General features: G+C 58.3%; 49 protein-coding genes (2 of these 49 cut by a window edge). 33 read left to right on the plus strand and 16 right to left on the minus strand.

Annotation, left to right across the window (positions count from 1 at the left end):
* The 4 genes from cpdA to ABIB18_RS21065 form a co-directional block, all read left to right on the plus strand.
* Nucleotides 1–414: the 3' end of a 3',5'-cyclic-AMP phosphodiesterase gene (gene cpdA / locus ABIB18_RS21050; RefSeq protein ID WP_031376509.1), read on the plus strand. 414 nt of this gene lie to the left of the window's left edge; 414 of the gene's 828 nt are visible here — the last part of the coding sequence; the start codon falls outside the window, past its left edge; the stop codon is at nucleotides 412–414.
* A 3-nt stretch (nucleotides 415–417) separates the two neighbouring features.
* On the plus strand, nucleotides 418–999 hold the full coding sequence (yqiA, locus tag ABIB18_RS21055) for an esterase YqiA (RefSeq protein WP_312053106.1): 582 nt from the start codon (nucleotides 418–420) through the stop codon (nucleotides 997–999).
* 49 nt (nucleotides 1000–1048) lie between these two features.
* Nucleotides 1049–2944, plus strand: coding sequence for a DNA topoisomerase IV subunit B (gene parE / locus ABIB18_RS21060; protein ID WP_031376511.1), 1896 nt, complete (start codon nucleotides 1049–1051; stop codon nucleotides 2942–2944).
* 106 nt (nucleotides 2945–3050) lie between these two features.
* A complete protein-coding gene (locus tag ABIB18_RS21065) occupies nucleotides 3051–3950 on the plus strand; it encodes a LysR substrate-binding domain-containing protein (RefSeq protein ID WP_069729232.1) in 900 nt (299 codons plus the stop codon).
* Nucleotides 3951–4249: 299 nt separating this feature from the next.
* Here ABIB18_RS21065 and ABIB18_RS21070 read toward each other — a convergent pair whose 3' ends face one another.
* Both ABIB18_RS21070 and ABIB18_RS21075 read right to left on the minus strand, forming a co-directional pair.
* Nucleotides 4250–4558 (minus strand): putative quinol monooxygenase, encoded by a 309-nt coding sequence (locus ABIB18_RS21070; RefSeq protein WP_031376513.1) that lies wholly within the window; start codon nucleotides 4556–4558, stop codon nucleotides 4250–4252.
* A 48-nt stretch (nucleotides 4559–4606) separates the two neighbouring features.
* Nucleotides 4607–5188: an NAD(P)H-dependent oxidoreductase gene (locus ABIB18_RS21075; protein WP_031376514.1), complete on the minus strand. Its 582-nt coding sequence runs from the start codon at nucleotides 5186–5188 to the stop codon at nucleotides 4607–4609.
* Between the two features lie 162 nt (nucleotides 5189–5350).
* On the opposite strand from ABIB18_RS21075, the gene ABIB18_RS21080 reads away from it, so the two are divergent.
* The 4 genes from ABIB18_RS21080 to ftsP all read left to right on the plus strand — a co-directional run bounded on the left by ABIB18_RS21080 (nucleotide 5351) and on the right by ftsP (nucleotide 10918).
* Nucleotides 5351–6118 (plus strand): transporter substrate-binding domain-containing protein, encoded by a 768-nt coding sequence (locus ABIB18_RS21080; protein ID WP_354475573.1) that lies wholly within the window; start codon nucleotides 5351–5353, stop codon nucleotides 6116–6118.
* Between the two features lie 167 nt (nucleotides 6119–6285).
* Nucleotides 6286–8559 (plus strand): DNA topoisomerase IV subunit A, encoded by a 2274-nt coding sequence (gene parC / locus ABIB18_RS21085; protein WP_031376516.1) that lies wholly within the window; start codon nucleotides 6286–6288, stop codon nucleotides 8557–8559.
* 45 nt (nucleotides 8560–8604) lie between these two features.
* Nucleotides 8605–9342 (plus strand): 1-acylglycerol-3-phosphate O-acyltransferase, encoded by a 738-nt coding sequence (locus ABIB18_RS21090; RefSeq protein WP_031376517.1) that lies wholly within the window; start codon nucleotides 8605–8607, stop codon nucleotides 9340–9342.
* 145 nt (nucleotides 9343–9487) lie between these two features.
* Entirely contained in the window at nucleotides 9488–10918 is a 1431-nt protein-coding gene (gene ftsP / locus ABIB18_RS21095) for a cell division protein FtsP (RefSeq protein WP_031376518.1), read from the plus strand.
* 102 nt (nucleotides 10919–11020) lie between these two features.
* Here the strand turns inward: ftsP and dkgA are convergent, their stop codons facing one another.
* Nucleotides 11021–11848 carry a 2,5-didehydrogluconate reductase DkgA gene (dkgA, locus tag ABIB18_RS21100; RefSeq protein WP_354475576.1) on the minus strand — a complete coding sequence of 276 codons (828 nt, stop codon included), beginning with the start codon at nucleotides 11846–11848 and terminating at the stop codon, nucleotides 11021–11023.
* A gap of 204 nt (nucleotides 11849–12052) precedes the next feature.
* Between dkgA and ABIB18_RS21105 the strand changes: the two genes are divergently transcribed.
* Nucleotides 12053–12961: an AraC family transcriptional regulator gene (locus tag ABIB18_RS21105; RefSeq protein WP_031376520.1), complete on the plus strand. Its 909-nt coding sequence runs from the start codon at nucleotides 12053–12055 to the stop codon at nucleotides 12959–12961.
* 31 nt (nucleotides 12962–12992) lie between these two features.
* On the opposite strand, the gene ABIB18_RS21110 is transcribed toward ABIB18_RS21105, so the two are convergent.
* The 5 genes from ABIB18_RS21110 to ABIB18_RS21130 all read right to left on the minus strand — a co-directional run bounded on the left by ABIB18_RS21110 (nucleotide 12993) and on the right by ABIB18_RS21130 (nucleotide 18015).
* The gene (locus ABIB18_RS21110) at nucleotides 12993–13655 is read right to left on the minus strand and encodes a DedA family protein (protein ID WP_031376521.1); all 663 of its coding nucleotides are present in this window, start codon (nucleotides 13653–13655) and stop codon (nucleotides 12993–12995) included.
* Nucleotides 13656–13861: 206 nt separating this feature from the next.
* The gene (gene metC / locus ABIB18_RS21115; RefSeq protein WP_046289250.1) at nucleotides 13862–15052 is read right to left on the minus strand and encodes a cystathionine beta-lyase; all 1191 of its coding nucleotides are present in this window, start codon (nucleotides 15050–15052) and stop codon (nucleotides 13862–13864) included.
* Between the two features lie 135 nt (nucleotides 15053–15187).
* The gene (locus tag ABIB18_RS21120; protein WP_031376522.1) at nucleotides 15188–16474 is read right to left on the minus strand and encodes a TRAP transporter large permease; all 1287 of its coding nucleotides are present in this window, start codon (nucleotides 16472–16474) and stop codon (nucleotides 15188–15190) included.
* Between the two features lie 13 nt (nucleotides 16475–16487).
* A complete protein-coding gene (locus ABIB18_RS21125) occupies nucleotides 16488–16994 on the minus strand; it encodes a TRAP transporter small permease (protein ID WP_031376523.1) in 507 nt (168 codons plus the stop codon).
* A gap of 49 nt (nucleotides 16995–17043) precedes the next feature.
* A complete protein-coding gene (locus ABIB18_RS21130; protein ID WP_354475580.1) occupies nucleotides 17044–18015 on the minus strand; it encodes a TRAP transporter substrate-binding protein in 972 nt (323 codons plus the stop codon).
* 353 nt (nucleotides 18016–18368) lie between these two features.
* Here ABIB18_RS21130 and exbB point away from each other — a divergent pair, with 353 nt between their 5' ends.
* From exbB to ABIB18_RS21145, 3 genes are all read left to right on the plus strand, one after another.
* Entirely contained in the window at nucleotides 18369–19091 is a 723-nt protein-coding gene (gene exbB / locus ABIB18_RS21135) for a tol-pal system-associated acyl-CoA thioesterase (RefSeq protein WP_031376524.1), read from the plus strand.
* Nucleotides 19092–19097: 6 nt separating this feature from the next.
* Entirely contained in the window at nucleotides 19098–19520 is a 423-nt protein-coding gene (exbD, locus tag ABIB18_RS21140) for a TonB system transport protein ExbD (protein WP_031376525.1), read from the plus strand.
* Between the two features lie 235 nt (nucleotides 19521–19755).
* Complete coding sequence (locus ABIB18_RS21145) at nucleotides 19756–21078, plus strand: MFS transporter (protein WP_069729226.1); 1323 nt, start codon at nucleotides 19756–19758, stop codon at nucleotides 21076–21078.
* Here ABIB18_RS21145 and ABIB18_RS21150 read toward each other — a convergent pair.
* The 5 genes from ABIB18_RS21150 to ABIB18_RS21170 all read right to left on the minus strand — a co-directional run bounded on the left by ABIB18_RS21150 (nucleotide 21075) and on the right by ABIB18_RS21170 (nucleotide 26337).
* On the minus strand, nucleotides 21075–22052 hold the full coding sequence (locus tag ABIB18_RS21150) for a Csu type fimbrial protein (protein ID WP_354475582.1): 978 nt from the start codon (nucleotides 22050–22052) through the stop codon (nucleotides 21075–21077). The two genes, ABIB18_RS21145 and ABIB18_RS21150, sit on opposite strands and share 4 nt — an antisense overlap.
* Entirely contained in the window at nucleotides 22049–24496 is a 2448-nt protein-coding gene (locus tag ABIB18_RS21155; protein ID WP_354475584.1) for a fimbria/pilus outer membrane usher protein, read from the minus strand. The genes ABIB18_RS21150 and ABIB18_RS21155 overlap by 4 nt, the downstream gene beginning before the upstream one ends.
* 7 nt (nucleotides 24497–24503) lie before the next feature.
* The gene (locus tag ABIB18_RS21160; protein ID WP_354475586.1) at nucleotides 24504–25202 is read right to left on the minus strand and encodes a fimbrial biogenesis chaperone; all 699 of its coding nucleotides are present in this window, start codon (nucleotides 25200–25202) and stop codon (nucleotides 24504–24506) included.
* A gap of 27 nt (nucleotides 25203–25229) precedes the next feature.
* Nucleotides 25230–25670 (minus strand): Csu type fimbrial protein, encoded by a 441-nt coding sequence (locus tag ABIB18_RS21165; RefSeq protein WP_354475612.1) that lies wholly within the window; start codon nucleotides 25668–25670, stop codon nucleotides 25230–25232.
* A gap of 97 nt (nucleotides 25671–25767) precedes the next feature.
* On the minus strand, nucleotides 25768–26337 hold the full coding sequence (locus ABIB18_RS21170) for a spore coat protein U domain-containing protein (RefSeq protein ID WP_031377793.1): 570 nt from the start codon (nucleotides 26335–26337) through the stop codon (nucleotides 25768–25770).
* 530 nt (nucleotides 26338–26867) lie between these two features.
* On the opposite strand from ABIB18_RS21170, the gene ABIB18_RS21175 reads away from it, so the two are divergent.
* The 3 genes from ABIB18_RS21175 to ABIB18_RS21185 all read left to right on the plus strand — a co-directional run bounded on the left by ABIB18_RS21175 (nucleotide 26868) and on the right by ABIB18_RS21185 (nucleotide 32735).
* Nucleotides 26868–28946, plus strand: a complete 2079-nt coding sequence (locus ABIB18_RS21175) for a putative bifunctional diguanylate cyclase/phosphodiesterase (protein WP_354475589.1) — start codon at nucleotides 26868–26870, stop codon at nucleotides 28944–28946.
* Nucleotides 28947–29097: 151 nt separating this feature from the next.
* On the plus strand, nucleotides 29098–31233 hold the full coding sequence (locus ABIB18_RS21180) for a putative bifunctional diguanylate cyclase/phosphodiesterase (protein ID WP_354475591.1): 2136 nt from the start codon (nucleotides 29098–29100) through the stop codon (nucleotides 31231–31233).
* Between the two features lie 89 nt (nucleotides 31234–31322).
* A complete protein-coding gene (locus ABIB18_RS21185; RefSeq protein WP_031377794.1) occupies nucleotides 31323–32735 on the plus strand; it encodes an aminotransferase-like domain-containing protein in 1413 nt (470 codons plus the stop codon).
* Here the strand turns inward: ABIB18_RS21185 and ABIB18_RS21190 are convergent.
* A complete protein-coding gene (locus tag ABIB18_RS21190) occupies nucleotides 32714–33196 on the minus strand; it encodes a YlaC family protein (protein ID WP_031377795.1) in 483 nt (160 codons plus the stop codon). The two genes, ABIB18_RS21185 and ABIB18_RS21190, sit on opposite strands and share 22 nt — an antisense overlap.
* A gap of 304 nt (nucleotides 33197–33500) precedes the next feature.
* On the opposite strand from ABIB18_RS21190, the gene ABIB18_RS21195 reads away from it, so the two are divergent.
* The 6 genes from ABIB18_RS21195 (at nucleotide 33501) to ABIB18_RS21220 (ending at nucleotide 42198) form a co-directional block, all read left to right on the plus strand.
* Complete coding sequence (locus tag ABIB18_RS21195; RefSeq protein WP_354475594.1) at nucleotides 33501–34103, plus strand: cupin domain-containing protein; 603 nt, start codon at nucleotides 33501–33503, stop codon at nucleotides 34101–34103.
* Nucleotides 34104–34241: 138 nt separating this feature from the next.
* A complete protein-coding gene (locus tag ABIB18_RS21200; protein ID WP_046289244.1) occupies nucleotides 34242–35309 on the plus strand; it encodes an ABC transporter ATP-binding protein in 1068 nt (355 codons plus the stop codon).
* A gap of 15 nt (nucleotides 35310–35324) precedes the next feature.
* A complete protein-coding gene (locus tag ABIB18_RS21205) occupies nucleotides 35325–36326 on the plus strand; it encodes an ABC transporter substrate-binding protein (protein ID WP_354475596.1) in 1002 nt (333 codons plus the stop codon).
* 2 nt (nucleotides 36327–36328) lie between these two features.
* Nucleotides 36329–38068 carry an ABC transporter permease gene (locus ABIB18_RS21210; RefSeq protein WP_159222749.1) on the plus strand — a complete coding sequence of 580 codons (1740 nt, stop codon included), beginning with the start codon at nucleotides 36329–36331 and terminating at the stop codon, nucleotides 38066–38068.
* On the plus strand, nucleotides 38056–39144 hold the full coding sequence (locus tag ABIB18_RS21215) for an MBL fold metallo-hydrolase (RefSeq protein WP_354475598.1): 1089 nt from the start codon (nucleotides 38056–38058) through the stop codon (nucleotides 39142–39144). The genes ABIB18_RS21210 and ABIB18_RS21215 overlap by 13 nt, the downstream gene beginning before the upstream one ends.
* Before the next feature lie 204 nt (nucleotides 39145–39348).
* Nucleotides 39349–42198: a bifunctional diguanylate cyclase/phosphodiesterase gene (locus ABIB18_RS21220; RefSeq protein WP_031377066.1), complete on the plus strand. Its 2850-nt coding sequence runs from the start codon at nucleotides 39349–39351 to the stop codon at nucleotides 42196–42198.
* Here the strand turns inward: ABIB18_RS21220 and ABIB18_RS21225 are convergent.
* A complete protein-coding gene (locus tag ABIB18_RS21225; protein WP_031377067.1) occupies nucleotides 42195–43259 on the minus strand; it encodes a LacI family DNA-binding transcriptional regulator in 1065 nt (354 codons plus the stop codon). The genes ABIB18_RS21220 and ABIB18_RS21225 overlap by 4 nt on opposite strands.
* Before the next feature lie 223 nt (nucleotides 43260–43482).
* On the opposite strand from ABIB18_RS21225, the gene ABIB18_RS21230 reads away from it, so the two are divergent.
* Nucleotides 43483–44793, plus strand: a complete 1311-nt coding sequence (locus ABIB18_RS21230; protein ID WP_031377068.1) for an MFS transporter — start codon at nucleotides 43483–43485, stop codon at nucleotides 44791–44793.
* A gap of 10 nt (nucleotides 44794–44803) precedes the next feature.
* Nucleotides 44804–47167, plus strand: coding sequence for a glycoside hydrolase family 31 protein (locus ABIB18_RS21235; RefSeq protein WP_354475601.1), 2364 nt, complete (start codon nucleotides 44804–44806; stop codon nucleotides 47165–47167).
* 66 nt (nucleotides 47168–47233) lie between these two features.
* On the opposite strand, the gene ftnA is transcribed toward ABIB18_RS21235, so the two are convergent.
* Nucleotides 47234–47740 (minus strand): non-heme ferritin, encoded by a 507-nt coding sequence (ftnA, locus tag ABIB18_RS21240; protein ID WP_089561944.1) that lies wholly within the window; start codon nucleotides 47738–47740, stop codon nucleotides 47234–47236.
* 490 nt (nucleotides 47741–48230) lie between these two features.
* Here ftnA and ABIB18_RS21245 point away from each other — a divergent pair, with 490 nt between their 5' ends.
* The 10 genes from ABIB18_RS21245 to deoA all read left to right on the plus strand — a co-directional run.
* Nucleotides 48231–48902, plus strand: a complete 672-nt coding sequence (locus ABIB18_RS21245) for a nucleoside recognition domain-containing protein (RefSeq protein ID WP_031377071.1) — start codon at nucleotides 48231–48233, stop codon at nucleotides 48900–48902.
* Nucleotides 48889–49368 (plus strand): YjiG family protein, encoded by a 480-nt coding sequence (locus ABIB18_RS21250; protein WP_031377072.1) that lies wholly within the window; start codon nucleotides 48889–48891, stop codon nucleotides 49366–49368. The genes ABIB18_RS21245 and ABIB18_RS21250 overlap by 14 nt, the downstream gene beginning before the upstream one ends.
* A 4-nt stretch (nucleotides 49369–49372) precedes the next feature.
* Nucleotides 49373–50476, plus strand: coding sequence for a M20 peptidase aminoacylase family protein (locus ABIB18_RS21255; protein WP_069728827.1), 1104 nt, complete (start codon nucleotides 49373–49375; stop codon nucleotides 50474–50476).
* Nucleotides 50477–50769: 293 nt separating this feature from the next.
* The gene (gene prfC, locus ABIB18_RS21260; protein ID WP_031377074.1) at nucleotides 50770–52356 is read left to right on the plus strand and encodes a peptide chain release factor 3; all 1587 of its coding nucleotides are present in this window, start codon (nucleotides 50770–50772) and stop codon (nucleotides 52354–52356) included.
* 259 nt (nucleotides 52357–52615) lie between these two features.
* Nucleotides 52616–53230: a molecular chaperone OsmY gene (osmY, locus tag ABIB18_RS21265; RefSeq protein ID WP_031377075.1), complete on the plus strand. Its 615-nt coding sequence runs from the start codon at nucleotides 52616–52618 to the stop codon at nucleotides 53228–53230.
* 101 nt (nucleotides 53231–53331) lie between these two features.
* Entirely contained in the window at nucleotides 53332–53493 is a 162-nt protein-coding gene (locus tag ABIB18_RS21270) for a DUF1328 domain-containing protein (RefSeq protein ID WP_003848537.1), read from the plus strand.
* 225 nt (nucleotides 53494–53718) lie between these two features.
* Nucleotides 53719–54768 carry a patatin-like phospholipase family protein gene (locus ABIB18_RS21275; protein ID WP_279810217.1) on the plus strand — a complete coding sequence of 350 codons (1050 nt, stop codon included), beginning with the start codon at nucleotides 53719–53721 and terminating at the stop codon, nucleotides 54766–54768.
* On the plus strand, nucleotides 54765–55577 hold the full coding sequence (locus ABIB18_RS21280; RefSeq protein ID WP_354475605.1) for a TatD family hydrolase: 813 nt from the start codon (nucleotides 54765–54767) through the stop codon (nucleotides 55575–55577). The genes ABIB18_RS21275 and ABIB18_RS21280 overlap by 4 nt, the downstream gene beginning before the upstream one ends.
* A gap of 232 nt (nucleotides 55578–55809) precedes the next feature.
* Nucleotides 55810–56589: a deoxyribose-phosphate aldolase gene (deoC, locus tag ABIB18_RS21285; RefSeq protein ID WP_046289241.1), complete on the plus strand. Its 780-nt coding sequence runs from the start codon at nucleotides 55810–55812 to the stop codon at nucleotides 56587–56589.
* Nucleotides 56590–56655: 66 nt separating this feature from the next.
* A protein-coding gene (gene deoA / locus ABIB18_RS21290; protein ID WP_031377078.1) for a thymidine phosphorylase crosses the window boundary here: on the plus strand, nucleotides 56656–57671 show its 5' portion. It continues 313 nt past the right edge of the window; only the first 1016 of its 1329 coding nucleotides appear in the window; its start codon is at nucleotides 56656–56658; the stop codon falls past the right edge of the window.

The following is a 57671-nucleotide window of genomic DNA, read 5'->3' on the forward strand; positions in this document are numbered from 1 at the left end:
CTGAGTGACTATCAGCTGGAGTGGCTGGAAAACGCGCTGGCCCGCTATCCGCAACGGCACACTCTGGTGTTGCTGCATCACCATCCGCTGGCGTCCGGCTGCACCTGGCTTGACCAGCATAGCCTGCGTAATTCGCATCAGCTGGATGCAGTGTTGCAACAGTTTCCGCTGGCGAAGACCCTGGTCTGTGGCCATATCCATCAGGAGCTGGATGTCGAGTGGCACGGCCGCCGGGTCCTGGCGACGCCCTCCACCTGCGTACAGTTCAAACCGCACTGCACCAGCTTCGCGATTGATACCGTGGCACCGGGCTGGCGCTGGTTTACTCTGCACCCGGACGGCCAGCTTGAAACCGAGGTTAACCGTCTTGATACCGACATCTTCCGCCCCGATTTAGACTCTGAAGGATACTGACCGATGGCGGCGCTGCTTTATCTGCACGGTTTCAACAGCTCACCCCAGTCGGCCAAGGCGACGCAGTTCCGTCAGTGGCTACAGGCAACGCATCCGGCGATCGAGATGATCGTGCCGCAGCTGCCGACCTTTCCGGCGGATGCCGCCGCGATGCTGGAAGAGTTAGTGCTGAGCCGCAGCGGCGAAACTCTGGGTCTGGTTGGCTCTTCTCTCGGCGGGTATTACGCCACCTGGCTATCGCAATGTTTTATGCTGCCGGCCGTGGTGGTCAATCCTGCGGTACGGCCTTTTGAGTTGCTGGCGGATTACCTCGGCGACAATCAGAATCCCTACACCGGCCAGCAATATGTGTTAGAGTCACGCCACATTTACGATCTGAAAGTAATGCAGATTGAACCGCTGGAAGCGCCCGATTTACTCTGGCTGCTGCAACAAACCGGCGATGAAGTTCTCGATTACCGTCAGGCGCTCGACTATTACAGCGCGTGCCGCCATACGGTTGAAGAGGGCGGAAACCATACATTTACTGGATTCGAGCGCCATTTCCCGCAGATTCTGGACTTTCTCGGTCTGAATCATCCCTGAGTAATGCGGAAATCGCACCCCATTTCACCCTTCTAATCAGACATTTACGATGAGTCAATCAAACTATAACGCGGATGCCATTGAGGTCCTGACTGGCCTTGAGCCTGTTCGCCGTCGCCCGGGAATGTACACCGACACGACGCGGCCCAACCATTTGGGTCAGGAAGTGATTGATAACAGCGTCGATGAGGCGCTGGGCGGCCACGCGAAGCGGGTTGAAGTGATTCTGCACGCCGATCAGTCACTGGAAGTTATTGATGATGGTCGCGGCATGCCGGTGGATATTCACCCGGAAGAGGGCGTGCCCGCGGTGGAGCTGATCCTCTGTCGCCTGCACGCCGGCGGCAAGTTCTCCAATAAAAACTATCAGTTCTCGGGCGGCCTGCACGGCGTCGGCATTTCGGTGGTGAACGCCCTGTCAAAACGGGTGGAAGTCACGGTACGCCGTAATGGCGAAGTGTATGACATCGCCTTTGAAAATGGCGAAAAAGTGCAGGAACTGACGGTCACCGGCACGGTGGCGAAGCGCAACACCGGTACCCGCGTACACTTCTGGCCTGATGAAAGTTTCTTCGACAGCCCGCGCTTCTCGGTATCGCGTCTGTCGCACCTGCTGAAAGCCAAAGCGGTGCTCTGTCCGGGCGTCGAAATCGTCTTTAAAGACAAGCTGAATAACACCGAGCAGCGCTGGTGCTACGAAGATGGCCTGACCGACTACCTGTGCGAAGCGGTTAACGGGCTGCCAACGCTGCCGGAAAAACCGTTCGTCGGCAGTTTTGCCGGTGACGTTGAAGCGGTCGACTGGGCGCTGTTATGGCTGCCGGAAGGCGGCGAACTGCTCACCGAAAGCTACGTTAACCTGATCCCGACCATGCAGGGCGGTACCCACGTTAACGGTCTGCGTCAGGGCCTGCTGGATGCGATGCGTGAATTCTGTGAATACCGCAACATCCTGCCGCGCGGCGTAAAACTCTCTGCGGAAGATATCTGGGATCGCTGCGCCTACGTGCTGTCAGTGAAGATGCAGGATCCGCAGTTTGCCGGACAAACCAAAGAGCGCCTCTCTTCACGTCAGTGCGCGGCCTTTGTGTCGGGCGTGGTAAAAGATGCCTTCAGCCTGTGGCTCAACCAGAACGTACAGGCGGCTGAGCAACTGGCCGAACTGGCAATCTCCAGCGCCCAGCGTCGCCTGCGTGCGGCGAAGAAAGTGGTGCGTAAAAAGCTCACCAGCGGCCCGGCGTTGCCTGGCAAACTGGCGGACTGTACCGCGCAGGATCTGAATAAGACCGAACTGTTCCTGGTCGAAGGGGATTCAGCCGGTGGATCGGCTAAGCAGGCGCGCGATCGTGAATATCAGGCGATCATGCCGTTGAAAGGCAAGATCCTTAACACCTGGGAAGTCTCTTCGGATGAGGTGCTGGCCTCGCAGGAAGTGCACGATATTTCCGTGGCGATCGGTATCGATCCCGACAGCGAAGATCTTTCGCAGCTGCGCTACGGCAAAGTCTGCATTCTGGCGGATGCGGACTCCGATGGCCTGCATATCGCGACCTTACTCTGCGCGCTGTTTGTGAAGCATTTCCGTTCGCTGGTTAAAGGCGGCCACGTCTATGTGGCGATGCCACCGCTCTACCGCATCGATCTGGGCAAAGAGGTTTACTACGCGCTGGATGAAGATGAGAAAGAGGGCGTGCTGGAGCAGCTGAAGCGTAAAAAGGGCAAACCTAACGTTCAGCGCTTTAAAGGGCTGGGTGAGATGAACCCGCTGCAGCTGCGCGAAACCACCCTTGATCCTAATACCCGTCGGCTGGTGCAGCTGACCATCAGTGATGAAGACGTGGACCAGACGTTACGCATGATGGACATGCTGCTGGCGAAAAAACGTTCCGAAGACCGGCGAAACTGGTTGCAGGAAAAAGGCGACATGGCCGACATCGAAGTATAAAAAACAGGACGCGCCAGCGTCCTGTTTTACAGGTTGCGCACGTCAAAAATGACCGCCGGGCCATAAGTTGCCCGGGCTGGTCCACACAGCAGAGACAGCAGCGATTGTGAAAATTACACTGGAAGAGTTACGCGCCTGGGTTGCCGTGGTGGATAGCGGATCGATTACCGCCGCGGCCGACCAGCTGGCGCAGACCAGTTCAGGCATCAGTCGCGCCTTAAGCCGGCTGGAGAGCAAACTGCAGACTACCCTGCTGCATCGCACCACCCGCCGGCTGGCACTGACAGAGGAAGGGCAGGTGTTTCTGGAGCATGCGCGTCAGATTCTGGCGTCGGTAGAGCAGGCGGAAGAGCAGATTGCCCAGCGACGTGAAATGCCTTCAGGGCGATTACGGGTCAATGCCGCCACCCCGTTTATGCTGCACGTGATTGTGCCGCTGGTGGATGCGTTCCGCGCGCAATATCCGCTGATTCAGCTGGAACTCAATACCGACGATATCCTGATCGATCTGCTGGAGCAGCAAACCGACGTCGCCATTCGCATTGGTGAACTGCGCGATTCTACGCTGCGGGCGCGGATGCTGGGCAGCAGTGCCATTCGTCTGATGGCCAGCCCGGCCTATCTGGCGAAAGCCGGCACGCCGCAAACCGTCGCCGATCTTGAACAGCATCAGATCATCGGTTTCAGCCATCTTGATAATCACAACGTCTGGCCGGTCTGGCAGCCCGACGGCGAGTTTATGCGGATCAAGCCGACGCTCTCCGCCTCCAGTGGTGAAACCATCCGGCAACTGGCGCTGGCCGGGCAGGGCATTGCGCGCCTCTCCGACTTTGTCAGCCGGGAAGATTGCGCCGCTGGACGGCTGGTACCGGTATTGCCCGATGAAACCCGCGAACTGCGGCTGCCGGTTCACGCGGTCTACTATCGCAACACCACGCTCTCCTCACGTATTGGCTGCTTTCTCGATTTTCTTCGCACCGAGATCGACCGTCGCCAGCTGCTGTGAGCTTTGATGACATAATAAAAAACCCCTGCCACGGGGCAGAGGTTGGAGGATGCTGACAATATCTGGCTGGATTGGCTGTGGGAGGGTGCATGCGCAGGGAACAGGGTCAGATCGGAAAGGCGCAACAACTACCATCTATGGCACGTTCGTCCCGCGCCGTCTCCGGCGCGGGACGCTTCCTCTTCTGACCTTATTTCCTGCGCGTTGAGCTAATTTATCGCTGCGAGAGGCACCCTGCTTCAGGCTTATCACCAGACTCTGCCCCGGTTACAGAACAGAGGGCAGGGCTTCAGCGATCATCAGGCGCTGGGTTCCAGCACCAGAATTTTCACATCCAGCACATCATCTTTAATGATGGCGCGATGCGCATCCATGTGCGGCATCTGCTGATGCTGCTCCAGATGACGCAGCGTTTCCCACTGTTCCAGCATAAAAATGGAGTCCGGCGAGTTCTGTTTCCACGGCACCTGTGCCTGATGGTCCAGCAGCGCATCATACTGGTGGCATCCCTCTTCCTGCAGCACGGTCGGGATCAGCGCTTTTACGGCCTCAAGCACCGCCTGACGGCGGCCGGGTTTTACACAAATTTCAGCAACGACTGTTAACATTCGCGGATTCCTCTTTCGCGGGGGAGTGAAGCTTAACGGCAGCCTGGCTTAGCCAAATACGCGCGTCAGGTGGGCACGATAGGCCGCAATGTCACGCGGCACGTCAGGCTGCTTGATCACGTCATTACAGATAAAGGTCGGCAGGGCTTCCATACCCAGGAACTGGTTGGCTTTATGGAAGTGCAGGTAAAGCCCATCCACGCCGACGCCTTCAAAGAACTGCTCCGGATCGGTAAAGGCCTGCAGCGGCGCGTTCCAGGTCAGTGACAGCATATATTTTTTGCCCTGCAGCAGACCGCCGGAACCATATTTTTTGGCGGCGTCAGAGCGGGTGCGACCATCACTGGCGTACAGCGAACCGTGACCTTCGGTAAAGACTTCATCAATGTAGCGCTTAACGGTCCAGGGTTCACCCATCCACCAGCCTGGCATCTGATAAATGACCACATCGCTGTCGACATATTTTTGTACTTCGTCAGCCACCACGTAGTCGCTGTCCGCCACGGTGACAGAGACTTCGTGGCCCATATCGCGCAGCTGGCTGGCGGCGACGTCGGTCAGGGTGTGGTTCAGTTCGCCTTTCGAGTGGGCAAACGTTTTGCCGCCGTCGATAATTAAGATCTTACTCATTCGAATATGTGCTCCGTTTTCTGTGTATGACGCTCAGCTTACGCGCGAAGCGGCGACAGAGAAATGGGAGGCTGATCACAACACTTTTGCTGTAGCGGCAACAATACGCCGATTTATGGCATCATTCAGTACGCAAACCAACCTGCCAAAGAAAACACAATAATGAAAAAAACCGTCATCCTTGCTTTGTTGCTGGCCACCGGTGCCGCTCAGGCACAGTCGCGTCTGGATAGTGTTCTCAGCAGTAAAGTGCTGAAAGTCTGTACCACCGGTGACTACAAGCCTTACAGCTTTCTGCGTCCCGACGGCCAGTATGAAGGGCTGGATATCAGCATGGCGAAGGCGCTGGCCGCCTCACTGGGCGCGAAAGTAGAATGGGTTGCCACCAGCTGGAAAACCCTGATGCCCGATTTTCTGGCGAAGCAGTGTGATATCGCGCTGGGTGGCGTATCCGTTACCCTGAAGCGGCAGCAGACCGCCTGGTTCGCTCAGCCGCTGGGCGTAGACGGCAAAATCCCGCTGGTGCGCTGTGCCGATAAAGACCGCTATCAGACGCTGGAGCAGCTCAATCGCCCGCAGGTCCGTCTGGTGGAGCCGGCGGGCGGCACCAACGAAGCCTTCGTTCACAGCCATCTGCCGCAGGCCTCGCTAACCCTGTTCCACGATAACGTCACTATCTTCCAGCAACTGGTCGATAACCACGCCGATGTGATGATTACCGATGCCTCTGAGGCGCGCTATCAGCAGCAGCGCTTCCCGACGCTGTGTGCGATCAATGCCGATCGGCCGCTACAATATGGTGAAAAGGCCTACATGATCCCGCGCGATGACATCAGCTGGAAACTCTATGTCGATCAGTGGTTACACCTCAGCACCGCCACCGATGAGTACCGTGAGATCGCCCGGCAGTGGATAGGTGCACAGCCGTAATGCAATCCGCCTGATCTTCGCGCTGCTGACGGCGTAATCAGCGCCAGCTGACCGCCCGTCACCGCGCGCTTCCCCTGTGACTAACACCGGCGAATAAGGTACTATCCTCGCCAAACCACCGCCGGGTGTCCCGCCGTTGTGGGCCACGATGTGAGGATGAGAAATTAATGAGTGAACTGACGCAGGATGGTGCAGAGCGTCTTGCCCTGCACACATTTACTGAGAATGCGTACTTAAACTATTCGATGTACGTCATCATGGACCGCGCGTTGCCCTACATTGGTGACGGGTTAAAGCCGGTACAGCGACGCATTATCTACGCAATGTCCGAACTGGGCCTCACCGCCAGCGCCAAATTTAAAAAATCGGCGCGTACCGTGGGTGACGTGCTGGGTAAATACCATCCGCACGGCGACAGCGCCTGCTATGAAGCGATGGTATTAATGGCGCAGCCGTTCTCTTATCGCTATCCGCTGGTGGATGGACAGGGTAACTGGGGTGCACCGGACGATCCTAAGTCCTTCGCCGCGATGCGTTACACCGAATCACGCCTGTCAAAATATGCTGAACTGCTGCTGGGTGAGTTGGGTCAGGGAACGGTCGATTACCAGCCGAACTTTGATGGCACCCTGCAGGAGCCGAAGATGCTGCCGGCGCGGTTGCCGAACATTCTGCTGAACGGCACCACCGGTATCGCGGTCGGTATGGCGACCGATATTCCACCGCATAACCTGCGTGAAGTGGCGCAGGCGGCGATCACCCTGATCGACCATCCCAAAACCACGCTGGATGCGCTGCTGGATATCGTGCAGGGCCCGGATTATCCGACCGAGGCGGAGATCATTACGCCACGCGACGAGATCCGCAAAATCTATCAGAACGGGCGTGGCTCTATTCGCCAGCGCGCGGTATGGAAGAAGGAAGAGGGCGAGGTGGTGATCACCGCGCTGCCGCATCAGGTGTCAGGTGCGCGGGTTCTGGAACAGATTGCCAACCAGATGCGCAACAAAAAGTTGCCGATGGTCGAGGATCTGCGTGACGAATCGGATCATGAGAATCCGACCCGTCTGGTGATCGTGCCACGCTCTAACCGGGTCGATCTGGATCAGGTGATGAACCACCTGTTCGCCACCACCGATCTGGAAAAAAGCTACCGGGTTAACCTCAACATGATTGGCCTGGACAACCGTCCGGCGGTTAAAAACCTGCACGAAATCCTGTCGGAATGGCTGGTGTTCCGCCGTGATACGGTAAAACGTCGCCTTAATCACCGGCTCGACCGCGTGCTGCGTCGTCTGCATATCCTCGACGGTTTGCTGGTGGCCTTCCTCAATATTGATGAAGTGATCCACATCATCCGTACCGAAGATGAGCCGAAGCCGGTACTGATGTCACGTTTTGAGCTGAGTGAAACCCAGGCCGAATCGATCCTCGAACTGAAGTTACGCCACCTGGCGAAGCTGGAAGAGGTGAAGATCCGCGCTGAGCAGGCCGAGCTGGAGAAAGAACGCGATCAGCTGCAGGCAACGCTGGCTTCTGAACGTAAGATGAACACCCTGCTGAAGAAAGAGTTACAGGCCGACAGCGCCAGCTATGGCGACGAGCGTCGTTCTCCGCTGCGCGAACGTGAAGAAGCGAAGGCGCTGAGCGAAACCGAGCTGATCCCGTCTGAGCCGGTGACCATTGTGCTGTCGCAGATGGGCTGGGTACGCAGCGCCAAAGGGCATGATATCGATCCTGCCGGGCTGAGCTATAAAGCGGGCGACAGTTATCTGGCGGCCGCACGCGGTAAGAGCAACCAGCCGGTGGCCTTTATCGATTCCACCGGCCGCAGCTACACGCTGGATCCGACCTCGCTGCCGTCGGCACGCGGGCAGGGCGAGCCGCTGACCGGTAAGCTGACGCCGCCGCCGGGTGCGGTGGTTGAGCAGGTGCTGATGGAGCCGGATGAACAGCGATTACTGATGGCCTCTGATGCGGGCTATGGCTTTATCTGCACCTTTGCCGATCTGGTCTCCCGTAACCGCGCCGGTAAAGCGCTGCTGACGCTGCCGGAAAACGCCCATGTGATGACACCGATGGCGGTGCATCATGAAGATGACATGCTGCTGGCGATTACGCAGGCGGGACGGATGCTGATGTTCCCGGTAGGCGAACTGCCGCAAATGTCGAAGGGCAAAGGCAACAAGATTATCTCGATCCCCGCCGCTGAAGCTGCCGCCGGTCAGGATAAACTGGCTTGGCTGATGATTCTGCCGCCAGGCAGCGCCATCACCCTGCATGTTGGCAAGCGTAAGATGCTGCTGCGCAGTGAAGAGCTGCAGAAATTCCGCGCCGACCGTGGACGCCGTGGCACACTGCTGCCGCGCGGCCTGCAAAAAATTGATCGTGTTGAACTGGATGCCCCTGCGCGTCCGGCCAGCCCGGACAGCGACGCGTAAACTACCCGGCTGACGCTGTGTCAGCCGTGGCTCAATGAGGGAACTATGTTACTGATACTGCGTACCATTATCGTGGTAATTTATTCGATATTAGTCTCTGTGTTTGGCTGTATCTGGTGTCTTTTTTCACCGCGCAATCCGCGCCACGTCGCCACTTTTGGTCGTCTGTTCGGTAAATTGTCGACGGTATTAGGCCTTAAAGTAGAACTGCGCCGTCCGGAAGGCGCTGACAACTACGGCAATGCGATCTATATCGCTAACCACCAGAACAACTATGACATGGTGACCGCCGCCAAAATCGTGCAGCCAACCACGGTGACGGTCGGCAAAAAGAGCCTGTTGTGGGTACCGTTTTTTGGTCTGCTCTACTGGCTGACCGGCAATCTGCTGATCGACCGGGATAACCGGGCTAAAGCGCACGGCACGATTGGCCAGCTGGTCGATCAGTTTAACCGTAAGCGCATCTCGTTCTGGATGTTTCCGGAAGGCACCCGCAGTCGCGGCCGCGGTTTACTGCCGTTTAAAACCGGTGCGTTCCATGCTGCGGTTGCGGCTGGCGTTCCGATCATCCCGATTGTGGTGTCCAATACCCACGGTAAGATCAAACTGAACCGCTGGAACAATGGGCTGGTCATCGTTGAGATGCTGCCACCGGTTGACGTTAAACAATTCGAGTCCTCCTCGGTGCGTAAGCTGGCAACCCATTGCCGTGAAATGATGGCGGCGAAGCTGGAAGAGCTTAACGCCGAAGTCGAAGAACGCGAAAAAAACGGTAAAATCTGACCGGCGATCGCTTCGCCGAATTCGCCTGCAGGGATGCCGTCCGGCGAGCGGTGATTAACCGCTCGCCGTGAACGCAGCACAGCACATAACAGCAATAAAAACAGGGTTGGCGCGTCAGCGCCACGCGTAAAAGGTCAGAAGTTTTATGTCTTTCAGCAGACGTCAGTTTATCCAGCTTTCTGCTGGAGTGGCGCTTAGCGCCGGTGTTATGCCTCATACGGCCCGTGCCGCGTCCGCCGCCAATGGTGATACGCCACTTCCGATTCCGCCCTTGCTGGAATCCCGTCGCGGTCAGCCGCTGTTTTTGACCATGCAGCGCAGCCACTGGTCATTCAATGGCGACAACAACAAAGTGCCGGTGTGGGGCATCAATGGCCTCTATCTCGGCCCGACGGTGCGCGTCTACAGCGGCGACGATGTGAAGCTGATCTACAGCAATCGCCTCAATGAGCCGGTTTCAATGACCGTCAGCGGCCTGCAGTTACCGGGCGCGCTGATGGGCGGCGCACCGCGCATGATGTCAGCCGGCGTCGACTGGGCGCCGGTCCTGCCGATTCGTCAGGCGGCCTCGACCTGCTGGTATCACGCCAATACGCCAAACCGCATGGCGCCGCATATCTACAACGGGCTGGCGGGCATGTGGCTGATTGAAGATGAGGTCAGCAAGCAGTTGCCGCTGCCAAAACATTACGGCGTCGATGACTTCCCGATCATCATTCAGGACAAGCGGCTCGATAACTTCGCTACCCCGGTTTACGATCCACCGCAGGATGGCGGCTTTCTCGGTGATACGCTGCTGGTCAATGGCGTGCGTAACCCGTTTGTTGAGGTCTCGCGTGGCTGGGTGCGTCTGCGTCTGCTGAACGCCTCGAATGCGCGACGTTATGAGATGGTGCTGAGCGATAACCGGCCGTTTATGGTGATAGCCAGCGATCAGGGCTATCTGCCTGCGCCGGTTGCGGTGCAGCGCCTGTCACTGGCGCCGGGCGAACGACGCGAAGTGCTGATCGATATGTCGCAGGGCGATGAAGTGTCGATTACTGCGGGTACCGCGGCGGGCATTATGGATCGGCTGCGCGGCTTCTTTGAGCCATCCTCCATCCTGACCTCCACCCTGATCCTGACCTTACGACCCACCGGCCTGCTGCCGCTGGTCACCGATAATCTGCCGATGCGGCTGCTGGCCGATCAGATTCTGGATGGGGTGGCGGTACGCACACGTGAATTCCGCATCGGCGACAGTATGCCGGGCATCAACGGGGCGATCTGGGATATGAACCGTATTGATACCACCGCGCAGCAGGGCACCTTTGAGCGCTGGATCGTGCATGCCGATCGGCCCCAGGCGCTGCATATTCAGGGCGTGATGTTCCTGATTAAGAGCGTCAATGGCGCGCAGCCGATGGGCGAGGATCGTGGCTGGAAAGATACGGTGTGGGTCGACGGTGATGTGGAACTGATGGTCAGCTTCCCGCAGAGTTCGTCAGACCATTTCCCGTTTGTCTATTACAGCCAGACGCTGGAACTGGCCGACCGCGGAACTGCCGGTCAACTGGTGGTGCAGCCGACGCAGTAAGCCGTACGGCGTAACGAAAAAGGGCAACGTGACGTTGCCCTTTTTTTTAGTGCGACAACAGCAATGAACCGCGTCACGCCGCGCCGTAAACGGTATTACCGCTTAGCCGTTAAAGGTTTCCGGATCCGGCCCCAGACGGTTGCCGCTATCCAGCTTAGTGATGTCGCTGACTTCATGCTTATCCAGCCGGAAATCAAACACCTTAAAGTTCTCTTCGATACGCGCCGGCGTCACTGACTTCGGAATCACCACCAGGCCGCTATCCAGATGCCAGCGAATGACGATCTGCGCCGGGGTTTTGCCATATTTCTTGGCCAGCGATTTAATCACGTCCTGATCAAACACGCCTTTACCGCCCTGTGCCAGCGGGCTCCAGGATTCGGTCTGAATCTGGTGCATCGCATTCCAGGCATGCAGCGTGCGCTGCTGCAGCATCGGATGCAGCTCAATCTGGTTAACCACCGGCGTCACGCCGGTTTCATCCAGCAGCCGCTTAAGGTGGGATTCATGGAAGTTACAGACGCCAATACTTTTGGTCAGCCCCTGCTGCTGCAGCTCAATCATCTTCTTCCAGGCGTCAACGTAGTGATCCTTTTCCGGGCATGGCCAGTGCATCAGATAGAGGTCAACCTGCTCCAGCTGCAGTTTCTGCAGGCTGGTTTCCATCGCCTGCTGAACGTTCTGCTGATCGTCATTCCACAGCTTGGTGGTGACGAAAATCTCGTCGCGCGGCACGTCGGTTTCCTGCAGCGCCTGACCAATCGCTTCCTCATTCTTATATGCGGCGGCGGTATCAATCGAGCGATAGCCGACCTGTAAGGCTTTCAGTACCGCCTGACGCGCTTCTTCAATACTGGCCTGCCACACGCCCAGTCCCAGTTGCGGCATCATGTTGCCATCGTGCAGTTTGATAATGGGTTGGTCTGCCATAGTTGCTCCTTTCCGTTGCAGTTAACCAGTGAGATTTCACTGTGCTTAAGTCTAGCCAACAATTTACACCCTGCCTGTCGGGCTGAACGAGGGCGACGGCATGGCCATGCCCGATCCGGCAAACTTCTTGCCTGATTCTCCAATTTGCTGGCGGTTCAGGCAGTGTCACGGCACACTGAATTTTTGTCCTGATAAGGAGTCTGGATGGCACATGATGCTCTGTGTCACCGCCTGGCGCAGCAGGTTGTGACCTTAATGACCCACGGCCGCGATCGCCTCTATCCGGTCAGTAATGTTTCGCTGATTTATGCCAATCAGTATCGTCCGCGCACGCCGATGATGTATCAGCCCGGCATTGTGATCCTGTTTCAGGGCAGCAAAACCGGCTATCTCGGCAGTACGGTATTCCAGTACGACGCCAGCAAGTACCTGATGCTCACGGTGCCGCTGCCGGTTGAGTGTGAAACCTGGGCCTCGCCGGAGGTGCCGATCGCCGGTTTGTGTCTGAATGTCGATACCGCCAGCCTGCAGGATCTGCTGATTGAGATTGGTGACGATGAACAGTTTCAGCCACAGCCGCTGACTTCCGGCATCCACTCGGCGTGGCTGACCGAACCGATGCTGTGTGCGGCGGAACGCCTGCTGGATGTGATGACGCAGCCGCGCGATGCCCGGGTACTGGGGCCGCATATTGTGCGTGAGATAATCTATTACGTGCTGACCGGCCCGATTGGTGGCGCGCTGCTGTCGCTGGTGAGTCGCCAGACCCAGTTCAGTCAGATTGCCCGTGCGCTGCGGCGTATTGAAAACCACTTCGCCGATAATCTCAGCGTCGACGCGCTGGCGGCGGAGGTGAACATGAGCGTCTCCGCGTTTCACCACAACTTTAAGGCAGTGACCCAGACTTCCCCGCTGCAATATCTCAAACGCTACCGCCTGCATCAGGCGCGGCTGCTGATGCTGCATGATGGATTGAAAGCGAGTGCGGCGGCGGTGCGGGTTGGCTATGAAAGCCCGTCGCAGTTTTCGCGCGAGTTTAAGCGCTATTTTGGCGTCACGCCGGGCGAGGAAGTGAGTCGGGTACGTCAGACGGTGGCGGACCCTTCCGCCTGACAGGCGGCGGGTCCTCACCAGAGAGGGAACGTCAGGCCTGTTTCTGACGACGTTTCTTCCAGATCACGATAATGCTGCCGAACAGGCCGAGAAACAGTAATACCATCGGCAGCACCATCAGAATCGCCATCACCTGATCTTCATGACGCTTGATGAACGGTACCTGGCTGATGCCATAGCCAAACGCCACCACGATGCCGACCCATAAGACGCCGCTCAGCCAGTTAAACAGCTGGAAGCGGCCATTCTGTAAGCCCGCAATGCCGGCCATGGTCGGCAGAATAGTGCGGATGAAGGCGAGAAAACGACCCACCAGCAGCGCCATCAGGCCATGGCGGTTAAACATATTCCAGGCGCGCTGATGGTATTGCGCGGGCAGGTGCATCAGCCAGCTTTTGACCAGCCGGGTATTGCCCAGCCAGCGCCCCTGCAGATAACTCAGCCAGCAGCCGAGACTGGCGGCGGTGGTAAGGATCACCATCGTCGGAATGAAATCCATCACCCCTTTGGCGACCATGGCACCCGCCAGCAGCAGCAGACTGTCGCCCGGCAGAAAAGAGGCCGGCAACAATCCGTTTTCCAGAAACAGCGTCAGGAACATTACGCCGTACACCACCCACACTACATCCGGATTCGCCAGCGCGGCAAAATCCTGATGCCAGAGCGCGTGGACAATCTCGTGTAAAACACCCATTAGCTATTCCATCACGTCACAAGGAAAACCCGCCTGTCAGGCTGCCGCGACGGAAAAGTGCTGAACCTGCTTATTCTGCGGAAGCTCAGCGCTTCACCTTCGGCCTGCCGCCTGAACGGTCCGGGACAAATTTTAACAATAATCTTGCCGCCGCCTGGCAATCTCTGCTGGCGGCGGCCACCGCGTTTATCTTCTGTTTAGCTTACTCAGCGCGTCAGGCGCGCAAAACCCGCCTCAAGGTCGTTGAGCAGATCCTCAACATGTTCAAGGCCAATATGCAGTCGTACCAGCGTGCCCGTGAAATCGACCCCACCGGCCGGCCGAATCGCCGCCAGCTCCTCCGGCTGATTCGCCAGGATCAGCGATTCATAACCGCCCCACGAGTAGGCCATGCTGAAATGATGGAAGTGATCGAGATATTCCGCCAGTTGCGCTGGGCTAAGTTTCTGTTTCAGGATAAAGGAGAACAGCCCGCTGCTGCCGTTGAAGTCGCGCTGCCAGAAGGCGTGGCCCTTACTTTGCGCCAGCGCCGGATGGTTAACCCGTTCGACTTCAGGACGCGCCGCCAGCCACTCCGCCACCTGAAGCGCGCTCTCTTCGTGCTGACGCAGTCGGGTGCCAAGCGTGCGCAAACCCCGGCTCGCCATATAGGCGGTATCCGCATCAACCATCTGGCCCATCAGATAGGAGTTCTCACGCAGCTGATCGATGCAGCGCGCATTGGCGACGGCGGTACCGATCATCGCGTCGCTGTGCCCAATCAGATATTTGGTGCCGGCCTGAATTGAGATATCGATTCCATGTGCCAGGGCATTAAACAGAATCCCGGCGGCCCAGGTGTTATCGATCATGATGATCGCGTCGGGTGCTTTGGCGCGAACCGCCGCAACGATGGCCGGAATATCCTGCACTTCCATAGTGATTGAGGCGGGCGACTCCAGAAACACCACCCGGGTGTTGGGCTGAACCAGCGCACCAATTTCGCTGCCAATGCAGTGATCGAACCAGCCGATCGAGACCTGCATCTTTTGCAGAATTTTATGGCAGAAGTCCTGCGTCGGCTCATAGACCGCGCCGCTCATCAATATGTGATCGCCAGCGCTGACAAACGCCAGAATCGCGTTAGCGACCGCAGCCGCGCCGCACGGGTAGAGCACACAGCCCGCGCCGCCTTCCAGCTCGGTCATGGCGTCCTGCAGGGCAAAGTGGGTCAGGGTGCCGCGGCGGCCATAAAACAGTTCGCCTTTTGCCCGACCGGCGGTGGCGCGTTTTTTGTCCGCAACCGTGTCAAAAACCAGCGAGGAGGCACGCTGAATCACGCTGTTTACCGAGCCCTGAGTATAACGCTTGCTGCGTCCTGCACTGACGAGTGTGGTATCAATTTTTTTGGTGGTCATGAGTCGCCTTTGCCGCTTCTGCCTAAGCCTTCACGTTATCACGAAACGGCCAGCAGGGTTGAGACTCAATGGCGATTATCAGAGTGCGTCGCAGGATAAAAATCGGGCCCGCTAACGGACCCGATTTGGTTGACGCTACATCACGCCCATCAGGCGCGGTAACCAGAGGGAGATGGCCGGAATATAGGTAATCAGCATCAGCACAATAAACAGCATGCCGTAAAACGGCAGCATCGCGCTGACCACCTGCTCGATTTTCTGCTTGCTGACCGCACTGGCGACAAACAGTACCGTACCAACCGGCGGGGTGATCAGGCCGATCCCGAGGTTGGTCAGCATGATCATGCCGAAGTGAACCGGATCGATGCCCAGTGTCGTCGCGACCGGCAGCAGCACCGGCGTGAGGATCAGAATCAGCGGTGCCATATCCATCAGCGTACCGACCACCAGCAACAGAATGTTGATGCACATCAGAATCACATACTTGTTGTCCGACAGGCTGGTAAACGCTTCAGTGATCAGGGTCGGCAATTGCATAAAGGTCATCACCGCGCCAAACCCGGCGGCGAAGGCGATCAGCACCATCACGATGGTGACGGTTTTAATGGTGCGGAACAGCAGGATATGCAGCTGGTTCCATTTAAAGTCACGATAGATAAACATCGTTACGAAGAAGGCCCAGATACAGGCAATCGCCGCAGACTCCGACGCGGTGAAAATACCGGACAGAATCCCGCCCATAATGATCACCACGGTGAACAGGCCCCAGAACGCATCAAAGAAGATCTTCAGCGCCTGACGAAATGGGATCCGCTCGCCTTTCGGGTAGCCGCGTTTACGGGCAAAACCGAGGCACATTATCATCAGACAGCCACCCAGCATCAGGCCAGGTAAGATACCGGCGACAAACAGCGAAGAGATGGTGACCAGCCCGCCGGTGGCCAGCGAGTAGATTACTGAGTTATGACTGGGCGGGGTTAATACCGCCTGCACCGAACCGCTGGCGGTAACGGCGGCGGCGAAGTCACGCGGATAGCCTTTCTCTTCCATCTGCGGAATCATCACCGAGCCGATCGAGGCGGTATCGGCCACCGATGAGCCGGAAATCGCGCCGAAGAAGGTTGAGGCGACGATATTCACCAGCGACAGGCCGCCGCGGATGAAGCCGACAAAGATGTAGGCGAAATTGACCAGCCGTCGGGCGATGCCGCCTTCAGCCATGATCGCCCCGGCGAGAATGAAGAACGGAATGGTCAACAGCGAGAATTTGTTAATGCCGTTGGTAATCTGAATCACCACCGCTTCCAGCGGCAGATCGATCCACCAGGCGCCGATAAAGGCGCTCAGGCCGACCGCAAACGCCACCGGAAAACCCACCAGCAGCAACGCCAGCAAACTGCCTAATAAAATCAATGCGTCCATCTTCTGCTCCGGATTAGTGGGTGCCGCCCAGCGTGACAATCGGCCGCTGGCTTTGATCGCCGGTCAGCAATCGCTCAACAACAAACAGCAGGGTAAAGAGCGCGCCAATCGGGATCGGCAGATACATCTCGCCATAGGTAACGGCGGGTAGCGAAGCCAGCGACTGCACCCACATCGCTTCACACAGGCTGTAGCTGGCCTGAAAGATTACCAGGCAGGTGATAATCATCAGCAGATCGCAGACCCGCAGCAGCAGACGCTGCAGGGCAGGTGACAGCCGATCGGTCATCATTGAGACGCAGATATGGGTCCCGGCGCGTAAGCCGACCGGCGCGCCGATAAAGGTAAAAATGATCATGCAGATAATGGCGACCGGTTCCGGCCAGGAGAGCGCCCCGTTCATCACGTAGCGGGCAAAAATCCCAATCGGGATCACCGTTACCATGATCATCAGCGCCACGGCGGCAACCAGCATGCACAGCAGATAGAGCCCATCCATCAGACGCGTATAAGCAGCCATAATTGATACCTGATTAAGCACGCCACACGGCAGTGTGGCGCGGGAAGGGTTATTTCACGTCAGCGATCCGGGTCATCAGATCCTGATATTTGCCGCCAAACTGATCGCGCACCGGCTGGGTGGCTTTGACGAAATAGTCGCGGTCAGTTTGCTGGAAGGTGACGCCGCCGGCTTTCATCTTCGCGATCGACTGTTCGGTATAGGTTGCCCACAGCTGACGCTCTTCATCCTGCGCCTCTTTACCGAGTTTCTTCAGTAGTGCCTGATCGTCAGGCTTGAGACGATCCCAGGCGCGTTTCGAGAACAGAATCATCTCTGGCTGAATGAAGTGGCCGCTCAGGGTGTAGTACTTCGCGACTGGCATATAGTTATGGGCGACAAAGGTCGGTGGGTTATTCTCGGTGCCGTCAACCACGCCGGTCTGCATGGCGCTGAACACTTCGCTGACGCCCATCGCCACCGGGTTGGCACCCATCGCTTTCAGCGTGGCCAGGGAGATGGCGCTGTTCTGTACCCGGATTTTCATGCCTTTCAGATCTTCGGGCTTCGCCAGCGGTTTTTTGGTAATCATGTTGCGTTCACCGGCGTCGGTCCAGCCGAGAAACACCATCCGGGCGTTGGGATCTTTATCGAATTTGTCGGCAATCTCTTTGCCGATTTCGCCATCCAGTACTTTGTGCATATGGTCGACGTCGCGGAAAACATAGGGCAGCGTCAATATGCTGGTTTCCGGCGCAATGCTGGTGACCGGTGCCAGCGATACGCGGATCATATCGATTGCGCCCAGCTGCACCTGCTGCAGGGTCTGATCTTCATCGCCCAACACGCCGCCGGCATAGAGCTTCATCTCCAGCCGTCCATCAGTTGCCTGCTTCAGTTTGTCGCCCATGTGTTGCAAAGCCACCACGGTGGGGTAGCCAGCCGGCTGCACTTCTGCCACTTTAATCACCTGTGCCGAGGCGGTGGCGCTCACCATCATTGCCGCCAGGGCACATGCCAGGCGTGTTTGGGTCATTCTCATTATGTTGTCTCCAGCAGAAGAAGGGCGGCGCTCAGGAATCCGGCGTGTGTAGCAAGGGGCCGCGTGCAGCCAGCATAGTGAAAACTGCCGCCGGAGAAATGCGCCGATGCTGATTGAATGAATGAGATCACATTTTGAAACGTTGTTTTAATAAATTTTCACGCAACATCACATTTTCGAAACGAACCTGCAACCTCTGGTGATATTGACGGCGTGGCAGGGCACAGCGAGTGCCAGAGTTTGTAAATACTAATGAGAACGACTATCAATTCGCCGTTATTTTGCTATTATTCGCGCTTGTCTCGCATCCCTGTAGATGAAGTTGGAGAAGCAGCGTGGTAGCCAGTGATTTGATGCAAACGGACCTCTCCGTTTGGGGCATGTATCAACATGCCGATATCGTGGTAAAGGTGGTCATGATTGGCCTGTTATTGGCCTCAGTCGTGACCTGGGCGATCTTCTTTGGCAAATATGCCGAACTGAGCGCCGCTAAACGTCGCCTGAAGCGTGAGCAACTGGCGCTGGGTGAAGCCCGCAATCTGAATGACGCCGCCCGCATTGCCCGGGAGTTCACCGCACACAGTCACAGCAGCGTGCTGCTGAATGACGCGCAGAACGAACTTGAACTCTCCGCTGGCGTTGAAGACACCAACGGCATTAAAGATCGTACCAGCTTCCGCCTTGAGCGCCGCGTTGCCGCCTTTAGCCGCCATGCCGGCCGGGGCAACGGCTTCCTGGCGACCATCGGATCGGTCGCGCCGTTTATCGGTCTGTTCGGCACCGTGTGGGGCATCATGAACAGCTTCATCGGCATCGCCAAAACCCAGACCACCAATCTCGCTGTCGTTGCACCGGGTATCGCGGAAGCGCTGCTGGCAACGGCAATTGGCCTGGTGGCCGCAATTCCGGCGGTGGTGATCTATAACGTCTTTGCCCGCATGATCGCTAACTACAAAGCCTCGCTCGGTGATGTGGCGGCGCAGGTGCTGCTGTTGCAGAGCCGTGATATTGACCTGGGAAACGTCGCCACTGACGTTCCGCGTCCTGCGGCGACCCAGAAACTGCGCTTAGGGTAAGCTGTTATGGCCATGCGATTAAACGACGACCTGGAAACAGATGGCGAAATGCATGAGATCAACGTGACGCCGTTTATCGACGTGATGTTGGTTCTGCTGATCATCTTCATGGTGGCGGCGCCGCTGGCAACTGTCGACGTGCGCGTTAATCTGCCTGCTTCCACCAGCGCCCCGCAGCCGCGTCCGGAAAAACCGGTTTACCTGTCGATCAAGGCCGATAAACAGCTTTATGTCGGTAACGATCAGGTGACGCCGGAATCGCTGGTCAGCGTGCTGACCGGTCAGACCGGCGGCAACAAAGAGACCACCATTTTCTTCCAGGCGGACAAGTCGGTGGATTACGAAACGCTGATGAGCGTGATGGATCAACTGCGTACCGCAGGCTATCTGAAAATTGGTCTGATGGGCATGGAAACCGTGAAGAAATAGCTGGTTAACCGGCACAAAGAGAAGGCGGCTGATTCAGCCGCCTTTTTTATTGCCTCAGCCAGACCAGACGAAATCAGGCGAACCGGCTGTTGTACCGATCGGTTATGCTGGTGAAACAGTCATGTTAATTATTTGTTACCACTCAACACAGTTTTGTCAAGTGCAATGGTGAGCCAGCTCACATTATTGCCGCATCAGGCAGGCTAAAACGGCTAAAAACCTTCAGGAAGCCGTTATGAGTCACACCCCGTCTTTACAAAAGTCGCCCAAAAGCGCGGCCAGAACCATCTTCAACGTTACCAGCGGTAACTTTCTCGAAATGTACGACTTTATGGTGTTTGGTTATTACGCCACCGCCATTGCCAAAACCTTTTTCCCGGGCGACGACCCGTTCGCCTCACTGATGTTAACGCTAATGACCTTTGGTGCCGGCTTCCTGATGCGTCCGCTCGGGGCGATCATTCTGGGGGCGTACATTGACCATCATGGCCGCCGCAAAGGTCTGCTGCTGACGCTGGGTCTGATGGCGATCGGTACGCTGACGATTGCGCTGGTGCCTGGCTACGCCACGCTGGGCGCGGCGGCACCGATAATGATCCTGCTCGGCCGCTTACTGCAGGGCTTCTCGGCAGGCGTTGAGCTGGGCGGCGTCTCGGTCTATCTGGCGGAAGTGGCGCCAGAAGGACGCAAAGGGTTCTTTGTCAGCTGGCAATCCGGCAGTCAGCAGATTGCGGTCATTTTTGCCGCGTTGCTCGGCCTGGCGCTGAATCATCTGCTGGCGAAAGAGGCGGTCACCGAGTGGGGCTGGCGCATTCCGTTTGTGGTCGGCTGCCTGATCGTGCCGTTCCTGTTCTATATCCGCCGGATGCTGGAAGAGACCGAAGCGTTCAGCAAGCGTAAACACCATCCACGGATGACCGAGATTATGCGTTCGGTGGCCAGTAACTGGGCGCTGGTGCTGGCGGGGATGCTGATGGTAGTCACCACCACCGTGATGTTCTACATGATCACCGCGTTTACGCCGACCTTCGGCAAAACGGTGCTGATGATGAGCGATAAGCAGGCGTTCCTGGTGACGCTGTGCGTCGGCATCTCTAACCTGATCTGGCTGCCGCTGATGGGATCGCTGTCAGACCGCATCGGCCGTCGCCCGCTACTGATCGTCTTTACCCTGCTGATGATTGCCACCACCTGGCCGGTGCTGCACTGGCTGGTGGGATCGGCCAGCTTCGCTCACCTGCTGGAAGCGGAACTGTGGCTGTCGTTTCTCTATGCCAGCTATAACGGAGCGATGGTGGTGTATCTGGCGGAAATCATGCCCGCCGAGGTGCGCGCTGCCGGTTTCTCTATGGCTTACAGCCTGGCGACTGCGCTGTTTGGCGGCTTTACCCCGGCGATTTCCAGCTACCTGATCCACGCCACCGGCGACAAAGCGATGCCGGGTGTCTGGCTGACCTTCGCCGCCGTCTGTGGCTTAATCGGCACGCTGCTGATTGGCCGGATGGTGAAGCAGTATCAGGCGCGCCACAGCGGTGCACCGGTCAGCGCCTCGCTCTAAAATGACAAATCCACCACCACGCTGTCGCTGTAGTTTCCGGCTGGCGGCGTGTTCTGGCTGGTCAGGACCCGCGCGGTGTAGTTAAAGCCGCGCGTCAGTCCATCTGCCGAAACCGCCGACGAGGTGGTGCTGCTCCAGCGCTCAGTCCCGCCCGGCCCCCAGCGGTTGCTGGTAGTGCTTTTGTAGATCTCATAGCTCAGACGATTCGCGCCACTCGCCATGTTCCTGACGCTGCCGACCGGATAGCTGCCGTTGCTCAGGCCGACGGTATAGGTGCTGCCTTTGCTGCACAGTACGTTGATGGTCTGTGACACGCTGGAGAAGCTGCCGACCAGCGGCGCACTGCCAAAGCTGATATTCGGCGCGGTAATGGTGGTGCAGTCATTAGTCAGGATCGCCGTCACGGTAATCGGAATCACCCCGCTGCCGGTCTGTTCGCTTAAGCAGAGGCTACCGATGCCGATACTGGTACAGATGCGGTAAGTGACCGCCATATTCAGCGTCACCTGATATGTGCCCGCCGCGACCACCTGACCGGGCACGGTGCGCAGATAGATCGGAATCGTGAAGTTCAGGCTGCCGAGCAGGCCAGCCAGGTTGATCAGGGTTTGCGAACCATAGACAAACGGGGTGCCACCGACCGTCAGTTCAGTAGCGCAGGCGCTGTCGGTACAGAGCCGGACCGGTACATTGTCGCTGCCGGTATCGCCGCTGCGCTTCAGGATGCCGCGGGTGCCGTTACTGTTGGTGGCACCGGTCAGCTGAAAGGTGATCTGGTTATTGCCCAGCAGCGACAGCGCCGCACCGGCGCCACAGTTGACGTTGGCGTTGGTAGTGACAGCGCTGACGGTGCTGTTGGCGACAAAGGTGGTGACGGAGCCGAAGCTGGCCGTGGAGGCGGGCAGGGCGCAGGCGGCGTAGCCGAGTGACGGCAGCAGCAACAACATGCCGGCGAATAGCAGACGATTTATCATGGTGAGTTTCCGGTAGTAAAAGCATCAGCAGGATGGGCGGCGCTGCCAGCCGCCGCTGCCGGCAGCGCGCAGGTCAATGGCCCATAGGTTCTCAGCGCCTGCGGCTGACCGCCGGCAATTTGCAGTTCGGTATCACAGTGGCGGCCATCCGGCGTCACGACCTGTATCGGATTGCTGGCGGTCAGATCTTCCATCCAGACAATGCCATCCCAGCCGACATATTCGGTGGCGTGATTGGGGCGCTGCACCAGGCTCGACACCGGCAACGGCTGGCCCTGCGCATCGTGCAGGATCACGCTGGCGGAGCGCAGTTTTTCCACCGGGAAGTTGAGCAGATAACCGCTCTGACGTTTCACGGCAAAACGCTGCTCTACCCGCGGTGTGGTCATATCCGCGGGCAGGTCGAGGGTATCGATATCATATTTGGCCGGATAGTAGCTGCTGATCGACGGCACCAGCAGATAGCCCTGCTGATTGGTGCGGCCCATCGACTGGTTCTCGTAACGGACCGTGACGTCGGGATAGTTGGTTTTGACCAGCACAAAGGCGTCGTTAATCTCATTGGCGATAAACAGACTGTTGTCCATCAACACCAGCGCGCCGGAGAGGTCAGCCCACTGGGTGGTATTGTCATCATCGCCATAAAAGCCCGCCGAGGTATCGATCTGGTTGTTGCGATAGCGCAGACTGCCCTGACGATAATCCCCGCTGTCGCCGCTCTGATTGGCCCACGAGGCGTCCCAGGCGATGCCGCCGTCGCTGGGCATAGCGCGCGAGACATAGAGCCGCTGATTATCGCGCCCCAGCTGGTCGCGTTCGGTGCTGATGGCGGCACTGCCCTGCTCGCCGAATGGGATCACCAGCGAAATAGCACCGGTCCAGCTTTTTTCCTGCTGATCGCGGCTGGCTGAAACATAGAGGCTGCTGTTACCCCACAGATTTTTACTCCACGAGAGGTTCCATAACCGGGTGCGATCGCCGCGGCCACCGGTGATGTCGATATAGGCCGCGCCGACGCTGCCGAAGCGGTTGAGCGACACGCTGGCGCTGTACTGGGCGCTGCGGCGCGACAGCGCATAGCTGCTGCCGGCGTCGGTGCCGGCGCGGCTGCCGACCAGCGCCAGATTGCCAAAGTCGCGGCTGCGCTGTGTTTGCTGGGTACCGAGGTTAAACCAGCGGTTGTTGTACTGATAACCCCAGCTGTACTGCGTGCCGGTCTGGCCGTCGAGCTGGCTTTGCGCCACCGCGCCATTCACCACGCCCCAGCTGCCGACGCGCAGCAGGCCGCCGACGCCGCCCATTGCCAGACTGTCGCTTCCTTCAGCGTGGCTCTCCAGCGTCAGCCAGTCGGTCATACCGTAACGATAAGACCCGCTGGCCGCCGCCGCGCCATAATCAAAATTCTTTATCCCGTAGTTCTGACGGATCGCCCCGGCTGAAAACGCGTAGTCGGACAGTCCCGACTTCAGCAGGCTGCTGGAAACGTAGAATGGCAGGGTGGTGGTGATGCGCCGGCCAACCGCATCGGTGGTGGTGATCACCGCATCACCTGCGCCATTCACGAACGGTACGTTGGTCAGTGACCACGGCCCCGGCTGCACATTCGCCTGGCTGGAGCGATAGCCGTTAATAAACAGATCGACGGTCGAGGGCACAGCGGCCTGGCCGGAAAAGGCGGGCAGCGGATAGGTCACCAGATCGGGACGGACACCAAAGTCACGGCCAATCCGGACGCCGCCCAGCCGCACGCTGTTACTCCAGGCCAGTGAGTCGGTCACCAGGTCGCCGACCTGCCAGCTGATCGCCGCATTTTCGTTTTCATTGCTCCACCAACTGTCGTAGCGGATATAGCCGTCATCCTGATAGCTGTTGCTGCCCTCCAGCTGCTGCTGCCAGACGCCGTTGCTGGAGAACTGTCCGGCCGCGCCAAACAGCCGCAGCTCGTTCCAGGCGGAAAGGCGGGTGCCGCTGTTATCGGTCCGGCTGGCGTAGAGGTCGTAATTGATCAGCGCTCCATTGCTGGTGCGTCCGGGGTAGCGCGGTCCGTTTTGCGCCTCGCCAATCACCTGACCCGGCAGCCAGCCCGGCGGTACGGTGAGCAGCAGGCGCTGCCGCGCATCGTCATACTCTACTTTGACCTGCGGCAGCGCGCTGACGTCGATTTGTGGCTGCTGGCCCAGCTTATCCAACGGCAGACCGGCGCGCTGCAGGTCGCCACTGCGCAGCCAGAAGTTGCCGTCACGCTGCTCGACCGTCACGATGTCACCGCGCGCCTGCTGGTTAACCACCAGCTCCAGCATATATTGCTGACCGTTTCCCTGGTTTTGCAGACTGGGCGGCGGCGGCAGGGATGAGTAGGTCTCCGCCAGCGTGGTGCCCGGCGTCAGACAGCAGAAGACGCTGGCAACCGCCAGCGTACAGCGATGGAGGGGAAAAGGTTTCATCTGGCGCTTACTTTAGGGCAGCGCTGCGCCACGAATTCTTATTCACCTCTGCCACCAGTTCACCGCTTACCGCCGCGTTCAGCGGCCAGCGATAGGTGCTGTTAGCCAGCACGTAACCGTATAAGCCTTCGCCCAGCTTGCGGCCACCGACGGTGACGTTACTGAGGCGGGCATGCCCGTTGCCGCGGTTGGTTAGCTGTAACCAGCGTTTGCCGCCTTCGCTGAGCGTCTGCCAGCTGAGATCGGGGCGGGCGCTGTCGGTGTTCAGGCCGTCGCCATAGACAAACAGCGGCACCGAATAGCGCATCTGGAAGGTCAGGCCGGCCTGGTTTTCACCCGGCTGGCGTGGCGTCGGGATCTCATCCAGCACCACCCGATAGGCCAGTTCATGACCGGCAGCCGGTGGGGTCTGCTTGATCAGCCGGACTAACTGCTTCTGGCCGGGCTCCATCCGTACCATCGGTGGACTGGCAACCACCTGCTGCTGCGTCTGGTACTGCTCCTGGCCATTGACCTGCTGCCAGCTGAAGACCCGAACCTGCATCATGGTGGTGGTGTTGCCGCGATTCTCCAGCCACAGCTCGCTAGCCTTCTCCGTCGGGTTGATGGCCGGATCGATCGGCCAGATCATCACTGAGTTGGCGGCAAAGGCTGGCGGCAACAATGTGGTGCCGATCAGTAATATCAGGGCGCGCAGTGACTTCATCGTCGTTTCCTTGTTGTTAATCTCGCCTCACCAGCTCAGGGTGACGGTCAGGGTGTCGGTATAGACGCCGGCGCGCGCGGTACCCGGCAGTTTTAGCTGGCCATAAATCGGCAGCGTAATGTTATTGGCATTGCTGTAGCTCAGCGGCACCGCCTGATTCACCGGAATGACCGTGGTGCGGCTGGCGTTGCTGTAGAGCGTATAGGGAACGGTATTGCTGAAGTTCGGCAGTTTCAGGTTGCGCGTCGTGGTGTAATTGTTGCCCTGGTTAATGCTCATGCTCAGCGTGGTGCCCGGCGTGCAGGCGAGGTTGAGGGTAGTGCTTTGCACATAGCTGGCGCTGACAATGCTGGTTGACACTCCCGACTGGGAGCCAAAATTGAGCGTGCCAAAAACGCCGGTATTGGTACCGGATATCACGCAGCCTGCCACAATCGAAGCGGTTACCTGGAAAGTGCTGGTCGGCAGACTCTAGGCGCTAACACTCCATATCAGCAGGGACAGACCGCGTGCAATTGTCAGGCAGGACCGCGTGACAGCCACCCACATTCACCCGTGAATGCAGTTAATAGTTCACGGCGACGTTGATGGTATCGGTGTAGGTGCCAGCCGGGATCAGCGGATTGAAACCGCCGCCGATGACCCGACCGTAAATGGCATAGTTAGTGCCTAAGGTCGGATCGGTAGTGCCGCTGGCCGCAATCGGCGTGTTATTGGCAATCGCCGTGGTAAATGAGGCATCGCTATACAGCGTATAGGCGATTCCCTGAGCGTTATCTGAGCCCAGAACCAGATAGCGCGGTGAAGTGGAGGCCGTACCATAGACGGTGGCGGGCGCAGTATTACTGCTGGTGACCACCACGTTATAGTCCTGACCGGTGGTACAACGGACAAAAATACCGTTACCCGCCGCGCCGACCAGCGTGGCGTTGAGGGTATCGAAGGTTGCCGCACTGCTACCGAAGTTTAAGGTACCGAAATTAACCCCGGCGGTGGCTGACTGACCGTTGACCAGACAACCGGTGGTCAGCGTCAGCGTCGCGTTGATGGTTCCCGAGGTGGTCGCCGCCAGCGTTAATGACGGAAGTGCTGTGGAGATGCCCGCAGCGGCCAAAAGAAAAAGCTTGAATTTCATAATCATTCCTTACCGATTATCCAGAGTCAGTGCTTTTTCACCCGGTGTTAATTTAACGGTTCAACCCAAAAATAGAGAAAATAATCACAACGATGTAAGTAATGCCGGAGTCCTGAGAAATATCCTGGACTTAAGCTAAATGATTTATATCAGTTTTATTTACTATAGAACAGTTAAAGCGTCACGCTAATTACGTCCGGCTATTTTTCATTAATCAAATTGCCTGAAGCGCCGATAACCCAGTAACGGCAAGGCATTACAGGGAGACAGGAAAGCGAAAATCATAATTTTCTTCCCCTCTATCGTCCTTTCTGCTTCGGTGATATGTTCTTGCACCAATCAGACAAAATAACGTTTTACTGCTCAGCAGCGGCCAGCGATAAAAGTCACCCTGCACAGATAGCGGGTTGCCAGGACGGCAGGACAACATCAACCCTGGCGCTAAATAACTTTCACCCGCGGGTGTTTTCAGAGTGTTTTTTCAGGCTTTACACAGCGCCCGTTCACCGGCGGGTGGTGAGGAGTTACACATGCTACTGGTCTCGTGGGATAGCGTTCTGGTCTGCGTTTCGCTAATCGTCGCGTTTATTGCCTCTTTCACTGCGCTGGACACGGCGGGGCGGGTGGCGGTTTCCCATGGCTGGATCGCCCGGCTCTGGCTGCTGGTGAGCGGTACCGCGATGGGCATTGGCGTCTGGGCGATGCACTTCATTGGCATGCTGGCGATGATGATGCCGATGACCCTGCGTTACGACGTCCGGCTGACTATTGTCTCGCTGCTGGTGGCGATTCTGGCGTCGATGCTGGCGTTTGGTCAGACGGTCGGTGGCGCCGACCTGACCCGGCGTCGTCTGCTGCGCGGCTGCCTGATCCTCGGCGCGGGCGTGGTGGTGATGCACTACCTGGGCATGTATGCGTTGCTGATCTCGCCGCAGCCTGAGTGGAACCGGCCGCTGGTGGCGCTGTCGATGCTGATTGCCTTTGTCGCGTCAGGCGTCGCGCTGTGGCTGGCGTTTCATCTGCGCCAGGGAGAATACAACCTGCTGATTATGCGCGGGCTGGCGTCGCTGGTGATGGGGATTGCCATCGCCGGGATGCACTATGTCGGCATGGCCGCGGCGGAGTTCAGCCACGTCAGCGTAATGCAGCATAACGGAGTCAGCACTCAGGGGCTGGCGGTGTGGGTCACCATTATTACGCTCATCATTCTTGGCGTCACCCTGCTGAGTTCCATGCTGGATGCACAACTGCGCGCCGCGCGGCTGACCGCCAGGCTCAACCGGGCCAATCAGGAGCTGCGCCAGCTGGCGATGCATGACAACCTGACGGCGCTGCCCAACCGGGTGATGCTGGAGCAGCAGCTGGATCTGGCGATCAAGCAGGCCACGCTGACTGACAGCCGCTTTGCGGTGATGTACATGGATCTCGACGGCTTCAAGGCGGTCAACGATACCTGGGGACATCACGTCGGCGATCGGTTGCTGATTGCCGTGGCGGAACGGCTGCGCAATCAGCTCAGCGAGGCGATACTGCTGGTACGCCTCGGCGGCGACGAGTTTGTGCTGATGGCCGAGGGTTACGATATCAGCGCCGCCAGCCAGCTGGCGCAACAGCTGGTGCGGGTGATTGATGTCGCCTTTGAACTTGATCGCTACTCGCTGCACGTGTCGCTCAGCGCCGGCATTGCTATCTTCCCGCTGCATGGCCGAAACAGGCAGGAGCTGCTGTTGAATGCCGACTCGGCGATGTACCACACCAAATATAACGGGCGCAACGGCTGGTGCCTGTTTGAACCGGCGATGAGTGCCGCAACCCAGCATCAGCTTGAGCTGGCGAACGATCTGTGGAAAGCGATCGAACGCCAGGAGATGCGGCTGTTCTATCAGCCTAAATTTCGCTCCAGCGGCCGCCTGCTGATGGGCTTTGAAGCGCTGCTGCGCTGGCAGCATCCGGTGCGCGGCTTGCTGATGCCGGACCTGTTTTTGCCGCGGGCGGAAAAGACCGGCCAGATTGTTGCGCTCGGTAACTGGGTGATTAATGAAGCCTGTCGCCAGCTGAAGATCTGGCATAATCAGGGACACAGCGACTGGACCGTCTCGGTGAATCTGTCAGCCTTACAGTTTCATCAGCGCGATCTGCTGACGACCCTCAGCCAAACGCTGGCGCGCCATCAGCTGCCGGCGGGCGCGCTGATGCTGGAAATTACCGAGGCCATCGCCATGCGCGATCCGCTCTTCAGCCAGCAGCGTATTGGTGAGTTGCAGCAGGCTGGCGTCAGTGTGGCGATCGATAACTTTGGTATCGGCTACGCTAATCTGCTGCATCTGAAACATCTGGATGCCAGTGAGCTGAAAATTGACCGCAGCTTTATCAACTGTCTGCGACCCGACAGCGAGGATGCCACGGTAGTGACCGCGATGCTGACGCTGGCTCAGAGCCTGAATCTGCGGATGGTGGCAGAAGGGGTCGAGACGGAGGAACAGCAGCGGTTGCTGACCGGCCTCGGTTTTGACGCGCTGCAGGGATATTTGCTGGGCAGGCCGACGCCAGCCGATCGGGTCGGCGAATTCAGCCTGCCGACGCCGGTGCCCCAGCTGACCGGCGTCTGACGATAGGTTTTAACGCTTGAACACATTGGAAACATGTATCGTGACAGGTTAATTATCCCGCAGATATTGCCGATAACCTGTACAACAAGACAATCCCTGATCCTTACTCACACCACCCAGCTGCTGGCACGGCTTTTCTCGGGAATGCACTATGTTAGTGACCTCATACGACTCTTTTATCGTCATCGTTTCGATTCTTGTTGCGATGCTGGCTTCGTTTACCGCGTTAGATATGGCGGGACGGGTGGTGCATTCAACCGGCAAGGTGGCGCTGGTGTGGCTGTTCGGCGGCGGTTTTGCCATGGGGATCGGCATCTGGGCGATGCATTTCATCGGCATGCTGTCGATGAACATGGAAATGGTGATGAGCTACAACGCCGGACTCACCGCGTTTTCAGCCGGCATCGCGGTCTGCGCCTCCATCTTTGCGCTGTGGCTGGTGTGCAACGGCGATTTGCCGTTACGGCGGCTGGCGGGTGGCGCGCTGATCCTCGGCAGCGGCGTGGTCGCCATGCACTATACCGGCATGGCTGCGTTGATGTTCTCACCGGGTATCGTCTGGAACTGGCGCTGGATCGCCGTGTCGGTGATCATCGCGCTGGCGGCTTCCGGCGCGGCGCTGTGGCTGGCTTTTAACCTGCGCGAAGGCCAGACCGGCCGGGTGACGCTGTTGCGTATCGGTGCCTCGGTGGTGATGGGCGCGGCTATCGCCGGCATGCACTACACCGGCATGATGGCGGCAGAGTTTCCGCTGCACAGCCACCCGACCACCCACGGCGTCAACAGCAACTGGCTGGCGATTCTGGTCACGGTGGTTACCATCTCAATCCTCGGCATCACGCTGCTGGTGTCGATGCTGGATGCCCGCATGCAGGCGCGCACCTCGATTCTGGCCAGTTCGCTGGCCGAGGCGAACCGTGAACTGGCCCAGCTGGCGCTGCACGATAACCTGACGCGCCTGCCGAACCGCATTCTGCTGGAGGACCGGCTGGAGCAGGCGATCAACAAGGCGAACCGGGAGCAGACCCAGTTTGCGCTGATGTTCATGGATCTGGATGGCTTTAAGGCGGTTAACGACGCCTTTGGTCACCATATTGGCGACAATCTGCTGATTGGCGTCACCGAGCGGATGAGCCAGCAAATGACCGGCTACTACACGCTGGCGCGGCTGGGCGGCGATGAGTTTGTGCTGCTGATTGAGATTGACGATCCTAATGATGCGGCTGCGGTCGCCGATAAGCTGGTGAAAGCGGTCGATCGTCCGTTTGATATTTCGCGTTATGAACTGGTGGTGTCGCTCAGTATCGGGATTGCGGTCTATCCGGGCGACGGCGAGGATGAGCGTGAACTGATGTTCAACGCCGATGCAGCGATGTACCACACCAAAAACAACGGACGTAACGGCTACACCTTTTTCCAGCCGTCGATGAACCTGCTGGCGCAGAGCCAGCTACAGCTCAATAACGATCTCTGGCAGGCGCTGGATAACAACGAGCTGCGCCTGTTCTATCAACCTAAATATTGTGCGCCACGCGGGCCGATCCTCGGTTTTGAGGCGCTGCTGCGCTGGCAGCATCCGCAGCGCGGTCTGCTGACGCCGGACCAGTTTTTACCGATGGCGGAGAAAACCGGGATGATCGTCGGCATCGGCAACTGGGTGATCAACGAAGCCTGCCGCCAGCTGCGACAGTGGCACCTGCAGGGCCATCCGCACTGGTCGGTGGCGGTGAATCTCTCGGCGCTGCAGTTTGAACAGAGCAACCTGGTGGAGACCGTCACCCGGGCGCTGGCGCAGCATGAGATCCCACCCGAGCTGCTGACGCTGGAGGTGACCGAAACCACCGCTATGCGCGATCCAGATGAGAGCGTTCGTATCCTGACCGAGCTGACTAAGCTTGGCGTGAAAGCCTCGATTGATGATTTTGGCACCGGCTATTCCAGCCTGCTTTATCTGAAACGTTTACCGGCCAGCGAGCTGAAGATCGATCGGGCATTCGTCAATGAACTGCAGCATCACAGCGAAGATGCCACCATCGTCTCGGCGATAGTGGCGCTGGCGCAGTCGCTGCAGCTCAAAGTGGTGGCCGAAGGGGTGGAAACGCCTGAGCAGCAGGCTTTTCTGACCAGCCTCGGTTGTAACACCCTGCAGGGCTATCTGCTGGGTAAACCGATCCCGCCTGACCGGGTCAACGAACTGGCTAATTTTGTCGGCGATGAAAAAGTGGACATCAGCGCGGCGCTGAAGCCTGGTGAACCGCCGTTAGCGGCACAGGTTTCGCCAGCCTGACCCCTGCTGGCAAGATAAGTGGCAAGCCCGGCCTGTCATTAGCCGTCGTGCATGGTAAAGTCTCGCGGGTGAAAAAGGAGAGGCGACCCGTGGCGAAATACCAGCGATTGATGGATGAAATTCAGCAGCAGATAGAGGCAGGCATCTGGTTGCCGGGCACCCGTTTACCCTCGTTGCGCCAGCAGGTTGCGCAGCAGGGGCTTAGCCTGATGACGGTGCTGCACGCCTACGAGCTGCTGGAGAGTCAGGGCTGGATCGTCTCCCGGCCGCAGTCTGGCTACTACGTCGCGCCGCGTGCCTTAGCACCGGCACCGCTCAGCGTCACCATCAGCGAGCAGGTCGATATCAACGACTTTGTGTTTGATGTGCTGCAGGCGACCCGCGATCCGGCCATCGTTCCCTTTGGTTCCGCCTTTCCCGATCCCGCACTGTTTCCGCAACGCCAGTTGATGCGCTCGCTGGCAAACGTCTCCCATCAGCTGACGCCAACCGATGCGCTGCACAATCTGCCGCCCGGCAATGCCACTCTGCGGCAGCTGCTGGCGCAACGCTATGCGCGTCAGGGCATTACCCTGTCGCCGGATGAGATCGTCATTACCAGCGGCGCGCTGGAGGCGCTTAATCTCAGCCTGCAGTCGTTAACCGAGCCGGGCGATTATGTGGTGATTGAGCAGCCGAGCTTTTATGGCGCATTACAGGCGATTGAGCGGCTGAAGCTCAAGGCGCTGGCGATTCCGGTTGATGCCCAGAACGGTATCGATCTGGTGCAGCTGGAAGAGGCGCTGCAGCGCTGGCCGGTCAAAGCGTGCTGGCTGATGACAACGCTACACAACCCGCTGGGCGTCACCTTATCAGCCGAGCGTAAGCAGCAGCTGGTGGCGCTGCTGGCGCGTTACCAGGTGCCGATGATTGAGGATGATGTTTATGCTGAACTCTGGTCAGGCGACACGCCACCGCTGCCCGCTAAAGCCTGGGATCGGCAGGGTCACGTGCTGCACTGTGGCTCATTCTCAAAGTCGCTGGTGGCCGGATTCCGCGTTGGCTGGGTAGCGGCCGGCCAGCATGCGCAGCGTATTCAGCGTCTGCAACTGATGAGCACCCTGTCAACCAGCGCGCCGATGCAGCTGGCGCTGGCCGATTTTCTCGCCACCCGACGTTACGACACCCACCTGAAACGGCTGCGACAGATTCTGGCGAAGCGCCAGCAGATGGTGCGTCAGGCATTGCTGAAAGTGCTGCCGCCGCAGGCGACGCTGAGCGAAGCGCGCGGTGGCTATTTCCTGTGGGTAACGCTGCCGGACAACATCAACACCACGCAGTTGTATCAGCAGGCGCTGGCGCAGGGGATCAGTATTGCACCGGGGCAGTTATTTTCGGCGGGGGAGCAGTTCAGTCACTGCTTTCGACTCAATACCGCCTGGCCGTGGGATACGCGGGCCGAGGCGGCAATTGAAACGCTGGGTAAGCTGATGGCGCAGGGTCAGACGCGCGCCGCTTCCTGATGTCCCCAGGTCAGGTAGTAGACATCATAAAAATCGACTTCGCCTTTTTGCGTCAGCAGGCGCTGGATACCGCTTTTAACCCGCTCTGGCGTCTCCGGCAGCGACAGGATACGTGACACCGCCTGCTCGGGAACCGGCTGGACGTAATACCATTCGCCGTTGTAGCAGACGCGCAGATCGAGCGCATCAATATCTTCGAAACGGTATTTAGGGTTGATATCCAGCAGCATTAAAAAGCTCATCACCAGCACGAACGCGGTGGCAAACCAGAAGGCTGGCCAGCCGAGCATTTCAGTCGTGAAGATCAGCGCGACGCACAGACCGTAGCACAGGTACATCACCGCCCACAGGCCGGGATGGTTTTTCAGAAATGAGAGGCTAAAGCGCGGCCGATTGTCGCGACGTTCTTCGCGGTTGAGCGTGGCGATCTCGTCGATCAGGATTTGTTTAATGGCTTCCATTTTTTTACCTCACTGTCATCTGTTAGCGATTAGAACAGATAACAGTCAAGAATATCAGAAACAGATTTGTGCACTTTTTATATAACAGTTGCCCTCATCACTGCGCCCGCCGCCTGACATTTTGCAACAATTTCGTGCAGTGATAACCACCATCCTCAACCGCTGCGCTATGGCATCGCAACATTGTTAACGACACATTTGGCTTTAGTTAGCAATATCAGTTAATTATGTTAATTGTGCTGGCTGGCGCACATTGCATTGTGGCCGGGCTTTGCCACACTTAGAAAAAAACCGGAGAACCTGTATGACTGTTCAATCCTCCAGTCTGATGTTGCTGATGTCGTTCGCCGCGGGCACTTTCTCTGCCGGGGCTTCTGACAATCCCCAGCACCTGATGCTCGCCAGCCCGTCGGGCGGCGTGCCAAATAACCCGTTACCCCTGATTATCTGGCCGCGCGTGGCGCCGGATGAAGCAGAGGATATCGCTGCGTGGTTTGAAACCACCTTCGGACAACACGGCTGGCCGCCAGCCTGGCGCTATCCGATCTTTCCCTATACCCATTATCACCCGAATACCCACGAACTGCTGGGTGTGGCGGCGGGCTGGGCGGAAGTGCTGTTTGGCGGCGACAGCGGCCGGATGGTGACGCTGCGCGCCGGTGATGCGGTACTGATCCCGGCGGGCGTCGGCCACAGGCAGGTCAGCGCCAGCGAAGATTTTCTGGTCGTCGGCGCTTATCCGCAGGGCATGTCACCGGAAACGCTACGTGACGAACCCGCTAAGCTGAAAATGTCGCAGGCGCAGGTCAAAAACGTTCCGCTGCCGCATCAGGACCCGTTTACCGGCAAAGAGGGTGCCATGACCGATATCTGGCAGCCGATTGCCGCACTGACCGCACAGCAATAAGCCAGAAACGGCGGCGAGTGCCTGCCAGGGCGTAGCCGCCCGATCGGCTGTCGCCACTCTGAAGCCAGGCTGTCACCGGGCTGTCATCAAACTGTCGTAGCGTTTTGCCCACAACGTTAACGGCAGGGGCAGAATGAGATGGCGGCAATTTCGTTAACCGGACTGCACAAAGCATTCGGGGCGCAGCCGGTACTGGACGCGATTTCGTTACAGATTCACCAGGGCGAGTTTGTTGCCGTTCTGGGACCGTCGGGCTGTGGCAAAACCACGCTGCTGCGGCTGCTGGCGGGTTTTGAAACCCTCGACAGCGGTGAAATCAGCATCGGTGAGCGGCGGGTCGCGGCTGACGGACTGCATCTGCCACCGGAAGCGCGCAATCTCGGCGTGGTGTTTCAGAACTACGCTTTATGGCCGCACATGACGGTGGCGGAAAACGTCGCCTACAGCCTGAAGGTCAACGGCGTGGCACGCGCCGAACGCGAGTTGCGCACCACTCAGGCGCTGACGCTGGTCGGGCTGGAGCGCTTCGCTGCTCGCCGGCCGGCCGATCTCTCTGGCGGCCAGCGTCAGCGCGTGGCACTGGCCCGCTGCCTGGTCGCGCGGCCTACGCTGGTGCTGCTGGATGAGCCGCTGGCCAATCTGGATGTCCACCTGCGCGCCACCATGGAAGAGGAGTTCCGCCGCTTCCATCGTCACAGTGGCGCCACCTTACTCTATATCACCCACGATCAACGCGAAGCGATGGCCTTAGCCGATCGCATCGTGGTGCTCGATCACGGCAAAGTGATGCAGTTCGCCACGCCGCAGACCCTGTGGCGCGAACCGGCTAACGAGATGGTCGCCACCTTTATTGATGAAGGACGGGTACTGCCGGTCAGCGATATTGAACCGCTCGATCCAGGCAAGGCGACCGCCACGCTGTGCGGGCTGCGGGTATTGCTGCGCTGCTCGCCTCAGCAGCGTCCGCTACCGCACGGCAAAGCCAGCTTCCACAACGTCAGTTTCCGCCTGGCGGATAGCGATGAACGTCAGTTTGCCGCCCGCGTCGAGCGGATTATCTTCCGCGGCGGTTACCATCAGCTCAATCTGCGCCCACTCAATCAACCGGATGTCAGCCTGTCGCTGACGCTTAACGATGCTGCATTACTGGCGGTGGATGACACCGTCGGCGTCGCCGTCGATGACGGCTGGATTCTTCCTGCATAAAGGGTTTCAGACACCATGAAAAGGGCTTTTCGCACCTCGTTTCACGCGCTGTTGTTGTTATCGGGCCTCACGGCCTCCTCTCTGTCGCTGGCGGCGGACGCGCCCGGCGGCAAGCTGGTGATCTACACCTCTCAGGCACCTGAAATTGCGCAACAGACCATCGACGCGTTTAAGGCCGCTTACCCGACAGTGGAGGTGGAGTGGACCCGCAACGGCACCACCCAGCTGATGAACGTGTTGCACACCGAGATGATGAGCGACCAGGTCAAACCTGATGTGCTGCTGGTGGCCGACGCGATCAATCTTGGCGCGCTCAAGAAAGAGGGCCAGCTTTATGCCTGGCAGGATGCGCCGGTCAGCCAGCTTAATCCCGCCTATTACGATGCGGATAAAACCTTCTTTGGCACCAAGATTATCGCCACGGTAATCGCTTATAACACCCAGCGCGCCAAACCGGTCACGAGCTGGAAAGCGCTGGCAGTGGCGGAAAACAAAGGTCAGATTGCGGTGCCGAGTCCACTCTACTCCGGCGCGGCGCTGTACAAGCTGCACACTGACATCAATACGCCGTCCATTGGCTGGGAATTCTATCAGCAGCTGGCCGCCATCGGCATCGCGCCGCAGGGCGGCAACGGACCGGCGCTGAAGGCGGTCGCCAGCGGCATGGATAAGTATGGCATGATCACCGACGCTGATATTATCCGCGCCAGAAAACAGGGCTCGCCGATCGATCTGGTCTATCCGCAGGAGGGCGTTTCCTACGTCACCGAACCGGTGGCGATCATGAAGTCAGTGCATAACCTGCCGGCCGCCAAAGCGTTTGTTACCTTTATGCTGTCGGAAGCGGGTCAGCAGCTGGTGGCGAAGCAGGGCAACCGGCCGATCGATTCGCGCGTGGCGGCTCCTGAAGGTTTTGCGCCAATTGATCAGATCAAACTGCTGACGCCGGACGTGGCGAAAGCGGTGGCCGATGACGCTGCGGTACGCGAAACCTTTACCGAACTGTTTGGTGGCTGACGATGAGCGTGCTGGGCAATGAATGGCGTAGCAGCCTGGCCGCCAGGCGCGGCAGATGGCGGGCGGAACCGCTGGTACTGGCACTGCTGGTGCTGGCGATCGGCCTGCTGTCGGTGGCGCCGTTTGCCCGGCTGATCGTCACCGCGCTGGCACCCGATGGCGTGGTGGACAGCCATCGCCTGCTGAGATTGCTGGTCAGCCAGCGCGTGCTCAGCGCCACGCTGAATACGCTGGCGATCGGCATCAGCGCAACCCTGCTGGCGCTGCTGCTGGGAACGGTGGCGGCGTGGCTGGTGGCGCTGACCGATCTGCGCGCCAAAGCGGCCTGGGTATTCGCCTTTATCCTGCCGCTGATGATCCCGCCGCAGGTGACCGCGCTGGCCTGGATACAGGCGCTGGCACCGGGAAGCTGGCTGGCCGCGCTGGTCAGCGCGCTGGGGGGAACCTGGCTGGCTGCTGGCGAACAGCCGCTCTATTCGGCAACCGGCATGGTGCTGCTGCTGGGCCTGCACAATGCGCCGCTGGTGTTTCTGACGGTGCGTGCCGGGCTGCGCCGTTTGCCCGCTGAGCTGGTGGAGGCGGCGCGCATCAGCGGTGCATCGCCCTGGCAAATTCTGTTCACGGTGATCCTGCCGCTGGCACGACCCGCAATCTTCGCCGGGGCGGCGCTGGCGTTTGTCGCCGCCGTTGGTAACTTCGGCATTCAGGCGATGCTGGGGATTCCGGCGCGGGTGCCGACGCTGATTACGCTGGTTTATCAGCAACTCAATACGCTCGGGCCGGGGGCGCTGCCCAATACGGCGGTCTATTCGATGCTGATTGCGCTGATTACGCTTGCCGGCATGCTGATCAGCAACTGGCTTGGAGGACGGCGTGACGTGCGGGTCAGCGGCTCGCCGCGTCCCTGGCACCAGCCGCTGCGGCGCGCCCGGCTGCCGGGTGAAATCCTTGCCTGGCTGTGGATGGTGATCACTCTGCTGCTGCCGCTCAGCGCCTTGCTGGTCACCGCCTTAACCCGCGGTTTTGGTCAGGCGCTGAATTGGCAAACCCTGACGCTGGAGAATTTTCAGCAGGCGCTGTGGGGCTATCCGGCGATCCGCCAGGCGTTCGTGACCAGCCTGTGGCTCACCGGCCTCAGCGCGATAGTGCTCAGCGTTATGGCGCTGTTTCTGGCGTTCTTTCTCAGCTGGCGTCGCAGCCGACTGGTGCGCGGGCTGGGGTTCGCCAGTGAGCTGACCTATGCACTGCCCGGCATTGTCACTGGCGTGGCGGCGATGCTGTTTTTCCTGCGGCCGCTGCCGCTGCTGGGGGTTTCCCTCTACGGCACGGTGTGGATCATTCTCGCGGCCTATCTGGCCAATTTCCTGGCGCTGGTGCTCAGGCCGACGCTGGCCGGATTCGCGCAAATCGAACCCTCACTGGATGAGGCGGCGCGCCTGTGCGGGGCGGGGCTGATGCGGCGGATGACTGATATTCTGTTGCCGCTGGCGGCACCCTCGGTGCTGGCTGGTGCGCTGCTGGTGTTCCTCACTGCGCTGAATGAAATACAGGTTTCGGTGCTGCTGGTGACTGCGCAAACCCAGACGCTTGGCCCGACCATTATCTTCCTTGATGAAGGCGGATCGGCACCGCTGGCGGCGGCGGTTGGCTGCCTGATGATTGGCGTGGTGCTGGGCTTAATGTTGCTGGCCAGCCGGCTGACGCGCCGTCTGCCGCAGGGGGTGCTGCCATGGCAAGCCTGACGGTAATCAGCGGCGTCGGCGGTAAACTGCCGGCCGCTTTCCTGCTGGAGGTCGAGGGCTACCGGCTGCTGTGGGATTTGGGCGCCGGGCCGGAGCCTGGCGTCCGGCCCGACGTCGCCGCCATCGGCCAGGTTGATGCGCTCTGCCTGACCCATTCCCACGTTGATCATGCGGCCGCGCTGGATAGCTGGGCCGGGATTGGTTCACCGCCGGTCTATGCCAGTGACATCACCTGGCAGCAGCTGGGCGAGTGCGGCGTACCGCCTGAGGCGCGACGCATCCTGCCGCTGCGTGGCCAGTGCGCGCTGGGGCCGTTGAATTTGTTTACCGGACGCAGCGGGCATTCGCCGGGATCGATCTGGTTTCATCTGCCGATAGCAGGTGGCATCACCTATATGGGCGACTGGAGCCGCGAATCGCTGCTGTTGCCGTTTGATTGCCCGCCGCGCGCCCGGCTGCTGATCACCGATGGCTCCTATGGCGACCGCACCCAACGGCTGGCGCAGCAGGTCGACGCGCTGGCGCTGGCAGCACGCTCGGGCGCGGTGGTCACGGCGCCGCTGCACGGACGCGGACCGGAGATGGCGTTGCAGCTCAGCGCGCGCGGGCTGCCGGTGGTGATGTGCCCGCAGGTGCGGGAAGAGGTGGCGCAGCTGCTGGCGCTCAACAGCCTGCCGGTTGCCGCCACGCTGGCACTGGCCAGATTGCTGCGCGTCGCCACCCCGGACTGCTGGCGACCGGACGCGGTAATCGTCGCGGCGGATGCGGTCGCCGACAGTGGCCTGGCGGCGCAGCTCAGCCAGCAAGCCGGGTTTCGCCTGATCTTCAGCAGCCACGTCTCCGCCGGAACCCGTGCCTTTGAGATGCTGCAAACCGGTACGGCACGCTGGTTGCCGTGGAACGTCCATCCACCGCTCGACGACCAGCTGACGCTGATCAGACAGACGGCCGCCCGGCAAGTGATCGCGGCGTTCGTCGCGCCGGAACAGTGTCAGCAGCTGATAAGACAAAGTCCGGCAACGCTCTGCTGGCAGCCTCATTATTCGCTCTGCTCGCGCTGGGAAAGCGTCGCCTGACGCATCGCCATTGCCGCGTCTCTCCTCTGGCTGACGCGGCGGCACGATTGAATATTTACCCGCTGCTGCCGATAAACCTCCTACTAAGTTTGGTGATTCTTCTTATTGCGCTTGTGATCCCGGCCCATTTCGGCTGTAGTCTGCGCACATTATTAAGAACATTCCTAAGCCACTATCCGGCTACACAGCAGCAGGCTAAAAACAATGGATAATAACGCTGATGTCATCTATCGCATGCTGGTACAAAGCGTGATGGATTACGCCATCACTATGCTAAAACCGGACGGCACCGTCGCCAGCTGGAACCCCGGAGGCCAGCGCACTCTGGGCTATACGGCAGACGAAATTATCGGCCGCAGCGTCATCCTGCTTTACAGCGAAGAGGATCGTCGCCGGGGCCTGCCGCAGCGCGGACTGGATCTCGCCGCCACCGCCGGACAGTATGAAACCGAAGGCTGGCGCTATCGCAAAGATGGCAGCGCGTTCTGGGCGCATGAAGTGATCAATCCGATGCGCAGCGATGCCGGTCAGCTGGTGGGATACGCCCAAATCATCCGCGACTGTACCCGGCAGCAGGAGCATCAGCGCAAAGAACGTGAGCAGGAGGCGCGCTTTCGCCTGCTGGTCGAAGGCGTCACCGATTACGCTATCTATATGCTCGATCACGACGGCAACGTAGTGAACTGGAATGCCGGTGCCCAGCGCGCCAAAGGCTACGTTGCCGAAGAGATTGTCGGCCAGCACTTCTCGCGCTTCTACAGCGCGCAGGATCGGCTCAATCATCTGCCGGCTCAGAACCTGCAAACCGCTTATCGCACCGGCCGTTTCGAAGATGAGGGCTGGCGCTATCGCAAAGATGGCAGCGCGTTCTGGGCGCACGTGGTGATCGATGCGATCCGCGACGATCAGGGCAAACTGATCGGCTACGCCAAAATCACCCGCGACTGCAGCGAGCAGCAGCGCATCCGTAACCTGCAGCGTGACCAGGAGCAGCGTTTCCGCCTGCTGGTCGAAGGCGTAACCGATTACGCTATCTATATGCTGGATATTGAGGGGCGGGTGGTGAACTGGAATGCCGGTGCCCAGCGCGCCAAAGGCTACAAGGCGGACGAGATCGTCGGCCAGCATTTCTCCCTGTTCTACAGCGCGCAGGAACGGCTGAACCGCACGCCGGAAGCCAACCTCGGTATTGCACTGAAGACCGGTCGCTTTGAAGATGAGGGCTGGCGTTACCGCAAAGATGGCAGCGCGTTCTGGGCGCATGTGGTGATCGACGCGATCCACGATGATGACGGCAAGCTGGTGGGCTTTGCTAAAATCACCCGCGATCGCACCGAACGACGTGAACAGGAGCAGCAGGTGCTGCGCGCCCGCGATCTGGCTGAGGCGCAGAGTGCGCAGAAAACCGCGTTGTCGAAGTTCCTCGACAACATCATCGCCAATATTCCCTCCTGCGTGATCGTCGAAGATGCGATCACCCGTGAGATCCTGCTGGTCAACGATCGTTCGCAGCAGCTGTTTGGCCTGTCGAAATCGCTGATCGTCAACAAACGGCCACACGAGTGTATGTCGCCCGAGCTGAGCGACTATTTCAACAACCTTGCCGATGTGGCGCTGCGCAGTGAAGGCATCCATCAGCGTGAGCAACTGCTGATGACCGCCAGCGGCGAACGCATTCTGCATACCCGCGCGACCGCGATCAATGGCCAGGATGCGCGACGTAATTACCTGATGCTGATTGTTGAAGATGTCACCGATCAGCGTGCCGCCGACGCCCGCATTCACCATATGGCGCACCATGACAATCTTACCAGCCTGCCCAACCGCATCCTGTTTCGCCAGCGTCTGAGCGAGGCGTTGCGCACCGCCAGCCAGACTGAGCGTCAGACGGCGGCACTCTGCCTCGACCTGGATAACTTCAAGAACGTCAATGACGCGCTGGGCCACCAGATTGGCGATGAGCTGTTACGCTCGGTGGCAAAACGTCTGCGTAGTACCCTGCGCGATCAGGATACGCTGGCGCGCATTGGCGGCGATGAGTTTGCCATTGTGCTGCCTTCAGTGACCAGCAGCGAGGAAGCCAGCATCGTGGCGCAGCGCCTGATCGAGGCGATTCGGCCGCCGGTTAATATTGAAGGTCATAACCTGTCGGTCGGACTGAGCGTCGGCATCGCGCTCAGCACCACCATCACCAATACGCCGGAACAGCTGCTGCGCTGCGCCGATATGGCGCTGTATGAAGCCAAACGCAATGGCCGTAATCGCTTCGAGCATTTCACCCTGGCGATGGATGACGTGGCGCGCAGCCGGCGCGTGATTGAGAATGATTTGCGCGATGCGATCAGCGGTGGGCACCTCAAGCTCTACTATCAGCCGATCACCAACGGCGACAACAAAACCATCATTGGCTATGAAGCGCTGATGCGCTGGCATCATCCGATCCGCGGGCTGATCATGCCGAACGACTTTATACCGATCGCGGAAGAGACCGGGCTGATCCACATGCTGGGGGCTTTCGCCTTGTATGAAGCCTGCCGTGAAGCATCAAGCTGGGAAGGGGTGCAGTCGGTGTCGGTTAACCTGTCACCGCTGCAGTTCAAAAACAGCTCGCTGGTCTCCGTGGTGGAAGGCGCGCTGACGGAATCGGGGCTCGACCCGGCCCGGCTGGAAGTGGAGATCACCGAGTCGGTATTGCTGGATGACTCGCTCGGCAATATCCGTACCCTGCAAAACCTCAAGGCGCTGGGGGTTCAGATTGCGCTGGATGATTTCGGCACCGGCTACTCTTCACTGAGTTATCTGCGATCCTTCCCGTTCGATAAGATCAAAATTGATAAGTCGTTCATTAATGATATGGGTGACAGCCGCGAGGCGCTGGCGATTATCCGGGCGATTACCGGCATGAGCCGCAGCCTGGACATTCAGATCACCGCAGAAGGCGTGGAGAGCAACGAACAGTTCGCTAAGCTGCGTGATGAGGGCTGTACGCTGTTCCAGGGCTTCCTGTTCGGACGTCCGCAGCCCTCGGAGCTGCGGCTGAAAACGCTGGATTAATCATACAGGCCATGCTGCTGGACCGGCGCATGGCTGAGATTATCGCGGATGCGGCGCACCGAATCGCGCACCACCAGTTTGCCATTCAGCAGCAGCGTGCCGGGCGGTGCGCCCGGATGCAGCCGCAGTTCCTGCAGCATTCTGACGGCCGCCGCGCCCAGTTCATCACGCGGCACCTGGACTGAGGTCAGCGGAATATCGTGGATGGCGGCCAGATTAAAGCCATCCATGCTCATCACCGAAATATCCTGCGGCACCCGCAGTCCGGCCTGCTCCAGCGCGCTGACCGCACCGGCCGCGATGTAGTCACCGCTGGCCAGAATCGCCGTCGGGCGCAGCGCTTCAGGGCAGTGGCGCAGATATTCACTCAGCCGTTCCGCCGCTTCATTGCTGCTGAAGCTGTTGAGGGTCAGCAGATGCTGACGGCTGTCAAAACGCAGATTCATTGCGTGCCAGGCGTCGCGCACGCCCTGCAACCGCTGCTCCATGGTGTAACGGCGCAGGCAGTGCAGCGACAGAATCTGCCGGTGTCCCTGCTCAAACAGGTAGCGCGCCGAAAATTCACCAATCAGCTGATGATGCGGCGAGACCGAAGGTAAACGCATCCGGCGATCCCGGGCGTTAATCAGCACGCAGGGCTTGTTCATCTCTGCCGCCAGCTGGTGGATATGCTCATCATCAATGCCGATCAGCAGTGCGGCCTCGGTCTGCTGCATCTTATCGATAAACAGCGCCGCATCACTCTCAATCTCCTCCAGCGCGCAGTAGCGCAGCCTGACCTCATGCGGTTCCACCGCCTGACTGATACCCTGAATCACCTTGTAGTAGAAAATGTCGCTGCGCACGTCAAACGCGCGTGGCGGCGCAAACACCATCAGATTATTCAGCAGCAGGCGACCACTGTGCAGGTTGTCCAGCACGCCCTGCTGCTGAGCAATGGCCAGCACCTTGTCACGGGTGGCGGGGCGGGTATTCGCTTTGCCCGCCAGCACCCGCGATACGGTGCTGATCGAGACGCCACTTAACGCCGCAATTTCACTCACTTTCAGCCTTTGTTTCATTCTGTGATCGCCTTCAAATCTGCTGATGAAAAATTTTTCATAGCGTGCTGAATCGCGTCAGATAAGCGATTGACCACACTTTTTGCGCTGGCGTTAGCCTGCCATGAAAAGAGTTGCAAAAAAGAGGCTGTACCCACGTTTCACACTTTTCTAACGTCGTTGCACAGACACGCGGTACGCCTGCCAGCGGTGTGAGTCATCAATGCATATCAGGAGTGGCACTATGAGCCTCGATTCAACAACCAAGCCGATCAGCGCCTCGCGCACGGTGCGCGTGATTAAAAATTTACGCTGGTGGATGCTGGGGATGTTTCTGCTGGGGGTGACGGTTAACTACATCACCCGCAACTCGCTCGGTATCCTGGCACCGGAGTTAAAAAACAGCCTCAACATGAGTACCGAACAGTATTCGTGGGTAGTGGCGGGATTCCAGCTGGCCTACACCCTGTTCCAGCCGGTCTGCGGCTGGCTGATCGATGTGATTGGCCTGAAGATGGGGTTCCTGATTTGTGCGCTGATCTGGTCGGTGACCTGTCTGCTGCATGCGGGTGCCGGCAGCTGGCTGCATCTGGCGCTGTTGCGTTTCGTGATGGGCGCGTCAGAAGCGGCCGCGACACCGGCCAATGCCAAAGCGATTGGTGACTGGTTCCCGAAACAAGAACGTCCGGTGGCCGCCGGCTGGGCAGGTGTTGGCTTCTCGGTCGGCGCGATGCTGGCCCCGCCGATCATCTACCTTGCCCACATCTCTTTTGGCTGGCAGGGCGCGTTTCTGCTGACCGGCGGGCTGGGTCTGCTGTGGGTCGGGCTGTGGTGGTGGGGCTATCACGCACCCGACCGCCATCCGCGTCTTTCCGATGAAGAGCGCGCCTTTATTAATCAGGATAACGAAGCGGTGGGTGAGAAGCTGCCGTTCTTTACCGCGTTAAAAGTGATCGGCAAAGAGAAGAAATTTTACGGTATCGCCATTCCGGCCTTCCTGGCGGAACCGGCCTGGGCGGTGCTGAGTTTCTGGGTGCCGCTCTATCTGGCGAACGAACGCGGCATGGATCTGAAACAGATTGTGATGTTCGCCTGGCTGCCGTTCCTCGCCGCCGATCTCGGCAGCGTCGCCAGCGGCTATCTGACCAAACTTTATGTGCGCTGGTTCGGCCTGACCCGGGTCAATTCAATCGTCGCCAGTTCCGTCACCGGCGCGCTGCTGATGGTCTCGCTGGCGCTGATGACGCTGGTTGACGATCCCTGGCTGGCGATTGCGCTGATTTCAGTCGGCGGCTTCGGTCACCAGGTGATCTCCTGCATGCTGAGCGCGCTGGTGGTGGAGCGCTTTGATCGCCGCCAGATGGCGACGGTTAACGGTATGCGCGGCTCCTGCGCGTGGATCGCCAGCTTTATTTTCTCGCTGATTATCGGTGTCACCGCCGATACCATCGGCTTCAATCCGCTGTTTGTGGCGATGGGCTTTTTTGACCTGATTGGCGCGGTTTTCCTGGTGATGTTGATCGCCGAACGCCGCCAGCGCCCGGTAAACCATTAAGGATATCCCGATGAAAACCCTGAAGAACTGGACACTGCATCAGCAGGCTGCGCATTTCGTTGAGCTGAAGGTGGAGGATCGTCATTTTCTGCGCATCTATGTGCTCGAAGAGGGACTGATGCGGGTGCTGCTGAAGCGCGACGGCCAGCTGGCGCTGAACCGCACCTGGAGCATTGCGCCCGGTCAGGATGTGCCGTGGCAGGGCCGCGATCGTGAAGCGCTGGACGGTTTTGCGCTGCCCGGCTTTACGCTGGTGCATGATGCGCAGCAGGTACAGATCGGCACCGGACGGCTGCGGGTCACGGTACATCAGCCGCTCTGCCTGAGCTGGGAGCAGTTCGATGGTACAAACTGGCAACCGCTGGCGGCTGACCGTCATACCGGTGCCTATTTGCTGAACGTCCACGGCGACGGCGTCGAACACTATCAGCGCCGTCAGCCGCAGGATCGGGTTTATGGCCTGGGTGAAAAGAGCGGCGATCTGAATCGCGCCAACCGTCGCTTCGAGATGCGTAATCTGGATGCGATGGGCTACAACGCCGCCAGCACCGATCCGCTCTACAAACATATCCCGTTTACCCTGACGCAGCGCGACGGCGTCAGTTTCGGCCTGTTTTATGACAATCTCAGCAGCAGCTGGCTCGACCTCGGTAACGAACTGGATAACTACCATCTGCCTTATCGCCGTTATCGCGCCGAGGCTGGCGATCTTGATTACTACATGATGCTGGGGCCGACGCTGCTGCAGGTCACTAAAGCCTTTGTGCGACTGACTGGCCGCACGCTGTTTCAGCCGAAATGGAGCCTCGGCTACAGCGGTTCGACCATGCACTACACCGATGCGCCCGACGCGCAACAGCAGCTGCAATCGTTTATTCGCCTGTGCCGTGAGCATGAAATTCCCTGCGACTCGTTCCAGCTGTCGTCGGGCTATACCTCGATTAACAATAAGCGTTACGTCTTCAACTGGAACTACGACAAAGTCCCTGACCCCAATGCGCTGAGCGAGGCGTTTCATCGTGCCGGCATGAAGCTGGCGGCCAATATCAAACCCTGTCTGTTGCAGGATCATCCGCGCTATCAGGAAGTGGCCGCGCAGGGGCTGTTTATTCGTGATTCCGAACAGGACCGTCCCGAGCGTTCGGTGTTCTGGGACGATGAAGGGTCGCACCTCGACTTTACCCATCCGCAGGCGGTGCGCTGGTGGCAGGAGAATGTCACCCGTCAGCTGCTGGAAAAGGGCATTGATGCCACCTGGAACGACAACAATGAGTATGAGGTGTGGGATGGTGAAGCACGCTGCCACGGCTTCGGTCAGCCGATCGCCATCAAGCATATCCGGCCGGTGATGCCGTTGCTGATGATGCGTGCCTCAATGGAAGCGCAGCAGCAGTTTGCGCCCGACAAACGGCCCTACCTGATATCGCGATCCGGCTGTGCCGGGATGCAGCGCTATGTGCAAACCTGGAGCGGCGACAACCGGACCAGCTGGCAAACCCTGCGCTACAACATCCGCATGGGGCTGGGAATGAGCCTCTCCGGACTGTACAACGTCGGCCATGACGTCGGCGGTTTTTCTGGCGACAAGCCCGATGCCGAGCTGTTTGTGCGTTGGGTACAGAATGGCGTGATGCATCCGCGCTTTACCATTCACTCCTGGAATGACGATCACACGGTCAACGAACCCTGGATGTATCCGGAGGTGACGCCAATGATCCGCGAGGCGATCCGGCTGCGCTATCGCCTGATGCCGTATCTCTATACCCTGGCGTGGCAGGCCAGTGAGCAGGATGAGCCGATGCTGCGTCCGACCTTTCTCGATCATGAACAGGACCCGCGCAGCTGGCAGGAGAATGATGACTTTATGCTGGGACGCGATCTGCTGGTCGCCAGCGTGGTTGAGCAGGGCGCGCGGCAGCGTGAAGTTTATCTGCCGCATAACGGCCAGGGTTGGTATGACTGGCACAGCGGCCAGTGGTTTGTCGGTGGTCAGCAGATCACGCTGGATGCGCCGCTCGATCGGCTGCCGTTGCTGGTTCGTGCCGGGGCGGTGATTCCGCTGGGCGAGTGTGAAAGCACCACCGATGCGCAGCGGGATACGGTCCGTCAGTGGCAGTTATGGCCGGCGCCCGCTGATGGGGTATCGCACGGAGAGGTTTTCGACGATGACGGTGAGAGTTATGGCTGGCAACAGGGAAATGCGCTGTGGCTGAACTGGACGCTGAGCAGCAGCGCCACGCGGATCGATTTGACGATTGAAAAACGCGGTGATTACCAGCCAGCATGGCGTGAAATCAGCCTGCGACTGCCCGCGGGTGAAACCCGGCCGCTGTGGGTTAACGGCGAGCCAGCAGACGTTTACCGGCTGGACTAAACAGCGCAGCCGGTGGAAACACCGGCGCAGCAGAAAAAGGTCGGCCCATTTACCGGGCCGATAGTATTACGCGGAGTGGTTTTCGGTGCTCATCCGGCCAAGATCTTTATCGACCAGGAACAGACCGTTACCGCTGTTGCTCACCATTGCCAGTTTATCCAGCACGGTTTTGAACAGCTTCTCTTCTTCGTGCTGCTCAGCCACGTACCACTGCAGGAAATTGAAGGTCGGGTAGTCCTGTGAGGTCATCGCCGCATGCACCAGCTCGTTGATTTTGGTGGTGATCAGCTGCTCGTGCTCCAGCGCCTGCTGCAGGATTTCATTCAGTGAGGTGAAAGAGACCGGCGGCGCGGCAATGGTGCCCAGCACCGGCATCGCGCCAGTGTCGCTCAGATAATCGAACAGGCGCTGCATGTGTTCCATCTCTTCACGTGAGTGCATTTTCAGGAATGAGGCGGCGCCTTCAAATCCTTTGTCGCTGCACCAGGCACTCATTTGCAGATAAAGATTAGCGGAGAAAAATTCCAGGTTCAGCTGGTCGTTCAGACGCCCAGTCATTTCAGCAGTCAGCATGGCCGAGTCCTTATAAGAATATGTTAAATAAACAGGTGAGAGGCGATGAATTATGCATCAAACATGTTAGCAATGTGAAGCCTTTTCGGCAAAACAGGCTAATTTATCTGGTTGATTTAAATAGAATTATTTCACAAATTGAATGCGACGGATTCTCATTTTTCATCAACCTTATGGCTTCACCCACTGGCACCATTATAGTGCGAAACCGGACGGTCTGACTGAATCATGCTGGTGCAGGCTGTTTTCCGTTGATTTAAATTCCAGCAATCTGATTTCAGCCGGCAAATATTATTTTGCTGGTTATCCCTCACCTGCTAATTAATTTCAGCCCGTGCGCACCGAATATTGCTCCGTCAGGCTGGCGATGGCGATAAATAATCAGTCTGCTGGCCGCTCTGGCATAAATCCTGCTTAGAACTTAGTTCCATATATTGAAACTTACCGCGCCGCGAAACCGCCGGCGGGTCAGCCTTATCGGGAGAAAATAATGTCGGAACAGAGTGTGGTTAAGGCGGAAAAGGTCAGTGCCGGAAAAGGCAGCTATGTGGCGTTAATTTTTGCCATTCTGTTTTTCTCCGGGCTGTTTTATCAGGTTGATGGGCTGAAATGGCTGGGGGCATTTGACTTCACCACGCTGGGCGGCAGTTTTGGCACCATGAAAGATCCTGCCAGCAACACCTTTCTGGGGGCTGGCGGACTCAGCGCCAAAGCAGGCTTCCTGTTTGCGTTATCCCTTACGCCGACCGTGATGCTGGCGCTCGGCGTACTGGAAATCTTCACCCACTACGGGGCGATACGCGCGGCGCACCGGCTGCTGACGCCGTTACTGAAACCCTTAATGGGGCTGCCGGGACGCTGCGGGCTGGCATTAATTACCGACCTGCAAAGTACCGATGCGGGTGCGGCGTTAACCAAAGAGATGTATGACCAGAGGCAGATCGGTAAAAAAGAGGTGGTGGTAATGAGCGCCTGGCAATATTCCGGCGCCGGTTTAATCAACAACTATTTTGCTATCGGTTCGGCGCTGTTTGCCTCAATGACGCTGCCAATCATCATCCCGCTGATTTTAATGCTGGTGCTGAAATTTGTCGGTGCGGCGATTACCCGCTTCGTGTTAAACAGTGTTTATAAAAAGGATTTCAGCGATGGAAACCAATAAAGTCGTCAGCGTCAGTAATAACCCGTTTGATGTGTTTGTCACCGGCGCGCGTAAAGGCTTTCATATTGCCATTCATAATCTGATGCCCAATGTGGTGATGGCGTATGTGCTGGCGGAAGTGCTCAATCTGCTCGGTATTATGCAGTTTCTCGGCCAGCTGTTTGCACCGGTGATGGGCGTATTCGGCTTGCCGGGCGAAGCAATTACCGTGCTGCTGACTGCCTGGCTCTCCTCGTCTGCCGGGACCGGTGTGGCGGTCAGCCTGCTGACCAAAGGGCTGCTGACCGGCGCTGATGTGACCGTACTGGCGCCAGCGATCTTTCTGATGGGATCGCAACTGCAATATATGGGACGGCTGCTGGGCGTGGCCGATGTGCCAAAAAAATACTGGCCGCTGCTGATGCTGGTGAGCATCATCAATGCGCTGATCGCGATGTTTGTTATGCGTCTGTTTATTCAGGAGTGAAGCCGTGTCTGAGGTATTAGAGCATTACCATTTTCTGCATGAGATCCCGGAACTGGGATTCCAGGAGGTAAAAACCTCCGCTTACATCGCCGGGCAACTGGAGCAGGCGGGTCTGAAGGTGACACGCAACATTAATAACACCACCGGCATTGTGGCGGAGATCGACAGCGGAGTGCCCGGCCCGGTGCTGGCGCTGCGCGCCGATATGGATGCGCTGGGGCACATCATCGATGGCGTGCCCTGCGCGCGTCACACCTGCGGCCATGACGGTCACTCCTCGGTGGTGCTGACGGCGGCGACGGCGCTGCTGAAAGAGGGCGCTGTGAAGCGCGGCCGGCTGAAAATTCTGTTCCAGCCGGCGGAGGAGCTGGGCGCGGGCGCGCTGGCGATGGTAGAAGGCGGCGCGCTGGATGACGTGGAGATGATTCTGGGTTTTCACCTGCGGCCGCTGGAGGAGTGCGTGGTCGGGCAGGCGGTGCCTGCGGTACTCTACTCGGCCTGCAGTACGCTGGAAGCGACCATTAAAGGTCAGCCGGCTCACGCGGCGCGCCCGCATCTCGGTGTCAACGCGCTGGATGCGGCAGTGCAGGCGGTGAATGCGGTCAACGCACTGCACCTTTCGCCGGGCCTTAACTGGAGCGTTAAAGCGACGCGTTTCCTGTGTGACGCGGGCGTGACCAACTCGGTGCCGGACGAAGCGCGGGTGGTGTGGGATCTGCGCTCGCAGGAAAATGCTCCGATGGAGCTGCTGAAAGAGCAGGTCACGCGCGCCATCGTTAACAGCGTGGCGGCGCTGGGGGCCACGGCGCAGGTCAGGGTATTGAAAGAGATGCCTGCGGCAGAGATCGATGATGAGGCGACGGCGGTGATCCGCGCAGCGATTGTCGAGGTGCTGGGAGAAGAGGGGCTGCTGCCGACTAAAACCACCCCAGGCAGCGAGGACTTTTTCTACTACCCGGTAAAACGCCCCGGCGTGAAGGCGGGCTTCTGGGGATTGGGCACCAACCTGACGCCAGGTCTGCATCATCCCGATATGCGCTTCGATCTCGATTCGCTGGAAATTGGCGTGCAGATCTTTAAAGCCTGCGTCCGCAAGGTACTGGGCTGATGATGTCGGGACGGGCGCTGGCCTGTCCCGGCCGTTTGTCGGGTTCAGCGACCTGAGCCACTGACCAAATCCCCCGCCTTCCCCTGTAGGCCGCGCGCGCAAAATATTGTATGCTATGCCGCCTTAAAGCTGACCAGGTAACCGGAATTCACGCCAATGTAACTTCGCGCTGACCCGCCGACGACGTAATGTCGCCTTCGGCACCGTTTACCCGCCGGTAAGGTTCTGCCGGCCACCGTGATTTATCAGCAGCGCCAGACAGAGAGCGCTGCTCCATTGAGAAGAATTCACTCATGTCTAATCCCTTTTTAGAAGAGGTGGCACGCCGCCGCACCTTCGCGATCATTTCGCACCCGGATGCCGGTAAAACCACCATTACCGAAAAAGTCCTGCTGTTCGGACAGGCTATCCAGACCGCCGGTACGGTAAAAGGCCGTGGCTCGAATCAGCACGCCAAATCCGACTGGATGGAAATGGAGAAACAACGTGGTATCTCCATCACCACCTCGGTGATGCAGTTCCCTTACCGTGAAAGCCTGGTCAACCTGCTGGATACCCCGGGCCACGAAGATTTCTCGGAAGATACCTACCGCACCCTGACGGCGGTTGACTGCTGTCTGATGGTGATCGACGCCGCCAAAGGCGTTGAGGATCGTACCCGTAAGCTGATGGAAGTAACCCGTCTGCGCGATACGCCGATCCTGACCTTTATGAACAAACTTGACCGTGACATCCGCGATCCGATGGAGCTGCTGGATGAGGTCGAAAGCGAACTCAAAATCGCCTGTGCGCCGATTACCTGGCCCATCGGCTGCGGCAAGTTGTTTAAAGGGGTTTACCACCTTTATAACGATGAAACCTATCTCTACCAGACCGGTAAAGGCCACACCATTCAGGAAGTGCGTATCGTTAAGGGGCTGAACAACCCGGATCTCGATACCGCGGTGGGTGAAGATCTGGCGGCGCAGCTGCGTGAAGAGCTGGAGCTGGTGCAGGGCGCATCACACGAGTTCGAGCAGGAAGCGTTCCTCAATGGTGAGCTGTCGCCGGTATTCTTCGGTACTGCACTGGGTAACTTCGGCGTGGATCATATGCTGGATGGCCTGGTGTCATGGGCACCGCGTCCGATGCCGCGTAAAACCGATACCCGTACCGTCGAAGCCAGCGAAGAGAAATTTACCGGCTTTGTGTTCAAGATTCAGGCCAATATGGACCCGAAACACCGCGACCGCGTGGCCTTTATGCGTGTGGTGTCGGGTAAATATGAAAAAGGAATGAAGCTGCGTCAGGTCCGCACCGGCAAAGATGTGGTGATTTCCGATGCGCTGACCTTTATGGCCGGCGACCGCTCTCACGTTGAAGAAGCCTATCCTGGCGACATCATCGGCCTGCATAACCACGGCACCATTCAGATCGGCGATACCTTCACTCAGGGTGAAAACATGAAGTTCACCGGTATTCCGAACTTCGCGCCGGAGCTGTTCCGTCGTATTCGCCTGCGCGATCCGCTGAAGCAGAAACAGCTGCTGAAAGGGCTGGTTCAGCTGTCGGAAGAGGGTGCAGTGCAGGTGTTCCGTCCGGTACACAACAACGATCTGATCGTGGGTGCCGTCGGGGTGCTGCAGTTCGATGTGGTGGTGGCGCGTCTGAAGAGCGAATATAACGTCGAAGCGATCTATGAAGCGATCAACGTCTCTACCGCGCGTTGGGTTGAGTGCGACGATGCGAAAAAATTCGAAGACTTCCAGCGTAAAAACGAGGTTAACCTCGCGCTGGATGGCGGCGATAATTTGACTTATATCGCGCCGACCATGGTGAACCTGAATATTACCCAGGAACGTTATCCTGACGTCAGATTCCGTAAAACCCGCGAGCACTGATCGCACGCTATCCGGGCCATTCCAGCAGGAAATGGCCCTGTTTTCCCCGCTACAGACTCCTCCTAAAAAACGGCTTTTCCTCTCGTTTTGACGTGTGATCAACCAGTTAGCCAGGCAAATCGCGAAATGCCGTCTATGATTATTCTATCGGACGGCGGAAGAGACTTCTCTTGTCCTTACGTCCTGTAACCCAGCGGCGCCGTTTGCTGCTGTTGCGCCCACAGTTTTGGGCGAGTTAACTGATAGAAGGAATATATCGATGAACAAGACTAAGATTGCCAAAACCCTGATGGCTGCAATGATTGGCTCAGCACTGATCAGCGGCAGCGCGCTGGCCGACGAGTCGCTTTCCCAGAAAGCGTCGCAGACGGCAGACAGCACGGGTGCGAAAATCGATAGTTCTATGAAAAAAGTCGATGGTTATATGGATGACAGCGGCATCACCGCCAAAGCCAAAGCGGCACTGGTTGACGATGACGCGATTAAAAGTACGGATATCTCGGTAAAAACTCATCAGGGCGTGGTGACCTTAAGCGGTTTCGTCACTTCCCAGGATCAGGCTGAAAAAGCTGTGGCCGTGGTGCAGAAAATCGAAGGTGTTAAATCTGTCAGCGACAAACTACACGTTAAAGACAGCAAATCCCAATCGATGAAAGGTTATGCGGGCGATGCCGCTACGACCAGCGAAATTAAAGCTAAGCTATTAGCGGATGATATTGTTCCGTCGCGCAACGTAAAAGTTGAAACCACCGACGGCGTTGTTCAGCTTTCAGGGCAGGTTGCAAATCAGGCACAGTCAGACCGTGCTGAAAGCATCGCTAAAGCCATTGAAGGCGTGAAAAGCGTTAAGAATGACCTGACGGTTAAATCTTAATGGTAACCGTGCGGTCGCGTCACTGCCGGCCGCACGGATAAAAGATACCCATCCGGGGATGAAATAAGCAGTTCGATTTTCAATAGGGTAAGGAGAGGCTTATGTTTCGTTGGGGCATTATTTTTCTGGTGATCGCACTGATTGCTGCAGCGTTAGGTTTTGGTGGTTTAGCAGGTACAGCAGCATGGGCAGCTAAAGTTGTCTTCGTTGTTGGTATTATTCTGTTCCTCATCAGCCTGTTTACCGGCCGTAAAAAGCTTTAGCCGATGAGTCCTGCAGTTTAATGCAAAGCAAGTAAGCATAAAGCGGAGACCAGTCATCTGTAGCCAGATCAGTGAGAAGCGGGATTTTTTCACACGGCTACATGGGCAGCCCCCCTGCGCGGGCTGTCCGGCTAAAGGATTGTATGACTGGTTCTCCGGAATGCTGCTGGATAGACGTTAACATCCATCAGCCTGCCCGTCGGAACCCCATCTGAGGTTCACACAGTGGGTATTCGCATTCCTGTTACGCTCGGCGCCATTGAACCTCTTGCGCTGACCCCTTTCAAATCGCATAAAATTGCGCTGGTCTGTGAAGGCGGCGGTCAACGCGGCATTTTTACCGCCGGTGTGCTTGATGAATTTCAGCGTGCCCGATTTAATCCGTTTCAACTGCTGCTCGGCACCTCTGCTGGCGCGCAAAACCTCTCTGCGTTTGTCTGCGGCCAGCCAGGCTATGCCCGCCGCGTGATCACCCGTTACACCACCAATAAACTCTTTTTTGATCCGCTGCGTTTTGTTCGCGGCGGTAATCTGATCGATCTCGACTGGCTGGTGGAAACCACCCGCAGTGAATTTCCGCTGGCGATGACCAGCGCTGAAAAAATGTTCTCGCGCGGGCTTGAGTTCTACATGTGCGCCTGCCGCAGCGACGACTATACGCCAGGCTATTTCACCCCTACGGCAGACAACTGGCTGGAGCTGATTAAAGCCTCCAGTGCCATTCCCGGCTTCTACCGGCTGGGCGTCAATCTCGAAGGGATTAGCTATCTGGATGGCGGCATCAGCGATGCGATTCCGGTGCGGGAAGCGGCGCGCCGTGGCGCAGACACCATTGTGGTGATCCGCACCGTGCCTTCTCAGATGTTTTATACGCCGAAATGGATTAAGCGGATGGAGCGCTGGCTAAGCACCGGTGCCTTTCAGCCGATGATTAACGTGCTCAATCATCATGAAAAAAGCTACCGGGAAATTCAGCAGTTTATTGAAAATCCGCCCGGTGACTTACGGATTATTGAGATCTTTCCGCCACATGTGCTGGCCAGCAGTGCGCTGGGCAGCCGTATTTCGTCGCTGAACCAGGATTACCATCTTGGACGGCGCTGCGGCCGCTATTTTCTCGCCACGCTGGGCCAGTGGTTAAGCGACGCAGAGCCACTGACGCCGCGTATCGTCACGCCGCCGGCACCGGTGGCCAATGCACCGGACAACCGCGAGATTATTACGCCGCCGCTGGCGGATAATGATGCGGATTACGATAAAGGATCGCTGGCATGAGGTTTATCGATACCCACTGTCATTTTGATTTCCCGCCGTTTGAGGGTGATACCGTCGCCAGCCTGGCGCGGGCTGCGGCGGCTGGCGTCGAGAAGATCATCATCCCGGCGATCGATGCCAGCCGCTTCAGCCGGGTGTGCGAACTGGCGGCCGGACATGCTGCGCTCTACGCCGCGCTCGGGCTGCATCCGATTGCCATAGAAGCGCATCAGGAAGCGCATCTCGGTCGGCTGGAGGAGAAGCTTAAGCAGCGACCGCGCAAGCTGGTGGCGATCGGCGAGATCGGGCTGGATCTCTACCGCGACGATCCGCAGTTTGAGAAGCAACAACGCTTTCTTGATGCCCAGCTTAAGCTGGCGAAACGCTACGATCTGCCGGTGATCCTGCACTCGCGTCGTACCCATGACAAACTGGCCCAGCATCTGCGTCGCCACGATCTGCCGCGTCGCGGGGTGGTACATGGCTTCGCGGGTAGTCTGCAACAGGCGCAGGCGTTTATTAAGCTCGGCTATGCGATTGGGGTCGGCGGCACCATCACCTATGAGCGCGCCAGCAAAACCCGGCAGACGCTGGCGCAACTGCCGCTCTCCTCGTTGCTGCTGGAAACGGATGCGCCGGATATGCCGTTAAAAGGCTTCCAGGGCCAGCCCAACCGGCCTGAACGGGCGCGCCAGGTGTGGGAGACGCTCTGCACCCTGCGCGACGAGCCACCTGAAGTCATTGCCGGGGCGCTGTGGCGCAACAGCCAGCAGCTGTTTCAGCTCGATCCGGCTTTTCCCGCCATCCTTAATCAACCCGCTAAGCTTTAACCTATGCCGGTCTGCGCGACTAAATGTGATAATAGTAACATTTGGCTGGCTGGCGTATAATGGGCTGTTAACGGTGTTAAATGCGATTCTGATCACGGTAAGCGTGGCATAATTGCATCATTTTCTTATTCCGATGTGACTGCTGGCACATAACAGGCCGCCTGACGGTGTTATTATTATAACATTCCGCCGGCCAGCCGGTGGATCGCACCCCGATCCTTTGGAGAGCCTCATGACCGATATCAAACAGCAAGCCCTGCGTGCCCTGAAACTGATGGATTTAACTACCCTGAATGACGACGACACTGACGAAAAAGTGATCGCGCTTTGTCATCAGGCGAAATCCCCGGCGGGTAACACAGCAGCCATCTGCATCTATCCGCGTTTTATTCCGATTGCGCGTAAAACGCTGCGTGAGCAGGGTACGCCAGAGATCCGTATCGCCACGGTAACCAATTTCCCGCACGGCAATGACGACATTGAGATTGCGCTGGCTGAAACCCGCGCCGCTATCGCCTACGGTGCCGATGAAGTGGATGTGGTGTTCCCGTACCGCGCGCTGATCGCCGGTAACAGTCAGGTCGGTTTTGATCTGGTGAAAGCCTGTAAGACCGCCTGTGCTGAGGCGAACGTACTGCTGAAAGTGATTATTGAAACCGGTGAACTGAAGCAGGAAGCGCTGATCCGTCAGGCGTCTGAAATCGCTATCGATGCCGGTGCTGACTTCATCAAAACCTCTACCGGTAAAGTACCGGTCAACGCCACGCCTGAAGTGGCGCAGATCATGATGAGCGTCATCCGTGATAAAGGCGTCAGCCAGCAGGTCGGTTTCAAACCGGCGGGTGGCGTACGCACCGCTGAAGATGCCGCCATCTATCTGCAACTGGCGGAAGATACGCTGGGTGCGGAGTGGGCCGATGCGCGTCACTTCCGCTTTGGCGCATCAAGCCTGCTGGCGAGTCTGCTGAATACTCTGGGTCATCAGAGCGAGACCAGCAAAGCCGGTTATTAAACTCATCCTGCGGCGGTCACCGATCGCCGCTGTCACACCGCATTTCCCTGAGCCAAGGGGGCTACCTTGTTCCTGCCACAAGAAATTATTCGCAAAAAACGTGACGGTCACGCGCTGACTGACGCTGAAATCCGCTTCTTCATCAACGGCGTCCGTGATAACAGCGTCTCTGAAGGCCAGATTGCCGCGCTGGCCATGACCATCTATTTTCATGACATGACGCTGCCTGAGCGCGTGTCGCTGACCATGGCGATGCGTGATTCCGGTACCGTGCTGAACTGGAAATCGCTCAATCTGAACGGGCCGGTGGTGGATAAGCATTCGACCGGCGGCGTTGGCGATGTCACGTCGCTGATGCTCGGACCAATGGTGGCCGCATGCGGTGGTTATATTCCGATGATCTCCGGCCGTGGCCTCGGCCATACCGGCGGCACGCTGGATAAGCTGGAAGCAATTCCAGGCTTCGACATCTTCCCCAGCGACGACCGCTTCCGGGAGATCATCAAACAGGTCGGGGTGGCGATTATCGGCCAGACCAACTCACTGGCTCCGGCCGACAAACGCTTCTACGCCACGCGCGACATTACCGCCACCGTAGACTCGATCCCGCTGATTACCGCCTCGATTCTGGCGAAGAAACTGGCGGAAGGGCTGGATGCGCTGGTGATGGATGTCAAAGTGGGCTCGGGCGCATTTATGCCAACCTATGAAGCGTCAGAGGATCTGGCGCAGTCGATTGTTGGCGTAGCTAACGGTGCCGGCTGCCAGACCACCGCGCTGCTCACCGATATGAATCAGGTGCTGGCTTCGTCTGCCGGTAACGCGCTGGAAGTGCGGGAAGCGGTGCGCTTCCTGACCGGTGAACAGCGTAACCCGCGCCTGCTGGAAGTGACGCTGGCGCTGTGCAGCGAAATGCTGATTTCCGGCAAGCTGGCCGCTAATGAGACAGAGGCGCGCCAGCAGCTGATGAAGGTGCTGGATAACGGCAGGGCGGCAGAAATTTTCGCCCGCATGGTGGCGGCGCAGAACGGGCCGGCTGATTTTGTCGAGCGCTACGATGCTTATCTGCCTGCGCCGACGCT

It is taken from the genome of Pantoea sp. UYEF8, from assembly GCF_040546285.1.
Taxonomy (GTDB): domain Bacteria; phylum Pseudomonadota; class Gammaproteobacteria; order Enterobacterales; family Enterobacteriaceae; genus Pantoea; species Pantoea brenneri.

Coding starts and splice junctions, on each gene's coding strand:
- ABIB18_RS21080 (WP_354475573.1), top strand. CDS start 5,351: ATGAAAAAAACCGTCATCCTTGCTTTGTTGCTGGCCACCGGTGCCGCT.
- yqiA (WP_312053106.1), top strand. CDS start 418: ATGGCGGCGCTGCTTTATCTGCACGGTTTCAACAGCTCACCCCAGTCG.
- ABIB18_RS21155 (WP_354475584.1), bottom strand. CDS start 24,496: ATGAAACCTTTTCCCCTCCATCGCTGTACGCTGGCGGTTGCCAGCGTC.
- ABIB18_RS21145 (WP_069729226.1), top strand. CDS start 19,756: ATGAGTCACACCCCGTCTTTACAAAAGTCGCCCAAAAGCGCGGCCAGA.
- ABIB18_RS21160 (WP_354475586.1), bottom strand. CDS start 25,202: ATGAAGTCACTGCGCGCCCTGATATTACTGATCGGCACCACATTGTTG.
- parC (WP_031376516.1), top strand. CDS start 6,286: ATGAGTGAACTGACGCAGGATGGTGCAGAGCGTCTTGCCCTGCACACA.
- ftnA (WP_089561944.1), bottom strand. CDS start 47,740: ATGCTGACTGCTGAAATGACTGGGCGTCTGAACGACCAGCTGAACCTG.
- parE (WP_031376511.1), top strand. CDS start 1,049: ATGAGTCAATCAAACTATAACGCGGATGCCATTGAGGTCCTGACTGGC.
- ABIB18_RS21120 (WP_031376522.1), bottom strand. CDS start 16,474: ATGGACGCATTGATTTTATTAGGCAGTTTGCTGGCGTTGCTGCTGGTG.
- metC (WP_046289250.1), bottom strand. CDS start 15,052: ATGACCACCAAAAAAATTGATACCACACTCGTCAGTGCAGGACGCAGC.
- ABIB18_RS21195 (WP_354475594.1), top strand. CDS start 33,501: ATGACTGTTCAATCCTCCAGTCTGATGTTGCTGATGTCGTTCGCCGCG.
- ABIB18_RS21215 (WP_354475598.1), top strand. CDS start 38,056: ATGGCAAGCCTGACGGTAATCAGCGGCGTCGGCGGTAAACTGCCGGCC.
- ABIB18_RS21175 (WP_354475589.1), top strand. CDS start 26,868: ATGCTACTGGTCTCGTGGGATAGCGTTCTGGTCTGCGTTTCGCTAATC.
- ABIB18_RS21270 (WP_003848537.1), top strand. CDS start 53,332: ATGTTTCGTTGGGGCATTATTTTTCTGGTGATCGCACTGATTGCTGCA.
- ABIB18_RS21070 (WP_031376513.1), bottom strand. CDS start 4,558: ATGTTAACAGTCGTTGCTGAAATTTGTGTAAAACCCGGCCGCCGTCAG.
- ABIB18_RS21075 (WP_031376514.1), bottom strand. CDS start 5,188: ATGAGTAAGATCTTAATTATCGACGGCGGCAAAACGTTTGCCCACTCG.
- exbB (WP_031376524.1), top strand. CDS start 18,369: ATGCAAACGGACCTCTCCGTTTGGGGCATGTATCAACATGCCGATATC.
- ABIB18_RS21230 (WP_031377068.1), top strand. CDS start 43,483: ATGAGCCTCGATTCAACAACCAAGCCGATCAGCGCCTCGCGCACGGTG.
- prfC (WP_031377074.1), top strand. CDS start 50,770: ATGTCTAATCCCTTTTTAGAAGAGGTGGCACGCCGCCGCACCTTCGCG.
- exbD (WP_031376525.1), top strand. CDS start 19,098: ATGGCCATGCGATTAAACGACGACCTGGAAACAGATGGCGAAATGCAT.
- ABIB18_RS21225 (WP_031377067.1), bottom strand. CDS start 43,259: ATGAAACAAAGGCTGAAAGTGAGTGAAATTGCGGCGTTAAGTGGCGTC.
- ABIB18_RS21170 (WP_031377793.1), bottom strand. CDS start 26,337: ATGAAATTCAAGCTTTTTCTTTTGGCCGCTGCGGGCATCTCCACAGCA.
- ABIB18_RS21090 (WP_031376517.1), top strand. CDS start 8,605: ATGTTACTGATACTGCGTACCATTATCGTGGTAATTTATTCGATATTA.
- ABIB18_RS21235 (WP_354475601.1), top strand. CDS start 44,804: ATGAAAACCCTGAAGAACTGGACACTGCATCAGCAGGCTGCGCATTTC.
- ABIB18_RS21190 (WP_031377795.1), bottom strand. CDS start 33,196: ATGGAAGCCATTAAACAAATCCTGATCGACGAGATCGCCACGCTCAAC.
- ABIB18_RS21245 (WP_031377071.1), top strand. CDS start 48,231: ATGTCGGAACAGAGTGTGGTTAAGGCGGAAAAGGTCAGTGCCGGAAAA.
- ABIB18_RS21180 (WP_354475591.1), top strand. CDS start 29,098: ATGTTAGTGACCTCATACGACTCTTTTATCGTCATCGTTTCGATTCTT.
- ABIB18_RS21105 (WP_031376520.1), top strand. CDS start 12,053: ATGGCACATGATGCTCTGTGTCACCGCCTGGCGCAGCAGGTTGTGACC.
- ABIB18_RS21200 (WP_046289244.1), top strand. CDS start 34,242: ATGGCGGCAATTTCGTTAACCGGACTGCACAAAGCATTCGGGGCGCAG.
- ABIB18_RS21130 (WP_354475580.1), bottom strand. CDS start 18,015: ATGAGAATGACCCAAACACGCCTGGCATGTGCCCTGGCGGCAATGATG.
- dkgA (WP_354475576.1), bottom strand. CDS start 11,848: ATGGCAGACCAACCCATTATCAAACTGCACGATGGCAACATGATGCCG.
- ABIB18_RS21110 (WP_031376521.1), bottom strand. CDS start 13,655: ATGGGTGTTTTACACGAGATTGTCCACGCGCTCTGGCATCAGGATTTT.
- deoC (WP_046289241.1), top strand. CDS start 55,810: ATGACCGATATCAAACAGCAAGCCCTGCGTGCCCTGAAACTGATGGAT.
- ABIB18_RS21150 (WP_354475582.1), bottom strand. CDS start 22,052: ATGATAAATCGTCTGCTATTCGCCGGCATGTTGTTGCTGCTGCCGTCA.
- ABIB18_RS21125 (WP_031376523.1), bottom strand. CDS start 16,994: ATGGCTGCTTATACGCGTCTGATGGATGGGCTCTATCTGCTGTGCATG.
- ABIB18_RS21210 (WP_159222749.1), top strand. CDS start 36,329: ATGAGCGTGCTGGGCAATGAATGGCGTAGCAGCCTGGCCGCCAGGCGC.
- ABIB18_RS21205 (WP_354475596.1), top strand. CDS start 35,325: ATGAAAAGGGCTTTTCGCACCTCGTTTCACGCGCTGTTGTTGTTATCG.
- ABIB18_RS21280 (WP_354475605.1), top strand. CDS start 54,765: ATGAGGTTTATCGATACCCACTGTCATTTTGATTTCCCGCCGTTTGAG.
- osmY (WP_031377075.1), top strand. CDS start 52,616: ATGAACAAGACTAAGATTGCCAAAACCCTGATGGCTGCAATGATTGGC.
- ABIB18_RS21250 (WP_031377072.1), top strand. CDS start 48,889: ATGGAAACCAATAAAGTCGTCAGCGTCAGTAATAACCCGTTTGATGTG.
- ftsP (WP_031376518.1), top strand. CDS start 9,488: ATGTCTTTCAGCAGACGTCAGTTTATCCAGCTTTCTGCTGGAGTGGCG.
- ABIB18_RS21220 (WP_031377066.1), top strand. CDS start 39,349: ATGGATAATAACGCTGATGTCATCTATCGCATGCTGGTACAAAGCGTG.